Origin of the sequence: Mucilaginibacter lappiensis (genome assembly GCF_050433765.1) — a bacterium.
Taxonomy (GTDB): domain Bacteria; phylum Bacteroidota; class Bacteroidia; order Sphingobacteriales; family Sphingobacteriaceae; genus Mucilaginibacter; species Mucilaginibacter lappiensis_A.
Window position 1 is genome coordinate 403,698 of record NZ_JBNPWP010000003.1, and the last position, 57,671, is coordinate 461,368.

The 57,671-nt window shown below is 43.7% G+C and carries 37 protein-coding genes and 1 riboswitch (2 of these 38 cut by a window edge); of the genes, 30 read left to right on the top strand and 7 right to left on the bottom strand.

Translation table 11 applies throughout. The features are described 5' to 3' along the window. From M2273_RS11910 to pckA, 7 genes are all read left to right on the top strand, one after another. Positions 1–818 carry the end of a glycoside hydrolase family 2 protein gene (locus M2273_RS11910; protein ID WP_429397006.1) on the top strand. Its footprint begins 1,024 nt before the window's first position, so the window shows 818 of its 1,842 coding nt (coding positions 1,025–1,842); the start codon falls outside the window, past its left edge; its stop codon occupies positions 816–818. A 14-nt stretch (positions 819–832) separates the two neighbouring features. Next, positions 833–2,908, top strand: a complete 2,076-nt coding sequence (locus M2273_RS11915) for a beta-L-arabinofuranosidase domain-containing protein (protein WP_429397007.1) — start codon at positions 833–835, stop codon at positions 2,906–2,908. Positions 2,909–2,937: 29 nt separating this feature from the next. Beyond that, positions 2,938–3,975, top strand: a complete 1,038-nt coding sequence (locus M2273_RS11920; protein WP_429397009.1) for a family 43 glycosylhydrolase — start codon at positions 2,938–2,940, stop codon at positions 3,973–3,975. 6 nt (positions 3,976–3,981) lie between these two features. Then, positions 3,982–5,169 carry a sialidase family protein gene (locus M2273_RS11925; protein WP_429397011.1) on the top strand — a complete coding sequence of 396 codons (1,188 nt, stop codon included), beginning with the start codon at positions 3,982–3,984 and terminating at the stop codon, positions 5,167–5,169. Positions 5,170–5,172: 3 nt separating this feature from the next. After that, positions 5,173–6,249 carry a cellulase family glycosylhydrolase gene (locus M2273_RS11930; RefSeq protein ID WP_429397013.1) on the top strand — a complete coding sequence of 359 codons (1,077 nt, stop codon included), beginning with the start codon at positions 5,173–5,175 and terminating at the stop codon, positions 6,247–6,249. Between the two features lie 18 nt (positions 6,250–6,267). Further along, positions 6,268–8,373, top strand: a complete 2,106-nt coding sequence (locus M2273_RS11935; protein WP_429397015.1) for a hypothetical protein — start codon at positions 6,268–6,270, stop codon at positions 8,371–8,373. Positions 8,374–8,654: 281 nt separating this feature from the next. Continuing rightward, a complete protein-coding gene (pckA, locus tag M2273_RS11940) occupies positions 8,655–10,253 on the top strand; it encodes a phosphoenolpyruvate carboxykinase (ATP) (RefSeq protein WP_429397017.1) in 1,599 nt (532 codons plus the stop codon). A gap of 171 nt (positions 10,254–10,424) precedes the next feature. Here the strand turns inward: pckA and fbp are convergent, their stop codons facing one another. Continuing rightward, positions 10,425–11,459: a class 1 fructose-bisphosphatase gene (gene fbp, locus M2273_RS11945; RefSeq protein WP_429397019.1), complete on the bottom strand. Its 1,035-nt coding sequence runs from the start codon at positions 11,457–11,459 to the stop codon at positions 10,425–10,427. Positions 11,460–11,621: 162 nt separating this feature from the next. Further along, positions 11,622–13,517: an AAA domain-containing protein gene (locus M2273_RS11950; RefSeq protein WP_429397021.1), complete on the bottom strand. Its 1,896-nt coding sequence runs from the start codon at positions 13,515–13,517 to the stop codon at positions 11,622–11,624. Positions 13,518–13,881: 364 nt separating this feature from the next. On the opposite strand from M2273_RS11950, the gene M2273_RS11955 reads away from it, so the two are divergent. From M2273_RS11955 to M2273_RS11990, 8 genes are all read left to right on the top strand, one after another. Continuing rightward, complete coding sequence (locus M2273_RS11955; RefSeq protein ID WP_429397023.1) at positions 13,882–17,322, top strand: ThuA domain-containing protein; 3,441 nt, start codon at positions 13,882–13,884, stop codon at positions 17,320–17,322. Positions 17,323–17,631: 309 nt separating this feature from the next. Beyond that, the gene (locus M2273_RS11960; RefSeq protein WP_429397025.1) at positions 17,632–18,492 is read left to right on the top strand and encodes a sugar phosphate isomerase/epimerase family protein; all 861 of its coding nucleotides are present in this window, start codon (positions 17,632–17,634) and stop codon (positions 18,490–18,492) included. A 9-nt stretch (positions 18,493–18,501) separates the two neighbouring features. Next, a complete protein-coding gene (locus M2273_RS11965) occupies positions 18,502–19,446 on the top strand; it encodes a sugar phosphate isomerase/epimerase family protein (protein WP_429397027.1) in 945 nt (314 codons plus the stop codon). Positions 19,447–19,796: 350 nt separating this feature from the next. Next, positions 19,797–19,997: riboswitch (cobalamin riboswitch) on the top strand. A gap of 192 nt (positions 19,998–20,189) precedes the next feature. Then, entirely contained in the window at positions 20,190–22,175 is a 1,986-nt protein-coding gene (locus M2273_RS11970; protein ID WP_429397029.1) for a TonB-dependent receptor, read from the top strand. Between the two features lie 4 nt (positions 22,176–22,179). After that, positions 22,180–23,322, top strand: coding sequence for a DUF5074 domain-containing protein (locus M2273_RS11975; RefSeq protein ID WP_429397031.1), 1,143 nt, complete (start codon positions 22,180–22,182; stop codon positions 23,320–23,322). Positions 23,323–23,352: 30 nt separating this feature from the next. Next, on the top strand, positions 23,353–24,291 hold the full coding sequence (locus M2273_RS11980) for a cell surface protein (RefSeq protein ID WP_429397033.1): 939 nt from the start codon (positions 23,353–23,355) through the stop codon (positions 24,289–24,291). Between the two features lie 40 nt (positions 24,292–24,331). Next, the gene (locus M2273_RS11985; protein ID WP_429397035.1) at positions 24,332–25,474 is read left to right on the top strand and encodes a DUF5074 domain-containing protein; all 1,143 of its coding nucleotides are present in this window, start codon (positions 24,332–24,334) and stop codon (positions 25,472–25,474) included. 291 nt (positions 25,475–25,765) lie between these two features. Continuing rightward, positions 25,766–27,751, top strand: coding sequence for a response regulator (locus tag M2273_RS11990; RefSeq protein WP_429397037.1), 1,986 nt, complete (start codon positions 25,766–25,768; stop codon positions 27,749–27,751). A gap of 31 nt (positions 27,752–27,782) precedes the next feature. On the opposite strand, the gene M2273_RS11995 is transcribed toward M2273_RS11990, so the two are convergent. Then, positions 27,783–29,117: a S41 family peptidase gene (locus M2273_RS11995; protein WP_429397038.1), complete on the bottom strand. Its 1,335-nt coding sequence runs from the start codon at positions 29,115–29,117 to the stop codon at positions 27,783–27,785. Between the two features lie 123 nt (positions 29,118–29,240). Here M2273_RS11995 and M2273_RS12000 point away from each other — a divergent pair, with 123 nt between their 5' ends. The 4 genes from M2273_RS12000 (at position 29,241) to M2273_RS12015 (ending at position 35,835) form a co-directional block, all read left to right on the top strand. Continuing rightward, positions 29,241–29,840, top strand: coding sequence for a 2OG-Fe(II) oxygenase (locus M2273_RS12000; protein ID WP_429397040.1), 600 nt, complete (start codon positions 29,241–29,243; stop codon positions 29,838–29,840). Positions 29,841–29,991: 151 nt separating this feature from the next. Further along, positions 29,992–31,200 (top strand): efflux RND transporter periplasmic adaptor subunit, encoded by a 1,209-nt coding sequence (locus M2273_RS12005; RefSeq protein WP_429397042.1) that lies wholly within the window; start codon positions 29,992–29,994, stop codon positions 31,198–31,200. Between the two features lie 37 nt (positions 31,201–31,237). Then, positions 31,238–34,405: an efflux RND transporter permease subunit gene (locus tag M2273_RS12010; RefSeq protein ID WP_429397044.1), complete on the top strand. Its 3,168-nt coding sequence runs from the start codon at positions 31,238–31,240 to the stop codon at positions 34,403–34,405. A 23-nt stretch (positions 34,406–34,428) separates the two neighbouring features. Further along, entirely contained in the window at positions 34,429–35,835 is a 1,407-nt protein-coding gene (locus M2273_RS12015; protein ID WP_429397046.1) for an efflux transporter outer membrane subunit, read from the top strand. A gap of 831 nt (positions 35,836–36,666) precedes the next feature. Here M2273_RS12015 and M2273_RS12020 read toward each other — a convergent pair. Further along, positions 36,667–37,071 (bottom strand): VOC family protein, encoded by a 405-nt coding sequence (locus tag M2273_RS12020; protein WP_429397048.1) that lies wholly within the window; start codon positions 37,069–37,071, stop codon positions 36,667–36,669. Between the two features lie 999 nt (positions 37,072–38,070). Here M2273_RS12020 and M2273_RS12025 point away from each other — a divergent pair. Beyond that, positions 38,071–39,738: a hypothetical protein gene (locus M2273_RS12025; protein WP_429397050.1), complete on the top strand. Its 1,668-nt coding sequence runs from the start codon at positions 38,071–38,073 to the stop codon at positions 39,736–39,738. Between the two features lie 264 nt (positions 39,739–40,002). Here the strand turns inward: M2273_RS12025 and M2273_RS12030 are convergent, their stop codons facing one another. Both M2273_RS12030 and M2273_RS12035 read right to left on the bottom strand, forming a co-directional pair. Next, positions 40,003–40,329 (bottom strand): DMT family transporter, encoded by a 327-nt coding sequence (locus M2273_RS12030; RefSeq protein WP_429397052.1) that lies wholly within the window; start codon positions 40,327–40,329, stop codon positions 40,003–40,005. A gap of 72 nt (positions 40,330–40,401) precedes the next feature. After that, the gene (locus M2273_RS12035; protein WP_429397054.1) at positions 40,402–40,965 is read right to left on the bottom strand and encodes a Crp/Fnr family transcriptional regulator; all 564 of its coding nucleotides are present in this window, start codon (positions 40,963–40,965) and stop codon (positions 40,402–40,404) included. A gap of 305 nt (positions 40,966–41,270) precedes the next feature. Between M2273_RS12035 and M2273_RS12040 the strand changes: the two genes are divergently transcribed. The 10 genes from M2273_RS12040 to M2273_RS12085 all read left to right on the top strand — a co-directional run bounded on the left by M2273_RS12040 (position 41,271) and on the right by M2273_RS12085 (position 56,724). Further along, positions 41,271–44,297 carry a SusC/RagA family TonB-linked outer membrane protein gene (locus M2273_RS12040; protein WP_429397056.1) on the top strand — a complete coding sequence of 1,009 codons (3,027 nt, stop codon included), beginning with the start codon at positions 41,271–41,273 and terminating at the stop codon, positions 44,295–44,297. Positions 44,298–44,336: 39 nt separating this feature from the next. Continuing rightward, complete coding sequence (locus M2273_RS12045) at positions 44,337–45,866, top strand: RagB/SusD family nutrient uptake outer membrane protein (protein ID WP_429397058.1); 1,530 nt, start codon at positions 44,337–44,339, stop codon at positions 45,864–45,866. A 103-nt stretch (positions 45,867–45,969) separates the two neighbouring features. Further along, a complete protein-coding gene (locus M2273_RS12050) occupies positions 45,970–47,253 on the top strand; it encodes a glycoside hydrolase family 71/99-like protein (protein ID WP_429397060.1) in 1,284 nt (427 codons plus the stop codon). Between the two features lie 13 nt (positions 47,254–47,266). Continuing rightward, a complete protein-coding gene (locus M2273_RS12055) occupies positions 47,267–49,321 on the top strand; it encodes a hypothetical protein (RefSeq protein ID WP_429397062.1) in 2,055 nt (684 codons plus the stop codon). Then, positions 49,305–49,703 (top strand): hypothetical protein, encoded by a 399-nt coding sequence (locus tag M2273_RS12060; RefSeq protein WP_429397064.1) that lies wholly within the window; start codon positions 49,305–49,307, stop codon positions 49,701–49,703. The genes M2273_RS12055 and M2273_RS12060 overlap by 17 nt, the downstream gene beginning before the upstream one ends. Before the next feature lie 12 nt (positions 49,704–49,715). Continuing rightward, positions 49,716–49,865 carry a DUF5989 family protein gene (locus tag M2273_RS12065; RefSeq protein ID WP_429397066.1) on the top strand — a complete coding sequence of 50 codons (150 nt, stop codon included), beginning with the start codon at positions 49,716–49,718 and terminating at the stop codon, positions 49,863–49,865. Positions 49,866–49,871: 6 nt separating this feature from the next. Continuing rightward, complete coding sequence (locus M2273_RS12070) at positions 49,872–51,728, top strand: carbamoyltransferase family protein (protein ID WP_429397068.1); 1,857 nt, start codon at positions 49,872–49,874, stop codon at positions 51,726–51,728. 218 nt (positions 51,729–51,946) lie between these two features. Next, complete coding sequence (locus M2273_RS12075; RefSeq protein ID WP_429397070.1) at positions 51,947–53,200, top strand: MFS transporter; 1,254 nt, start codon at positions 51,947–51,949, stop codon at positions 53,198–53,200. Continuing rightward, positions 53,193–54,047: an ROK family protein gene (locus M2273_RS12080; RefSeq protein WP_429397072.1), complete on the top strand. Its 855-nt coding sequence runs from the start codon at positions 53,193–53,195 to the stop codon at positions 54,045–54,047. The genes M2273_RS12075 and M2273_RS12080 overlap by 8 nt, the downstream gene beginning before the upstream one ends. Before the next feature lie 10 nt (positions 54,048–54,057). Further along, positions 54,058–56,724: a glycoside hydrolase family 2 protein gene (locus M2273_RS12085; RefSeq protein ID WP_429397074.1), complete on the top strand. Its 2,667-nt coding sequence runs from the start codon at positions 54,058–54,060 to the stop codon at positions 56,722–56,724. 341 nt (positions 56,725–57,065) lie between these two features. On the opposite strand, the gene M2273_RS12090 is transcribed toward M2273_RS12085, so the two are convergent. Further along, positions 57,066–57,671, bottom strand: partial view of a quinone oxidoreductase family protein gene (locus tag M2273_RS12090; protein ID WP_429397076.1) — the 3' portion only. The gene runs 360 nt beyond the window's last position; only the last 606 of its 966 coding nucleotides appear in the window; the start codon falls outside the window, past its right edge; it ends in the stop codon at positions 57,066–57,068.

Consider the following 57,671-nt stretch of genomic DNA (forward strand, 5'->3'; position numbering starts at 1 on the left):
GGCCCGACGGTTTGTACACTCCGCCAACCGATGAGGCCATGAACTTTGATATTGATAAGCTTAAAGCGATGGGCTTTAACATGATCCGCAAGCACATTAAGGTTGAGCCAGCCCGTTATTACACCTATTGCGATAAAACGGGTATGCTGCTATGGCAGGATATGCCCAGCGGCGATCTGGGTAACCATTGGGAAAACAGACCCGGCGTATTAGATAAAGCGACAGATCAGCAGCGCACGCCAGAGTCTGAAGGCTACTACCGTAAGGAGTGGAACGCTATTATCAACGCATTGTATAATTACCCATGCATTGTAGTTTGGACACCATTTAACGAAGCCTGGGGACAATTTAAAACCGTAGAGATCACCGAATGGACAATGAAAAAAGATCCGTCGAGATTGGTGAACAGCGCCAGTGGCGGTAACTTTTATACCACCGGTCATATAGTCGATCTGCATAATTATCCGCACCCGGCCATGCCACGGCCCGAAATATTTGGCAAAACACAAGCCGTAGTTTTAGGCGAGTTTGGCGGTTTAGGCTGGCCTGTTGACGGGCATACCTGGCAAGCCAATAAAAACTGGGGTTACCGGAACTTCAAAAATGCTGATGATCTGTTTAAAGTGTATAGCTCTTTTACCGACAGGTTGCAGGAGTTAATTAAATTAGGCTTGTCTGCAGCGGTATATACCCAAACTACCGACGTGGAAGGGGAGGTGAACGGTTTCATGACCTATGACCGTAAAGTAATTAAAATGCCTGTTGAACAGTTACAAAAGGTGAACGTTAAACTGTATGATCCATCGTTAGTAAAATAATACACCAGCCAGTTATGCATTTTAAAAACAAAATAAATTCCATTAAAAAAGGCCTTTGCATCACCGCGGCTTTAGCATGTTCAGGTATGTACACCGCAACTGCTCAAACAGGTGTAAAAGCAACCACGATAACCAAAGTTAATAACGAGCAGTTAAATGCTTTTTATGTGAATAATCGTGCCCCGCTGCAAAAGCAATATTTTACCAAATTGCCTGTAGGGAGTATAAAGGCCGGTGGCTGGTTAAAAAAAGCGCTGGAACTGCAACGCGATGGCCTCACCGGTAATTTAGGTGAGATCAGCGTATGGCTATCTAAAACAGACAATGCCTGGCTGAATAAAGAAGGCAAAGGCAAATATGGCTGGGAGGAACTGCCTTATTGGTTAAAGGGCTACGCCAACATCGGCTATATGCTGGGCGATAAAAAGATGATTGCCGAAGCAAAGTTTTGGATTGACGCGGTACTGAACAACCAGCGTGATAACGGCGATTTTGGCCCGGACAGAACGAATAAAGGGAACCGCGACCTGTGGACAAACATGCCGATGTTATGGTGCCTGCAATCGTATTATGAATACACCAAAGATCCCCGGGTGATCCCCTTCATGACCAAGTATTTTAAGTATGAGCTATCCATACCTGATAATAAGTTTTTAGAAGATTATTGGGAAAACAGCCGTGGCGGCGATAACATGACCAGTGTATACTGGCTGTACAATCGTACCGGCGATAAATTTCTGCTTGACCTTGCCGCCAAGCTTGATAAAAATACCGCCAACTGGCGCCAGGCTAACGACCTGCCCAACTGGCATAATGTAAACGTGGCCCAATGTTTCAGGGAGCCGGCAACGTTTTACCTGCAAAGCCATGATCAAAAAGATCTGGACGCTACCTATAACGATTTTAAACTGATCCGTACCATATATGGCCAGGTTCCGGGTGGTATGTTTGGTGCCGATGAAAATGCTCGTAAAGGCTATGATGACCCGCGCCAGGCAATTGAAACCTGTGGCATGGTAGAGCAAATGACATCAGACCAAATGCTGCTGGCCAATACCGGCGACCGCTCCTGGGCCGAGAACTGTGAGGATGTGGCATTTAACACCTTTTCGGCTGCCTTTATGCCCGATTACCGGTCATTGCGCTATTTAACCGCGCCCAATATGGTGGTGAGCGACAGCAAAAACCATAATCCGGGCATAGCTAACGAAGGTCCGTTTTTAATGATGAACCCCTTTAGCAGCCGTTGCTGCCAGCATAATCATGCTGCCGGCTGGGTTTATTATGCCGAGAACAGCTGGATGGCCACTCCCGACAATGGCTTAGCGGCTGGGCTTTATACACAAGGGCAGGTTAATGCCAAAGTGGGCAACGGAGTAGCTGTAACTTTAACCGAAACCACTAAATATCCTTTTGAGGATCAGGTGAATTTTACGGTAAATACTGCAAAGGCGGTGAATTTTCCACTTTACCTGCGTATACCTGAGTGGTGTAAGGGGGCAACCGTAAAAGTAAATGGTGTGCCCGTGCAAGTAAATACAAACACAGGAGATTATATAAAACTGGCCAAAACCTGGAAAAACGGCGATAAAGTGACCCTGCATCTACCTATGCAATTAAAAGTACGCCAATGGGCTGCCAACAAGAACAGTGTGAGCGTAAATTATGGCCCGCTTACTTATTCACTGAAAATTGATGAGCAGTACACCGAAAAAGATGGAAGGGAGTCAACCCAGGGCGATTCGCACTGGCAACCTACCGCCGATCCGGGCAAATGGCCATCGTATGAGATTCACCCAGCATCAGCCTGGAACTATGGTTTGGTGATTGATCAGCAGCATCCCGAAAATTCAATTGAGATCATTCACAAGAACTGGCCAAAGGACAATAATCCTTTTACCAATGCCAATGCACCGATAGAGCTCAAGGCAAAAGGCAAAAAAATTCCCGGCTGGACAATTGATCAATATGGACTTTGCGGCGTATTACCTCAAAGCCCGGTAAAAACCGATCAGCCTGTAGCTCAGTTAATACTCGTTCCAATGGGAGGGGCAAGGTTAAGGATCTCGTCATTTCCGGTGGCTGAATAAATGGATTTTAAACTTATAACTACATAAAATTGAAAGGTATTATCAAGTGTTTAGCCCTGTTACTGTTATGTAATATACAGGCAAAAGCGCAAACTCCGGAAGCGATAACCCATCAGCCGCCATCGCCGCTTTACCGCGACCCAATATATGATGGCGCGGCCGATCCTGTTTTGGCCTATAACCATGCCGAAAAGGAGTGGACGATGTTGTATACCCAGCGCAGGGCAAATGTGCAATCGCCGGGTGTGGCATATTGTTATGGCTCGGCCATAGGGGTGGCTACCTCAAAAGATCATGGGCATAGCTGGGTATATAAAGGAGCTTTGAATTTAGAATTTGAGCAGGGGCAAAATACCTTTTGGGCGCCTGATGTGATTTACGATAAAGGTATTTACCACATGTTTGTGGTTTACATCCGGGGTGTTTACACCCAATGGGGCGGCGACGCGCATTTGGTACATTATACCAGTAAAAACCTTTGGAACTGGAAGTATGAGGGAAAGTTAAACCTGCCCGATCATAACATCATCGACCCAACACTAATGAAACTTCCTGATGGTAAATGGCACATGTGGTATAAAGACCAAAAACTGGGCAGTATCACCATGACGGCCCAGAGTACCGACTTTGTGAACTGGAAAGTTGATGATAAGCCCGCTATTGGCGGCAAGGCACATGAAGGCCCCAAGATTTTCAGGTTTAAAAACTATTACTGGATGATAACCGACGAGTGGCATGGCCAGCAGGTTTACCGTTCAAAAGATGCACAAACATGGGAGCAGCAGGGTTTGGTACTGGATACACCCGGCCATCGTCGCGATGATACCCCAACCGGCGCTCATGCCGATGTAGTAGTAAGCGGTGATCACGCTTATATCATTTACTTTACCCACCCCGGCCGCAAAACGCACCAGGATAGTGGGGAATTGGATAAGGATGGCTGCTATTCCTATTCAACCAAGCGCACATCCATCCACGCCGCCGAACTGGAGTTTAATAACGGCACACTAACCTGCGACCGGGATAAACCATTCAATTTTTGGCTTGATGATATGAATGATAAATAATTGCTGATGAAACGGATATTGATATGGTTACTCTGTTTATTGACCCCGCATTTGGTAATGGGGCAGCGTGGATCTGCTATTAAAAAAGGTCCATCGTCTGTGAACATTGTGTGGGATCAGGCATCCCTAAAACAAGTTGCTCCTTTACAGGGAAGTGCTGGTGCAAATTATGCCCGCATGATACAGCTAAGCAATGGCCATTTGTTATGCGTTTATGAAAGCGCTGGAGGTGTGGAGTGCATCACGAGCAATAACCTGGGCAAAACATGGCTTACCCCAGTAATTATAGCTCAGGCGGTTCCGGGTATTAACATGGCTGTTCCCGAAATTCTGGAGTTAAAGGATCGCTCCTTGCTGGCATCGTATAATCCGCGGCCGCATAAAGTAAATGGTGGCTGGGATACTACAAAACATTTTGCCATCTGCACTAAAAAAAGCTATGATGGGGGTAAAACCTGGGGTGATGAGCGGCTGATATACCAGGCAGGCTCTCAGTTTGAGAATGGCTGCTGGGAACCATCGCAGCTGCAGCTCCCGTCAGGCGAAATACAATTGTATTTTTCAAATGAAGGGATCTACACCAGCAGTAACGAACAAAACATATCTATTTTCAGATCGAAGGACAACGGTTTAACATGGACAAAGAAACCGGAGATAGTTTCCTTTACTCCCGGTCATCGTGATGGGATGCCGGTTCCTGTTATTCTGAAAGGAACACAAGAGATACTTTTTTCCATTGAAGATAATGTTAAGGGCCAGTTTAAACCCTCCATCATCCGCAATAGTTTTAGTCAAAACTGGCAAAAAACGGTTGGACCCAATGATAATGAACGTACTTACGCCCTAACACCCAAACTGCCGGACACGGTTTATGCCGGTGGTCCATATTTGCGCCAATTGCACAGCGGTGAAACTGTTTTATCATACCAAAGCACCATGAACAGGAGCGGTAACTGGGAGCTTGCCTGTATGCAGGTGGCGGTAGGCAATAGCAACGGCGAAAATTTTGTGCAAGTGGGTGCGCCTTTTACCATCCCGGTTAACAAACATGGATTGTGGAACTCGTTATGCGTGCTTCATGACGATACCATAATAGCTCTGACATCAACCAATACCTATAATAATTATACCGCCATTTGGATGATAAAGGGGCGATTAACCAATAAAAAACTTAATAAAACTACTAACCACTAATACATGCAAACTAAATTAAAATTATTGGCTGGGGCATTGTTAATGCTGTTCAGCGTACAACTATCGGCTCAACAAAAAGCGCCCGCACAGGTATGGTCGCAACAAAAAGCAAAAGCATGGTACGCCCAGCACCAGTGGCTGGTAGGCAGCGATTTTATACCCAGCACGGCTATAAACCAGCTGGAAATGTGGCAGGCTGATAGCTTCGATCCTAAAACCATCGATAAAGAACTTGGTTATGCGCAGGGCATCGGCATGAATGTAATGCGCGTATTTTTGCATCACCTGGCCTGGCAACAGGACCCTGAGGGGTTTAAAAAACGCATGGATCAATACCTTGCCATTTCCAGTAAGCACGGCATCCAAACCATGTTTGTATTTTTTGACGATTGCTGGAACAAAGTGCCCAAAACAGGCAAACAGCCCGAGCCAAAACCAGGCATCCACAATTCTGGCTGGATGCAGGATCCCGGTCAACCTGCTTCTGATAACGCTGCCAACTTCCCGGCGCTCGAAAAATATGTTAAAGATGTATTAAAACGCTTTGCAACCGACAAGCGCATTTTGCTTTGGGATTTATATAACGAACCCGGTAACTCAGACAAGGGAGATAAATCATTACCGCTGTTAAAGAGCGTTTTTAAATGGGCAAGAGCAATAAACCCAAGCCAGCCGATTAGCGCCGGTGTGTGGAGCTGGAAGCTGGAAAACCTAAACGCCTACCAGGTAGCCAATTCAGATATAATTACCTATCATGATTATTCGCCCGAGCCTGAACATTTAAAAACAGTTCAGTTCCTGAAAATGATAGGTCGCCCGTTGATCTGTACCGAATATATGGCCCGTCCGCGCAACAGCTTGTTCAGCACGGTACTGCCTATGTTGAAAAAAGAAAATGTGGGCGCCATAAACTGGGGTTTTGTATCGGGTAAAACCAATACCATTTATGCCTGGGATACCCCAATGCCCGATGGCAGCGAACCTAAACTATGGTTCCATGATATTTTTCATAAAGATGGCACGCCTTACAAACCGGAGGAAACACAACTTATAAAAAGTTTAACCAACAGGGGAAAGTAGGTATATATACCGATGGTTATGAAAACTAAACTCAAATATTTATTCCTGCTGATATCAGGCGGCCTGGTTTTAACCTTGTTTAATACAAACGGGGCTAATGCGCAGGTTGTTAACCTTAAAAACTTTAACCCTAAATCAGGAGTAAGTTTAAAAACAGATCATGACCATGTTACGGTTACCTGGCCCGCGGGTAGTAACAGTAATGGGCGCCTGGTGCTTAATTTGAGTAAAGATGCCCCATTGTTTCAAAGCGTGCAGCTAAGCAGCAACGGCATATACAAGCAGATAATTAACGATGTTGCGCCGCAGTTTATACTTACAGTGGGTAAGCGCGACCTGGTATCTCAAAACGGCTGGAATATATTTTTTGATAAGGTTCCCTCAAAGCCCCATCATTCCTACAAAGTTGATTTTAATAAAAAGGATGTCAGTGTAAGTACGTCAGGTTCACGCACTACAGTAACCATAGCCGGTGTAGAAGCGCCAAACTTTAATGGCGATCTGGAGATTACCCTTTATAATGGTCAGCCGCTTTTTAACGTAGCAGCGGTGATAAGTACACAGATTGATTCTACCGCCATATTATATGATGCCGGGTTAGTAGCGAAACAACAGCCGGTAAAAACAGTAAGCTGGAGCGATGTTTATGAGCACCTGCAAACAGATAATAGCAACCAGCCGGATACCGCTAAAAACCTCGCCGTAAAATATAGAACTATCATTGGCTCAAACACGGGTGGCAGCATTGCTGTATTTCCAGCACCGCATCAATATTTTTATCCGCTTGATGAAGCTTTTAATCTCAAATTTGTTTGGTATGGTAATAACTACCGCAACATGCTTACCGGCTATGGTTTAGGTATAAGGCAGGAATTGAATGGCGATAAACGTTACGTGCCCTGGTTTAACGCCCCACCGGGTACAAAGCAACGGCTTAATTTTTTCTGCCTGTTGAGTACAGGCGACGCGGCAGGATTATTAGCTAATGTTAAGCGATATACCCATAACGACAGCTATAAGCCTTTGTCTGGTTATAAAACCATGACGAGTCATTTTCATAATGAGTTTATTATGAGCGTGGTACTGGCTGGTAAGCCTGTTCCGGATAATCCCTCGTTTGTTGATGTTTTTAAAAGATTGGGTGTAAATATTGTTCACCTTGCCGAATTTCATTACACCGCCCACCCTAAAGGACCGGATGAACAGCGTTTACGGGAATTAAAATCATTGTTTGAGCAATGCAGGCGATTGTCATCAGCTAACTTTTTATTGTTACCCGGTGAGGAGCCTAATGAATTTTTTGGAGGCCACTGGCTGGAATTTTTTCCGAAACCGGTTTACTGGATCATGTCGCGCAAACCGGGCACGTCATTGGTAACCACGGATGCCGAACACGGTAAAGTTTATCATATAGGGGATAAAAATGATATGCTCGCCCTGCTTAAAGCCGAAAATGGTCTGGCCTGGACCGCTCATGCACGTACCAAGGGTTCAACCGGTTTTCCTGATGCTTATAAAGAAGAAGCATTTTTCAAATCAGACAGGTTTTTAGGCGCAGCGTGGAAGGCCATACCTGCCGATCTTTCGCAACCCCGGCTGGGCAAACGGGCACTCGACTTGCTTGACGATATGAATAACTGGGGCCTGCAGAAAAAAATGCTCTCAGAGGCCGACCTGTTTACCATTGAGCCGGAGAACGAAATGTATGCGCATCTTAATGTAAACTACCTGCAGCTAAACAAACAGCCCGAATTTAAGGCTGGCTGGCAGCCTGTGCTGGATGCATTGCAGCAGGGGCGGTTTTTCTCGACCACGGGCGAGATATTGATAGCCGATTTTAAAGTGAATGGTCATCAATCAGGCGAAACCATTAATCTGCCTGCTGATGGCAAAAGTACCGTCAGCTTTAAAGCCGACTGGACATTCCCGCTGAACTTTGCAGAGATCGTTTCAGGGGATGGTAAAAAGGTTTACCGCAAATGTATCAATCTCAATTATACCAAAGCTTTTGGTGCGCAAACTTTTACTGTCCCTGTTGACTTGAAAGGCAGGACCTGGGCCCGTTTAGAAATCTGGGATGCAGCGGTTAATGGTGCTTTTACCCAAACTGTTTGGTTTAAATAATTGTCCGTTGTTTTCAAAATATTGTAATATTGGTATTATAAGCTGAACAAAATATGTAAAAATGATGTATAATGGCCGTTTTTTCTCCATTTCCGTCAATAATACAGCTATAAATATTTCGATAAAAAATCATGGTTAAATTATGTGGTAACCCCTTGATTAATAGCGGTAAATGACTTAGTGTATCTAATACAAACAATTGATTGTCAGTCATTTTGTATTTTGAAATACATTTTTGTAGTAGTAGTTTTGTCCTAACCAATTATAAATTTTAATGTGATATGGGACAGATCACTAATAAAAAAGCAGTAATGCAATTGGGGTTTCCAGAGCTTAGTGAAGCTCTGGAAATCCATTATCAATTATCACCCGAAGAATTAAGAAAAGCCGCTCTGGAGCGTGGAGAGGCCTATTTAACAGATCAAGATGTGTTAGCTATCGATACTGGTGAGTTTACAGGGCGCTCGCCCAAAGACCGGTTTATTGTTACCGATAACCTTACAAAAGATTCCGTTTGGTGGGGCGATGTTAATATTGCTATCAGACCTGAAGTGTTTGATAGTCTGTACACTAAGGTATTAGCCTACCTGCATAGCAAGGTGGTTTTTGTGCGCGATGCTATGGTTTGCGCGGAAGAAAGCAACCGTTTAACCTTGCGGGTGATCACGGAAACAGCGAGCCAGAATTTGTTTGCATATAACTTATTTCTGCGTCCGGAGGATACTATCGATCCGGAGTGGACTGTTATATCGGCTCCCGGATTTAAAGCCGATCCGGTTATTGATGGAACCCGGCAGCATAATTTTGTAATGCTCAACTTTACCCGCAAAATCATACTGATAGGCGGCACAGGTTATACCGGCGAAATAAAAAAGGCTGTTTTTACCGTACTAAACTTTCTTTTACCTCAGCACAATATTTTGCCTATGCATTGTGCTGCAAATAAAGGAGAGAATGGGGATACTGCCATCTTTTTTGGCTTATCGGGTACTGGTAAAACCACGCTCTCTGCCGACTCCGACCGCCAATTGATCGGCGACGATGAACATGGCTGGGGCGAAAATTCGGTTTTTAATTTTGAAGGGGGCTGTTATGCTAAAATAGCCGGCCTGAGCCCCGAAAAAGAGCCTCAGATATACCAGGCCATGAAGCGCGGTTCGCTTTTAGAGAACACGTGTTTTTATCCGCTGTCAAAAACAGTTGATTTTAATAACCTGTCAAAAACCGAGAATATCAGGCTGTCATACCCGTTGCACTACATCAGTAATACGGTAAGCCCGGCCATGGGCGACGTGCCCCGGAATATATTTTTCCTTACTGCTGATGCTTTTGGTGTGCTGCCGCCTATTGCCAAATTGAACAGGGCACAGGCTATGTATTACTTTTTATCGGGCTATACCGCTAAAATTGCCGGGACTGAATACGGTATCAATGAGCCGGAAGCTACTTTTTCGGCTTGTTTTGGGCGTGCATTTTTACCTTTGCACCCCACAAAATACGCTGAAATGCTCGGTGAAAAACTGGATAAATATCCTTTAAACGTGTGGCTGGTTAATACCGGCTGGACAGGCGGTTCATATGGTACCGGCGAACGGATAAAATTGAGCTATACCAGGGCCATGATCAAAGCCGCGCTTAATGGTCAGCTGGATTATGGGCCATACCAAAAGCTACCCATATTTGACCTGATGATACCAGCATGGTGCCCCGGTGTGCCATCGGCCATGTTGAACCCGGCAAATACCTGGGCCAATCCATACAGTTACGAAGAAACTGCCCATCATTTGGCCGGGCTTTTCCGTAAAAACTGTAGCCAGTACAAAGGGTTTTCTGACGGAATGCTGTGCTCTGTAGGGCCGGTGATTGAAGAGGCACGATAGGCATCATACTCAATATAAAGGGCCCGGCATTGCCGGGCCCTTTATATATACACACGTCATTGCGAGGTACGAAGCAATCTCTATGCTATACAGAGCAAATGAAAATGTACAGCCGACCTGCCTGCGTAGAGATTGCTTCGTACCTCGCAATGACGTGTTTGTTACTTGCTATCACCCAACCAAACCAATACTTATTGGCTCATCTACAGCATCAGCCATAAATTCTTCTGCCTTTAGTACCATTTGTTCCGATCCGATGAAAATGGGGGTACGTTGGTGCAGCGAGGTAACTTCCAGCTCCAGGATGCGGGTTTTGCCGTCGGTGGCCCGTCCGCCGGCTTGTTCAATAATAAATGACATGGGGTTACATTCATAAACCAGGCGCAGTTTACCGCCCGGTGTGGCCGCTGTTACCGGGTAAATAAAAATACCACCCTTAATCATGCTGCGGTGCAAATCGGCAATCATAGAGCCAACGTATCGCGAACTGTAAGGACGATGGGTAGCCTCATCCTCTACCTGGCAATACTTGATATATGATTTTACACCTTGCGGAAAATGCACATAATAGCCCTCGTTAATGGAATATATATGGCCGGTTTTTGGGATCTGCATTTCGGGGTGCGACAGGCAAAATTCGCCTATAGATGGGTCGAGCGTAAAGCCGTTAACTCCTTTACCAGTTGTATAAACCAGCATGGTTGATGTGCCGTATATGATATACCCTGCAGCTACCTGCTTAACACCTCTTTGCAAAACATCCTCTAATGTTGCCCTGCCTTCGGTGCTTTGCCTGCGATAGATGGAAAAAATGGTGCCGACAGATACATTAACATCAATATTAGACGAACCGTCAAGCGGGTCAATAGCAACAATGTACTTGGCATCTAATGATACATCGGTGTCCAGCATAACGATCTCCTCATTTTCTTCGGATGCTACAATACAGCATTCGCCGCCGCTTTTCAGGGCCGATATAAATTGTTCGTTTGCATAAATATCAAGCTTTTGCTGATTTTCGCCTTGTATGTTTGTGCTGCCGGCCTGGCCCAGGATGTCCATCAATCCAGCCTTGTTCACCTCGCGGTTAACTATTTTGGCGGCAATGCCTATATCGCGCAGCAGTCTTGAAAGTTCGCCCTTTGCAAAAGGATGATCTGCCTGTTTTTCAATGATAAATTGTCCTAAAGTTTTGATAGGGGTCATGATCTTAGTGTATTTCGTACGTAATTATTTACTCTTGGTTTTTCACAAGATAATTATAAACAACACTAAAATTCGAAAAAATGGCACATTTTTCTTCGGTAACGTTTGCGCTTTTTACATAATCGTGTAATTGATGTGGTAAAATGGCATTATCGCTACATCTCAATCACCAGCATACGCCCATGCGCTTTCGTAAGCATTCAGGCGTTCGGTGTAATCAATAAAGTCGGTGTAAAAAGGCAGGCGTGTAAGGGTGGAGCTATCGCCAATAACTACCAGTTTCTTTTTAGCCCGGGTTAAGGCTACATTCATCCGCCGGATATCAGACAGAAAACCAATCTCGCCTTCGGTGTTGCTCCGAGTCATGCTGATATAAACTATATCACGTTCCTGGCCCTGAAAGCTATCCACGGTATTTACAGCTATGTAGTTATTATAGGCAAGCAGTTCGGGGTTATCAGCCAATTGTTCTTTCAGTATCCTGATCTGCTCTTTATAGGGAGCAATAATGGCAATGGTTGGGAAACTTTCAGGATTATTCAAACTGCTGATCAACCGGTTTAAATGCTTTAATAAAAATACGGCTTCGTCGGGGTTGGCCAAACTGGTGCCTTCCTGCTGCTCATCAAAACCACAGCCTGCGGTATCCACAAAGGAAATGGGCATATCACCCGGAAATAATAATGTATGGGCAACTGAAGCATGTGCCTTAAGTTTGTTCTGATAAAATACACCCGATGAAAAGCCCATGATGGCTTCGTGCATGCGGTACTGCTCATCCAATAATACAACAGCTTCGGGATGCAGGGCCACGCATTTTTCGAGCAGGGTAGTACTTAATCCGTTTTTGGCAGCCTCGGCCGATTTAATAGTAGGAGGTAATTGGCAATGGTCGCCAGCCAAAATTACCTTTTGTGCTTTTAATATGGGGATCCAGCAGGCTGGTTCCAGGGCCTGGCCAGCCTCGTCAATAACTACGGTATCAAACTTAACATCGCGTATGGTATAATGATTGGCGCCAACCAGTGTAGCGGTGATCACCTGGGCTTTGGCTACCAGGTCGTCAACAATATGTTGTTCGGTGGTGGCAACATCCTTCATAATCCGGTGTGCCTCCTGGAACAGGGCTTTACGCTGGTCACGTTCGGCCTTGCCAAAACTGCGCTTATATTTATGCGCCATGTCTTTGAATGCGCCGGCCTGCTTCTTAAGTTTCCGTACCTCTTTATTGTCCCGGTGTTCGGCCATTTTACTGTCGAGGGTTAGGGAAAATAACTTTTCAGATACGCGGGCCGGGTTACCTATGCGCAATACATTAAGGCCCTCATCAGTCAGTTTTTCCGTTAGCAAGTCAACCGCGGTATTGCTTGGGGCAACTACCAGTATTTGTTTTTTATTTTGATTTATGAGCGCTTTAATAGCCTGTACCAGTGTGGTGGTTTTACCGGTGCCCGGTGGCCCATGTACAATAGCCAGATCCTGCGCCGAAATTATTTTTTGAACAGCAGCTACCTGCGAAGTATTTAAATGGGCAATGGATACAGGGGATATGGTATTAAACGCGGGTGATTTTTCGCCGGTGAGTATGTTAACCAAACGTCCTTCCTGTGGTTTAGTGCTTAGTGCCGATGCCTGTTTGATGGCATTCTGCATTTCGTCGTAACTATTGTTATCAAAAAGCAGGTCGATACCCAGTTTGCCATCCCGGCTCCAGTCAGGCAGTTCGTCGGTATATAAGGTGATCTTCAGGCGATCGCTATTTTGGTAGGTGATAATGCCCTCCACGCGATCATTTTTGGGGTCATGGTTGGAGAATAAAGCCGCTGGCACACCAAACCTGAACTGGTGCGAAAGGTCCTTATGTGTGGTACGTTCCACTTCAAGGTTAATATAATCACCCCGGCCAGGCTCTGTACCTCTGATGGCAATAGGGTACCAGGCCAGGCCCTGCGTTCTCCTGTCTGCTGCAGCTGTATTTTCAGTTAATTTTAAGTAAGCGTTGCGATCCTCATCTTTTTCTTTATTCAGCAGATCAAGGAGTCTTTTAAAATAATCCATTAACTGCAAAGGTAATACGAATTTGCTTTTTGAGACTATAAGACTTTTGGACTATGGGATTTTGAGATAATAAGATGGGTGAAGTTTGATCAAAGAATTCCCCATTTAAATCCTTTAGTCTGATGTTCCCATAGTCCCGTAGTCCCAACTCAGGTAACAATTTACTTACAATATTTAAAGAATTACAGATAAGTGTATTTAATACACAAGAAATGCTAATATTGTTTAACCAATTATTTAACCGGTACTATTTTATCATTGTTGTACTTTTTTATCCTTGCGTAAAAAGCTGTCATAAAGGGGTAGTTTATGATGATGGATATACCGGTTGATGAATGAAAAATATCAACTAAATTCTCACACCATGTCATTAAAATTAAAATTTACCTGTGTTTTATTGATCGGACTTAGCTTTTTACTGTATTCGTTTAAAAAGCCCGCTCCTGCAACCCGTATTTTAGTATTTTCAAAAACCCTGGGCTGGCACCATTCCTGTATCCCGTTTGGTATAGCGGCCATTCAAAAGCTGGGTAAAGAGAACGGCTTTGAGGTTGATACCACCACCAATGCCGAGGATTTTAATGATGATAATTTAAAAAAATATCAGGCCGTAGTATTTAATTGTACTACAGGCAATGTGCTTAATGCCATACAGCAAGCCTCCTTTGAACGCTACATACAGGCTGGCGGCGGCTATGCTGGGGTACACTCGGCTGCCGATACGGAGTACGACTGGCCCTGGTATGGTAAATTGGTTGGGGCGTATTTTTCAAGCCATCCCAATAATTCAAACATCCGTAAGGCCACCATTGATGTTACCGACAGAACAAATCCCATAACCGCGAACCTGCCTGCCCGGTGGGAGCGTACCGACGAATGGTATAACTATAAATCTATTTACAGCGGCATACATGTTTTGGCCAGCCTGGACGAAAATACCTATAACGGCGGCACCAATGGCGCCGACCATCCTATTACCTGGTACCATGAGTTTGATGGTGGCCGCTCATTTTATACCGGTTGCGGCCATACCGACGACAGTTATAGCGATCCGTTGTTTTTAGGGCAGTTGCTGGGCGGTATTAAATATGCCATGGGTAATGGCAAGCCGCTTGATTACAGTAAGTCATACTCCAAAGTAGCGCCAGATCAAAGCCGCTTTGTAAAAACCGTATTGGTTAACAATATCGCATCGCCTATGGAGCTGGCTGTTGCTAAGGATGGTCGTGTGTTTTTTACCCAGCTGATGGGCAATTTTTCTGTGTATAATACCAAAACCAAACAGTTTAAGGTTATCCGTAAATTCCCCATTACCTATGAGGGCGGTACCGGGGTTATAGGCTTAACCCTCGACCCTAAATTTGAAACTAACCAGTTTGTTTACATTTATTATATGCCTGCCGGACAAACGGAAGAACCGCTTAATTTTCAATTGTCACGCTTTAAGCTGAGTCCGCAGAACGTGCTCGACCTGGCATCCGAAAAAATATTGCTCAAAGTACCTGTTCAAAAAGTAAGCGGGGCGCACCATGGCGGTTCACTGGCCTGGGATAAAGAAGGTAACCTTTACCTGTCAACCGGCGATAGCTCAAGCCCGTTCCCGTCTGATGGTTATGCACCATTGGATGAACGCCCGGGACAAGAGCATTACAGTCTTGACGCGCAGCGCAGTGCCGGTAATACCAACGATTTTAAAGGCAAGATCTTAAGGATCCATCCCGAAGCCGACGGTACATATACCATCCCCGAAGGCAACCTTTTCCCTAAAGGAACTGCTAAAACAAAACCCGAAATTTATGTAATGGGTTGCCGTAACCCTTATCGCATAGCGGTTAATCCTAAAACATCGGTATTGTACTGGGGCGAGATTGGTCCTGATGCCGGTAAGGATTCACCGCGCGGGCCACGTGGATATGACGAATTTAACCAGGCCAAAAAAGCAGGTAACTTTGGCTGGCCTTATTTTGTAGGCAATAACTTCGCCTATTCGCACTGGGATTTTGTAACCGCTACCCCCGGTCCTAATTTTGATCCTAAAGCTCCCGTAAATAATTCACCTAACAACACCGGTTTAAATGTATTACCACCAGCCACACCGGCCATGATCTGGTATCCTTATGCCTCGTCAAACGAGTTTCCGGAACTGGGTATGGGTGGCAGATGTGCCATCGGAGGTGATTTTTATGAGTATGATGCCAGTGTTAAAAATCCTAACAAGTTTCCAGAGTACTATGACGGCGCTTTGTTTGTGGCCGACTGGATGCGTAACTGGGTGATAGACCTGAGGTTTGACGAAAAAGAAAATTACGTACGCAACGAGGCTTTCATGCCTTCGGCCGGCGATTTCAGGCGGCCTATTGATATGGAATTTGGATCAGACGGCGTATTTTATATGCTGGAGTACGGCTCGGTTTATGGTGCCCAAAATGAGGATGCACGCCTCGTTAAAATTGAATACAATACAGGTAACCGCGCGCCAATTGCCAAAGCGGGCATAACGGATACCGCTATGCAATCCCTGTATCAGCATACCAAATATTTAACTGCCGAACTTAAAACCATGCCGGTTAAAAAGGAAATAGCAGGACAGGCACCGCTTACCGTAAGTGTTAACGGACAGGGTAGTAAAGATCTGGATGATGATGATAAAATAACCTACCAGTGGCTGTTTGACGGTAAAACGGTTGGAGCAACTACATCGTCGGCAAAATATACCTACACCAAACCGGGCACCTACAGAGCTATACTTAAAGTAACTGATAAGGCCGGATTGGTTGGCAAGGATACTATTATGGTAAAAGTGGGTAATACCGCGCCAATAGTTAAGATAGCCAGTGCCGATAATGAATCATTTATATGGAAGGGTAAGCCATTTAAGTACAATGTAGTGGTTAAGGATAAGGAGGATAAAGTGATTGATCCTAAACGTGTAAAGCTGTTCTATATCTATAACCCGCAGCCATCTGCCGATAATAAAACCGTTAAAAATCTGGCAGCCTTATCTGCCACGGAGGTAAGCTATCCGGGTAAAGCCCTGATGGCCGCCAGCGATTGTAAATCATGCCATTTGATCAATAAAACCGCGGTAGGCCCAAGTTTTACGGCTATTGCTAACCGGTACAAAGTTCAAAAGGGATCGACAGATAAATTATCAAAAAAGATCATCGCGGGCGGTGCCGGGAGCTGGGGAACGGAGCATGTAATGAGCGCCCACCCACAACTATCAAATGCAGATACCAAGGAAATTGTAAGGTATATTTTTTCACTTACTGATAAAAAGAACAAGGCTATACGTTTACCGCAGCATGGCGTCCTTAACCTTAAATTTAATGATGCCGAGCCACGTGGCGAGTACACCCTACTGGCGTCATATACGGATAAAGGAGGCAAGGTGGTTGGTCCGCTAACCGGTACCGATGTGGTTACTTTGCGTAATGCCAATGTAAAGGCGGTTTATGCCGATGAGTTAAAAGGTTTTAATCGTTTTAAGGATGATCTTTCGGCAGGGAACCATAAATCGTATGTCATGTTCAGAGATGTTGATCTGTCGGGTATTACAAAGTTTGCTTACCAGTACGCGTCAAAAGATGCTGCAGGCGAAATTGAGGTACGTATTGATTCACAGGCTGGTCCGGTGATCAGCTCGACTGCATACAGCGGAACCGGCGACTGGAAGAAACTGGCCTGGCTAACCGGCGAAGTACAAAAACCGATAACCGGCAAGCACGATGTTTACTTTTTTGCTATTAAACGCACCAAACCAAGCGACGGCATTATTAGTTTAAAAGATATCCAGTTTCAGTAATTAATAGTTGTGCATGGGAATTGCGAATCCCCTTTGGAGAGGGGGTAGGAGTGTGTTTTTTACGCGCGAAGAAACACACCCCTGCCAACACACTGTCCAACACGCCCCCTCTCAAGCGGGGAACTTATAGCCAATGTAATTAAGTAATAAATTAAAATAAAACTTGCGCGGAGGGTTGCGCGAATCCCCTCTTGAGAGGGGGGAGGGGTGTGTTTTTTACGCGCGAAGAAACACACCCCTGCTAACGCACAATCCAACGCGCCCCCTCTCAAGAGGGGAACTTATTAAGTAACATATAATCCTGTTTTTATGAAAAGATATTCGATTTTTTTTAGTGTTTGCATGGCTGTGGCCTTGGGACACACACAGGGGTTTGCCCAAAGCGGCAAGCCGCTTTTTACCAATGCTATAGGTGTGCAGGCGTACACTTTCCGCAGCAGTATGCCTAAAGCCACAGCAGCGGTTCTGGATACTATTAAATCCTTTGGCATAACCGAATTGGAAGGAGAGGGGCCCAAGGATATGCCCAAAGAGGAATTTAAAAAGCTTTGCGACGAACGTGGCATCAAAATACCTTCTATAGGGGCAGGTTATGATGATATTGTTAAAGATCCCCAATCAGTTATTAAGCTGGCTAAAACATTGGGTGCATCATACGTCATGGTAGCCTGGATACCCCATAAAAAGGAATTTACTTTGGAAGATGCCAAAAAAGCCGCGGCTGATTTTAACCATGTTGGCAAAATATTAAAGGAAAGCGGACTTACCTTTTGTTACCATAATCACGGGTATGAATTTGGTAAGTATGAGGATGGTACCCTGTTTGATTATATCGCTAAAAACACCGATCCTAAATATGTATCGTTCGAGATTGATATCCTGTGGTCGTTCCACGGCGGACAGGATCCGGCACAGCTGATTAATAAATACCCGTCGCGCATGAAACTGATGCACCTGAAAGACATCAGGAAAGGCGTTGCTAATGACCTTACCGGCGGCACGGATACCAAAAATGATGTGGCATTGGGTACCGGCCAGATCAATATCCCTGAGGTACTGAAGGCCGCAAAAAAAGCGGGCATTAAACATTGTTTTATTGAGGATGAAAGTCCGTCATACAGTACCCAGATACCGGTAACCATTGCTTATATCAAGAGCTTAACTTATTAAAAACGTTTCATGGCTGATAATTCATTAAACAGAAGGCAGGTGTTAAAAACTTTAGGTTTGGCGGCAGGGGCCGCTGCTTTGGGTGGTCCCGCGGTAGCTGCAATTAAGGTTGATAAAAACGATCATGGTTTTGTGTACTCCTTAAACATGAGCACCATACGGGGCCATAACCTTGGCTTTATAAAGGAGCTTGAAGTAGCTGCCAAAGCCGGTTATACCGCTGTGGAGATATGGATAGATACCCTGCAAACCTATCTTAAAAATGGTGGCTCAATAACCGAGGCTAAAAAGATCATTGATGGTTTGGGCATCAGGGTTGAGAACGCCATTGGCTTTGCACAGTGGATTGTTGATGATGATGCCATCCGTAAACAAGGGCTTACCCAGCTACAGGCCGAAATGGAAATGCTGGCCAAAATTGGCTGCAAAAGAATAGCCGCCCCGCCGGCAGGAGCCACAAAATCCGGGGTGATTAACCTGGATTTGGTTACGGAGCGCTATAACACCATCCTTAAAATGGGCCGCGAAACCGGTGTGATACCGCAGCTGGAAATGTGGGGAGGATCGACAAATTTAAAACACATAAGCCAGGTATTGTACGTAGTAACCCAATGCGGGCACCCCGACGCTCGGATGCTACTTGATGTGTTTCATGTGTATAAAGGTCAATCGGCGGTGGAAAGCCTGCAGTTTGTGGGCAAACCCGCATTAGAGATATTTCATGTTAATGATTATCCCGCAGGTATCAGTCCTGAACAAATATCTGAGCCCGAAAGGGTGTATGTTGGCGATGGGGTAGCCCCTGTAAAACGTATTTTACAATTGGTTAAAAATCCCGACAGGCCGCTTATTATATCATGCGAAGTATTTAATAAAAGTTATTACGCGCAGGATGCCCTGCTGGTGGCAAAAACCGCGCTTAGCAAAATGAAGGCTATAGCGGCGCAGGTTTAGTACCCTAACCCCCAGAGAATAATAGCCCATCAATAACAGTTGGGTTATTTGGTAGATTAGATTCCCTCCTTGGGGAGGGGCGCGGTGGTTTGTGTAATGGCAGGGAGGGGTTTATTCGTGATGTAGGTCGCATAAACCCCTCCCTACACCCTCCCGTCGGGAGGGAATCGCACAGGCCAACACTTTAAAATTTAATCCTGTTTTATCATGGGCTATTACTCTGAAGGGGGAATGAACCCTAAGGCTCCTAACTGTGGAGAAATTCTTGTTACTGTTCGAGGCTTTTACTTTACTTTTCTTCCTCCCCACAATTGGGGATATATAAATAAATTTACCCATATTTTTTATTCTATATTTGCGTCGCTTTTGGTTCCCTGAGCATTTATTTGTTTAGGGATTAAAAGGGAATCCGGTGTAATTCCGGAACTGTCCCGCAGCTGTAAGCTCCGTTAACCGCTATCCATTCTTTAGCCACTGTTCGCCTTGGGCGGATGGGAAGGCCGGATAAGCAGGGAGTAAGTCAGAAGACCTGCCATTGCATTATAAGTATTCATAGCTTTCGGGGATTGAAGCTGGAATGAGGATACCTCACGTGTGTTGTATTTCCATTTGTTATACCCTGTTTGCTGTTTGTTTAATTTTTTTACGAACAGAAAATATTGCAACGCCTGTACAAATATTTGTGCCTTCTATTGTTGTCGGCTTGCCTTGTAGCAATACAAGGCTCACTTTGCGGCAATTTAATGGCGCAAAATGCCGATACCATCCGCTCATCATCAAAAGATACTTTACGAAACCATCATCTTAAAGAGGTTTCTGTGCGTGCAGGCAGGATCTCATCGCGCAATACATCGGCCACGCCGCTACAGGTATTAAAAGGCGCCGAGTTAGAAAAACTAAACAGCTTTTCTGTAGCCGATGCTATCCGCTTTTTTTCGGGGGTACAACTAAAAGATTATGGTGGCATTGGCGGTTTAAAAACCATTAATGTGCGCAGCCTGGGTAGTAACCATGTAGCTGTTTTTTATGATGGGGTTGAGTTTGGCAACTCGCAGAACGGGCAGGTTGATCTTGGCAAGTTCTCGCTTGACAATATTGAAGAGATAGCTTTATATAATGCACAAAAAGGCACCATATTTCAATCGGCAAAAGGTTTTTCGGCAGGCAGTGCCATTTACCTTACCTCCAGGCAACCCCAGTTTGAGCCCGGTAGTAGTTCAACCGGGAAGATCAGTTTTAAAACAGGCTCATCCGGACTGTTAAACCCTTCGTTCTTTTGGCAATATAAGCTGAGCGATAATGTTTACAGCACCATTAGTACAGAGCTTGTACATGCCAACGGGCGCTATAAGTTCAGGTACACTAACGGGGTTTATGATACAACCGCGGTAAGGCAAAACGGAGATATCGACGCGCAGCGTGTAGAAGCCGGTTTAAATGGCAAGCTCAAAGACAGCAGCAAATGGGCGGTTAAGGGATATTTATACAACTCAGAACGCGGATTGCCCGCTGCCATAGTATCCAACAAATTTGACTCGCATGAGCGGCTCTGGGACCGGGATGTATTTGTTCAGTCGTCATACAATAAAAAATTTAGTGATCGGTATAGCTTAATGGTAAGTGGCAAGTATGCCAATACCTACAGCCATTATGTTAACCCTGATATTACCACAACAACGGGTTTGCTCAATGACCGATATTATGAGAATGAGCTCTACTTTTCTGTTGCCAACAAATTACGGATCAATAAATTCTGGGATGTTGCCTTAGCTGCTGATTACCAGTGGAACACGCTGCACATTACAGAAAATGACTCGGCCAAATATGGTTTTGCGCCTCCTGTACGCAATACCCTGTTAACCGCGCTGGCTTCCGAGCTGCATTTTAAACGCCTTAATGTGCAGGCCAATTTACTGGGCACCTTTGTTAACGATAAGGTTTCGATAGAAAGTAACTCCGACAAAAAAAGAGAATATACACCCGCGCTGCTGCTTTCCTGGCAGCCAACTGAAAACCCCGACTTCAGGATCCGCGGATTTTATAAAAGTATTTTCAGGCTGCCAACCTTTAATGACCTGTACTACACCTTTGTAGGCTACGCCGCTGTAAAGCCCGAATTTAATAAACAGTATGATGTTGGTTTTACCTATAATAAAACCTTGCACCAACAAACACTGGTATATTTTGCGCTGCAGGCTGATGCTTATTACAACCAGGTTAGAGATAAGATCGTAGCTGTTCCGGGTGCTGACCTGGGCAGATGGTCGATAATTAACCTGGGCAAGGTTCATATTAAAGGAATAGACATTAACGCGCAGGCAACCTGGCAAATATTATATGATGTATTTGTTAATACCGGTATAGCCTACACTTACCAAAAGGCTGTTGATGTAACCGATAAAAACGATTTTAACTATAATCAACAGATCCCATATACCCCGGTTAACAGCGGCTCTGTACTAATAGCCGCCGAATGGCGCAAACTGACATTTACCTACAGCTATATCTATACCGGCGAAAGGTATAACCAAAAAGCTAATGAACTGGCAAATTATATGCCGCCCTGGTACACTCATGATGCAGGGCTTACCTATACAACCAGGTACAATAAACATAAGCTAAAACTTACCGCCGAGGTAAATAACCTGTTTAACCAGTACTATGATGTAGTATACAATTTCCCGTTGCCGGGGCGCAATTACCGGTTCACTATAAGTTCAACTTTTTAAACCTATGAAAAACATAAATTATACTATCAAATGCTTGTTGTTGGGATGCCTGATCCTGATTTACAGCTCATGCCGTAAGGCTGCCCAGCCAATCCCCGGGGAGGTTAAAACACTGCTGCCCGCCGATCCTGCCAGTGTGGTAAAAGGTTTTTACTTGCTTAACGAGGGGAATATGAACATGAATAAAGCTTCGCTTGATTACCTGGATTATACTACGGGCGAGTACCGCCGGAATATCTATAACCAAACCAACCCCGAGGTAACCAAAGGTTTGGGCGATGTGGGCAATGATATTGGCATATATGGCTCAAAAGTTTACGTGGTGTTTAATGTATCAAACAAAGTGGAGATCCTGAATGCGCGTACAGGTAAGCGTATTTCGGTTATCACCATAGCCAATTGCCGTTACGTTACTTTCCATAATGGTAAAGCTTATGTGAGCGCTTATCTGGGTAAGGTGGGCGACCCCAATGCCCCAAATGGCGCGGTTGATGAAATAGATACCGCGAGCTTGCAGATAACCCGTAAAGTTACCGTTGGCCGGCAGCCCGAAGAAATGGCCATAGTGGGCGAAAAGCTGTACGTGGCCAACTCCGGCGGATACAGTCCGCCAAATTATGAACGCACCGTTTCGGTGGTTGATCTGGCCACATTTACCGAGCTGAAACGCATAGACGTAGCCATTAACCTTGATCGTGTAAAGGCCGACAAGTATGGCGATATCTATGTAACCTCAAGAGGCGATTATTATAAGATCCCATCCAAACTGTTTGTGATCGATACAAAAACCGACCAGGTTAAAAAGGAATTTGATTTTGGTGTGAGCAACCTGTGGATAGATGATGACATAGCCTACATGTACAGCTATGAATTTAGCTATATAACCGGTGGAAATGTAACAACCTACTCCATGCTTAACGTGAAGGACGAAACCGTGATTAACCGCAAGTTTATTACCGACGGAACCGAAACACAGATAAAAGTACCCTATGGTATCGCCGTAAATCCTATTACAAAAGAGGTATTGGTTACCGATGCCAAAGATTATGTAACCCCCGGAACGCTATACTGCTTTGATGTTAACGGAAAGAAAAAATGGTCGGTAACCGCGGGCGATATCCCCGCGCATTTTGCATTTGCTTATTAAACACTTTATATAAAAATAGAAACTAAAAAAATGATAAAAACAAACCTAAACTACAGCAAAACGCTATCAATGGTGGTTTTGCTTAGCCTTGCCATACTGGCATCCTGTAAAAAAGATCAGGACCCGGTTGATCCTGTGAAACCAGAAAAACCGGTAACTCCCGCTACCCCAATAGCACCTATACGGCCGGTAACAGCAAACAGTAACCCTTATGTAACCCAGTTTTTTGAATATACGCCAGCCCCCGGCCAGTTTATTAACACCGGCTTTGGAACCGCCGAAGTAGCAAAAACCATTTTAAAAGGGAAAGATAACCTGTTAACCCTTGGAGCCTGGGGTGGCTATGTGGTGTATGGTTTTGATCATACGGTTTTAAATGGTTACAACAAGCCCGATATTATTGTATTTGGTAACGCCTTCAATCTTTTTGCCGAGCCCGGGATAATATGGGTTATGGATGATAAAAACGGTAATGGCAAGCCCGATGATACCTGGTACGAGCTAAGAGGCAGTAAGTATAATCAGGAGGGTTACGTGCGTAACTACACAGTAACTTATACCCATCCTAAAAATGATACCAGCGATGTGCCCTGGAGAGATAACCACGGTAACAGAGGTTATATAAAAAGAAACATATACAACACGCAGCCATATTTCCCTAAATGGGTTACCGGGAGTACTTACACACTTAAGGGCTCATTATTACCATCCACAAATATTGATGACAGTAATCCCGACTACATCATTAGCCGGTCTTTTGATTTTGGTTATGCCGATAACACCTCAGGCGGCGATAAGGTTGATATCTCTAACGCTATTGACAAAAACGGCGTAAGCGTAAAGTTAAAGGGGGTTGATTTTATCAAAATACAAACCGGTGTACTGTATGACATGGGCTGGCTGGGCGAGCAATCGACCGAGGTTACAGGCGTGGCCGACCTGAGCATTGTAAAATTAGACGATCAATAAACCATAAATAATCTGAACAATAATCTTAAAACTTAAAAAAATGAACACGAAAAAATCTACCATTATGAAATTGTTGCCTTATGCATTTCCGGTACTGCTTATGGGCATGGTGAGCTCCTGTAAAAAGGATGCTGTCAATCCTATGCAGGATGTAAATTCGGCAACGGCGAAAACACTTAAAGTACAGGCCGTAGGTAAATATGACAACGGCTTTTTCCTGATAAATGAAGGCTGGTACGGACACGGAACCGGCACCGTAAGCTTTTATGATTTTGGAACAGGCGTTATTTCTGATAGCCTTTTTACTAAAGAAAATCCCGGTAAAAACCTTAACCCTACAAGCAGTACTCTGGAGTACGGCACCATTTTTAACGACAGATTATACCTGGTGAGTAAAGTTGGTGGCCCTTTTGTAGTAGCCGATTCACATACTTTAAAAGAAATTGCCCGCATTGCCGCCAAAAGCACTAATGATTTTAGGGCGTTTGTGGGTATTGATGCCACTAAAGGCTTGCTGAGCACCGGTTCAGGTATTTATCCAATTAATTTAAGTACGCTGGCCTTGGGTACAAAACTAAGCGGTGTTACCGGCCAGGTTGGCGATATGATAAAGGCAGGCAATTATGTATTTGTGCTGTCGCAATCAAACGGGGTTGTAGTGCTTAACGCGTCGACCAACGCGGTTGTTAAAACCATCACCGGTATGCTGTGCGCATTTACCCATACGCCCGATGGCGCAGTATGGGCCGCCGGTGGTACTCAGCTTATCCGTATTGATCCGGCTACTTTAGCGGTACAAACGATAACCGTTCCTTTCTCTATCTACGGTTCATGGGCTGCGTGGCACCCAGGCTCCATAACAGCTTCAACTACCGAAAACGCAGTTTTTATTGCCCGCAACGCAACGTTCTCTGGCGGTACACAGGTTTATAAGTATACTGCAACAAACAGTGCATCGTTCACAACACCGTTTGTAACTGTACCTGCAGGCAGGGAGTTATATGGCTCGGGAGTGGGTTATGATGGCATTCATAATCAATTGATCATTAATACGGTTCACTCAGGCTTCACTACAAACTTTAGCTTTAACGACCTTGTTTTTTATAACGCGGCAACCGGAGCGCAAATAAATGACATTGCCTTTACCGGTTACTATTTTCCGGCTGTAGCAGTATTTCATTAATTTAGTTTTAGTATAATTGCAATAGTACATAGTTATTAAAAAAGGCTGCCTGCGGGCGGCCTTTTTTTGTGTATTTTCTATTATTATAAACTGAACAATAAAAACAAATGAATGCTGTTGTGAATAAATTGAACTTTATATCAATTTATGAACGGAAATACTACTGCGGTTTGAATTATTTTTAAAGGTTGAAAAACTTACATATTTAGCCGCAAAATGCAGTCATTTTTTTTAGTAAAATGGTTTAAGGATATTCCAATTGCAAGAAAGTTATACTTTACCATTGGTATAATGGCTTTTTTGATCATAGTAGAATTATTCACCCTTAGTTTTGCCATAAAAACACTTTCTGCAGTACGTTCCTATGTTGGGGGCGAGGGACTTTGGTCAAAAGCGCAAAAGGACGCCTTGTCGCATTTGCGCATCTATGCCTACTCGCATAATGAAAAAGACTACCAGGAATTTCGGGAATTTTTAAAGGTGCCTTTAGGTGATGGCGCGGCAAGAGCCGCCCTTGAAAAAACGCCGCCCAATTATGAAATGGCCCGCAAAGGTTTTTTTGCCGGCCGTAACCATCCTGATGATATTGATGGTATGATTAAACTAATGCTTCGGTTTAGCGAGATAAAATATTTAAAACAAACTATATTTTATTGGAAAAAAGCCGAGGGGATAATGCTGAAGCTGATCCCTGTTAGCAAGCAACTGCACTGTAAGGTAATTTTAGGAAAAATAACACCGGTAGAGACCAGCCACTTTCTGCAATATATGGAAAGTATTGATGCCCAGATCACACCGATGGAGGATGGTTTTTCCTATAGTTTGGGTGAAGGGTCACGCTGGTTTGAAAATCTTGTACTTGACCTATTGATCATGCTTGCCATTACCGTTGAGTCCATCGGGATACTTATTGCCATTTCTATAAGTCAGGGTATTCAAAGGGGGTTAAAAGAGATCATCATCGGGGCCGAAATGGTATCGAAAGAATTATTTAATACCCGCGTAAAGGTGTACTCGCGTGATGAGATAGGGGTTTTGGCAATGGCCTTTAACCAAATGACCAATAAATTGGAGCACACCATTTCTGCTTTAAAAGATGCGCAGGTAAAAGAAAGAAGACAAAATGATAGGGCGGAGGCATCCGAAAAAATTAAACAGGTTTTTATTGCCAATATGAGCCATGAAATTTTAACGCCCATGAACGCCATTGTTGGGTTTGCCGGGCTGCTTGAAGAATCAGAAATGAATAACGAGCAGAGTGAATATATCAGGGCTATCATAAAATCGGGCGAGTTTTTGAAAGGTTTGCTAAATAACATCCTTGATCTTTCAAAAATAGAAGCCGGCAACGTACAACTGGAGAGAAAGCCTATCAACATTCACAACATTGTTTTCAATGCCATATCCATGTTAAAACCGGAGGTGAACAAAAAATCGTTACAAATAGGCCATCGTATTGACACTGATGTTCCGAAAATGGTTTTTGGGGACGAGGTGCGTTTGAGCCATATTTTATTAAACCTGATCTCAAATGCTGTAAAATATACACCGGTAGGTTCTGTTTTTGTGGAGGCATATGTTATTGACGACACGCTGGATATTATATGGATAGGGTTTAGCATTCAGGATACAGGGATTGGTGTCCCTGTTGAAAAACATGGTAAAATATTTGAAAGCCTTGATCAGTTAAGGCAAAATCATGAACTGGGTGGTATAGGGTTGGGGCTCAGCATGGCTAAAAACCTGGTCGACCTGCATGGGGGGGATATATTTATAAAATCAAGCACTCCCGAAGGATCTGACTTTAGGTTCTTACTGCCTTTCTATAAACACGGGCCTATATTGGAGGGTCAACTTCAGCTTACCGATATTGATAGTAGTTTCCACCTAAAAGAAGAAAGAAAAAGCGCCAGTATTTTGGTTGCTGAGGATAACCACCTTAACCAGCTGCTCATTATTAAAGTTTTAGAAAAACGCGGCTACCAGGTGCATGTAGCCGATAATGGAAAGATAGCGCTTGAAATGCTGAGTAAAAATAATTATGATATTATACTGATGGATCTGGATATGCCGGAGTTAAACGGATATGAAGCCACAGCAGCCATCAGGAATAGTGGCGATGAAAAGCGTAACATTCCCATTATTGCTATAACGGCCCATGCCACCAGAGAGGTAATGGAAAAATGTATTGATTATGGCATGAATGATTTTATAGCCAAACCTTTTGACTCGCAGGACCTGAACCAAAAAATAATGTCGTTTTTAATTAATGCGTAAGTCATGCCACACGCCTATCGCAACATGATTATTAATTGTCGCGGTTCATAGTAGCAAGTATGCCATTAGGCCCTAATATGTGTATGCTTATAAAATTACCATTGGTATCTTTTATAAATTCAGCCTCAAGTTCCGTGTTTTCGCCCCATGTAAATACCGAGCTGGAAATGGGTACTAATTCAAACGTATAGTTTTTGCCCTGTTTGTTTTTGCAATATAATGCACCATTTTTTACATAAAAGTTTAAACCACCGCTATTATAGGTGCCGGTATATTGCTCCAATGTTTTAGCATCAATTTTTAAATAATGATACACGTTTAAGCGATGCAACTGCCATTCAATGGCTTTTTTTTCATCGTTGTTTTTAGCGCTCTTCAATTGGTTTGTGTAAATAGTTTCCAGCGCTTTCTCCAATGCATTGGTTGATGGAACGGCAATATCAGGAATAACACCTGTGCCTTCCCAGTCGGTATGCGTGTAGGGATTTAACGAACGGGCAAATGGAATAAAAGCAACCAGTCCGTTTGTTATTGAAAATGTGTTAACCGGATGCGCGCCACCCCCGGTGGTATCGCCCACAATAGTTGCTCTTTTTACACTTTGCATGGCATAGCTAAAATCTTCGGCACCAGAAAAAGTTCGCTTACTGGTGAGGATATATACAGGCATAGATAAGGTAAGTCCATCTGCTTTTTTAGGATCAGCGTACAAAAGGGTTGTGTCATTGCCGAGCCGGTTCACCACATCATTCATGTGGGTTTTTTGTTTAAAAAAATAACTTTCAATCTGACTTACCATATCTATATCACCTCCTCCGTTGTAGCGTAAATCAATAATTAAAGCTTTGGTGTTTGATAAGAAAGTAAATGCAGCTGCCAGTATTGGTTTAGCATTTTTAATATCGGCAACAAACTGATTAAACTGCAGATAGCCAACATTACCGGACAGGATCTCCATTTTTTTAAAGTTGAAATTAGTTTCCTTTAGCCGGTTTAGTTCAGCAATACTGTCTGTTGATTTTTGAGGCGCATTTTTTTCTTTTGCGTGTTGTTTTTCAAAATCAGGGTTATAACTAACACCCATATGCGGATCAAAATGAACAAGCTTAATATCCGCATATAATTTATCGGCCAGTTCTTGAGGGTCTGTTATGTTTTTGTAAGTCCCTTTTTTGTATTGGGTTTTTATATACTCATCTATCTTTAAAGCCTTGTCAGGAAATACATAATAACTGATCAGGTTTTTACCGAGGGTGTCAATTACCATTTTAACCTGTTTGGGATTTAAAATCACTTTTTTTTGTGCAATACAGCTTTGCGGGCCTAATAATGTTAAAGTGATTATAAGGGTTAAGATGTTTTTCATATAGTCAATTATAATCAAGTTATTATTGTTTGGCAAGCCCCTTACAAGCCATCCCCGATAATAACCATAAATTAAAGGTATCTTCACCAAATACTACTCACCGTGCTGCTAAACTATAGCTAATTGCAAAAGATATTTAATGAACTCATCGATAGCTTTATTGATAATAATGTAGGCATAGCCAACCACTTTTTAAGCTCGGCTCTCGCTGCCGATCTGAAGGGGAACCTGCTTGCCTTGTATAACCAAAAACTGCTCCTGGCTGCGGGAACAGGCAATGATACATTGGTGGTACACAATAAATTAGTAAGGGGCGACAGCATTTACTGGCTCGACCGCAAGCACAACGATCCGCATGAAAATGATTTCTTTAATTTGATGGATAGCTTTGTAAGTCATTTAAACAGTACCTGTTATACCGGCATTACCGGTTATGAATTTCATTATACCATGTATGATACGGGCAGTTTCTACAAAAAGCACCTTGATCAGTTCAGGAACAATGGCGACCGTAAGTATTCCATGATCATTTACTTAAACCCCGGCTGGTTAGCTGCCGATGGTGGCGAATTATGTATCCATCATAGTAATGGGCTGCAAAATATATCGCCCGAAAACAGAAAAAGTGTTTTTTTTAAAAGCAGCGAAATGGAACATGAAGTATTATGTACCAACAAACCCCGGATGAGTATAACCGGGTGGCTAAAAGTAAAGTCTGTTTAATTATTTTTATGCATATTGCTTCCCATTTATCGGCCATATGGTTGAAAAATAGGCTGTAACATTAACAACTTTTAACTGTCTAACTAAAAATTTATTCCGTATTTAGCGGCTTGTAGTGCTATGCCCTATATTTTTCACGATTATTTTACCTATGATGTCCTTAAAAATATCCTGCAAAAACAATAACATACTTTTGCCTAAAAACCTGATTCTGCTTTCTGCCGCTATTTTATCAATAGCTGCGCTGGCTTCCTGTGGCGATAATAAATCGCAGGCAGCTAATGGCCAGGCCGAAAAAGTATTGGATTATAAAGTGCTCACCTTGCAACCACGCCCTGCCACTTTAAACGTTGATTATCCGGCAAGTATACAGGGCCAGCAAAATATTGAGATCAGGCCCAAGGTTGATGGTTATGTAGAAAAAATATTTGTTGATGAAGGCTCCATTGTAACCAAAGGCCAGTTACTTTTTAAAATAAACGCGCCGCAGTATGAACAGGAAGTCCGTACCGCCGAGGCTGGTATTAAAACCGCCGAGGCCGATCTGAGCCTGGCCAACATGCAGGTGAACAAAGTGAAGCCGTTGGTTGAAAAAGATATCATCAGTCATTATGAACTGGAATCGGCCCAATACACGCAGCAATCAAAAGCTGCGGCTTTGGCGCAGGCTAAAGCAAGCCTGGTAAATGCTAAAGTTAACCTGGGTTATACTACTATAACAAGTCCGGTAAATGGTGTTATTGGTGCGTTGCCATATAAACTGGGTAGTTTGGTAACCGGCACCACTACTGATCCTTTAACAACGGTTTACAATACCTCCAATATTTACGCCTACTTTGCCTTAAATGAGAAGCAACTGCTTGATTTTAGCAAGGATAGCACAGGCGCAACCACTTTTAAATCGAAGTTAAGCAAGCTGCCTAACGTGTCGCTTATATTGCCCGATGGCACAACTTATGAGCATAGCGGCCGGGTTGAAACGGTGAACGGGTTAATTAATACAGCTACCGGAGCGGCCAATGTGAGGGCCGGGTTTATCAATCCAAGAGGGCTTATCCGCAGCGGAAGCAGCGCGACAGTAAGAATACCAAATACCATCAAATCGGGATTGCTGGTTCCGCAAAGCGCTACGTATGAACTGCAGGACAAACGGTTTGTGTACGTGGTTGACAGTAAAAATAAAATAAAAAACGTAGCTATTAAGGTAATGGATAACACCGCCGGTCAGTTTTATGTAGTAACTGAAGGCCTGCATGCCGGCGATAAAATAGTGTTGGAAAGCTCCAATAATTTAAGAGACAGTACAACTATTAAACCTACCGAGGTTAGCGCTGTATCTGTTTACGGTAACCTTAAATAGCTCATTTTTAATTTATCAATCCTGCAAAAGCAATATTATGCTTAAAAAATTTATAGAACGCCCGGTACTATCAACTGTTATTTCGGTTTTGTTGTTGATACTGGGCATATTAGGACTTATTAACCTGCCTGTATCACAATACCCGGATATAGCGCCGCCAACGGTGCAGGTATCGGCCTTTTATAACGGTGCCAACGCCGATGTTGTGCTTAAAAGCGTGATCATCCCCATGGAGGAGCAGATCAACGGTGTGGAGAACATGACCTATATGACCTCCTCTGCCAGTAATGACGGCTCGGCATCTATCACCGTTTATTTTAAAGTAGGTACCAACCCCGATCTGGCCGCGGTGAACGTACAGAACCGGGTATCGCGGGCAACCAGTTTGCTGCCCCTGGTGGTAACGCAATCTGGGGTTACGGTAGCCAAAAGCCAAAGCAGTAACCTCATCATATTTTCGTTATACAGCGAAAACAAAACTTACGACGAAACATTTCTGCAAAATTATGCCAAGATAAACCTGGTACCGCAAATACAACGTGTTACAGGTGTGGGCGATGCCCAGGTTTTTGGCTCAAGAGATTATTCCATGCGTATCTGGCTAAAGCCTGATGTAATGTCGCGCTATGGTTTGATCCCCGATGATATTACCGACGTATTGAATGAACAGAACATTGAAGCAGCCCCGGGTAAATTTGGAGAAAACAGTAATCAATCCTTTCAATATGTGATCAGGTACAAGGGCCGGCTTCAAACCGCGGCCGAGTTTGGCAACATGATCATTAAATCGGTAGGTAACGGGCAATTGCTGCGTTTAAGTGATGTGGCAAGGGTTGAATTAGGTTCGCTGGATTATTCTTTTCACATTATTACCAACAGTTTACCTTCGGTAGGTGTGGCTATCAGTCAAACGGCGGGTTCAAATGCACGTAATGTGATCAATGAAACAAAAAAGATCCTGGATGCGGCGTCAGAAACCTTCCCAAAGGGGATGAAGATCACTTACCTGGTTGATGCCAATGAGCTTTTGGATGCCTCTATCGAAAAGGTGATCAGCACCCTGATCGAGGCATTTATACTGGTGTTTATCGTAGTGTTTGTTTTCCTGCAGGATTTTAGGTCGACCCTGATCCCGGCTATCGCTGTACCGGTGGCTATTGTAGGCACTTTCTTCTTCCTCAACCTGTTTGGTTTCACTATTAATTTGCTTACGCTCTTTGCGCTGGTACTGGCTATAGGTATTGTGGTTGATGATGCCATTGTGGTGGTGGAGGCTGTGCATGCCAAGCTGGATATGGGCTATAAATCGGCACGTAAAGCTTCCATTGATGCCATGAGCGAAATATCCGGCGCCATTGTTTCCATTACGCTGGTAATGTCGGCCGTGTTTTTACCGGTAACCTTTATATCAGGCTCAACCGGGGTGTTTTATAAACAGTTTGGTATTACACTGGCTGTAGCTATTTTGCTTTCGGCGGTGAACGCGTTAACGCTTAGTCCGGCGTTATGTGCCCTGTTTTTAAAACCTCATAAAAAAGGAACCCCCAAACATGGGTTTATAAATCATTTTTACGTAGTGTTTAATACTGCTTTTGAGGCGGTAAGTGGTAAGTATAAAAAGTCGGTAAATTTCCTGGCGCATAAAAAATGGATAGCCATTGCCGTAATAGCAGTATTTGCCGCTACGCTCATTTATCTCATAAAAACCACTCCATCCAGCTTTGTGCCTAATGAAGACCAGGGGGTTGTATTTGCCGCAATAAGCCTGCCCCCGGCATCGTCAATGGAACGCACAGACGCGGTTGCCAATAAGATTGATAGCATTGGTCATACTTTCCCGGCTGTAGAAAATACGCTTAAACTGGTGGGCTTTAACTTTATAGCAGGATCAGGAAGCGCGTATGCCATGGTGATCATGAAGCTGAAAACATGGGAGCACCGTAAAGATAAAAAAGACAGCCAGGAGAGCATCATCGGTGAACTTTATGGCAAAACCAGCGGTTTAAGGGAAGCTACTGTGTTTTATTTTTCGCCACCCACGTTACAGGGTTTTGGTAATAGCGATGGTTTTGAGTTTCAGCTGCAGGATAAAGGCGGCCATACGGTAAATGAATTATTTAAGGTAAGTAATGATTTTATCGCGGCACTTGGAAAGCGTAAGGAAATTCAAAATCTCAACTCATCATTCAATCCAAACTTCCCGCAGTTCCAGGTTGATATTAATGTGGCTAAATGTAAGGAAGCGGGGGTAACTGTAAATTCGGTGTTGAATACTTTGCAGGGTTATTATGGTGGTTTATATGCATCAAACTTTAACCAATTTGGTAAACAGTACCGTGTAATGGTGCAGGCCGATTATGATTACCGGGCCAATGAAACCGGCTTAAGCAAAATATTTGTGCGGAACAGCGCCGGTACCATGGCCCCAATCTCGTCGTTCATTTCGTTGAAAAGGGTGTTTGGCCCCGAGTCTATATCCCGCTTTAACTTGTTTACCGCCATTTCAGTTTCCGGTCAGCCTAATCCTGGTTATAGTTCAGGCGATGCTATCCAGGCTATCAAAGAGGTTGCCTTGCAAAGCCTGCCCGCGGGCTATGGCTATGAATTCTCTGGTTTAACCCGCGAGGAACTGTCAAGCGGTACACAATCTGCCTACATATTTTTACTTTGTTTGGTGTTTGTTTACTTTCTGTTAAGCGCGCAGTACGAGAGTTATATCCTACCGTTCGCGGTGTTGTTTTCGTTGCCGGTAGGGTTGGCGGGTACTTACCTGTTTGCCAAGATCTTCGGTATCGGCAGTAATATATACTTACAGATCTCGCTCATTATGCTCATCGGTTTGCTGGCCAAAAACGCTATCCTGATCGTGGAGTTTGCTTTGGAAAGACGCAGGGCGGGGATGGACCTGATACCCGCGGCCATCGCGGGCGCCGAGGCCCGTTTACGGCCTATCCTGATGACTTCCTTTGCCTTTATATTTGGTATTATGCCGCTCATGGTATCAAGCGGAGCCGGAGCAAATGGTAACCGTTCCATTGGTACAGGCGCGGTAGGGGGCATGTTTGTAGGAACCGTGTTCGGGGTGTTTGTGATCCCTATATTGTTTATTATTTTCCAGCACCTGCAGGAAAAAGTAAGCGGGAAGCGAAAACATGACGAAGAAGATGATGAGGATGACACGATTGAAGTAAAAGGTGCTCATTAATTCATCAGTTAAAAAGATCAATTATGAACAGAGATTGTTTAAAATATATATTTTTATTTGCCTTGCTTTCGGGGGCGTTGCTATCCTGCAGAATAACCAAAAGCTATAAGCAGCCCGATGTAAATACCAATGGTCTTTATCGTGGTCAGCAGTCAACAGATACCGCTACGCTCGCATCCATGCCCTGGCAAAGCCTGTTTGCAGATACTGCTTTAAAATCGCTGATACAGGAAGGCCTGAATAATAACCTTGATCTGAAAACCGCTGTGCAAAAAATACTGGAGGCACAGGCAGCATTACAGCAAAGTAAAGCGACTTTTTTGCCAAGCTTAAGCGGTAATGCAAGTGTGTCGCGGTCAAAACAATCACAGGCAGGGTTAAATTTTCCTCCGGGCATCAATATTAACACACTTACCACTACCTACCAGGCTGGTTTAAGCACATCGTGGGAAGCTGATGTATGGGGCAAACTGAGCAGTACCAAAAGAGCGGCCCTTGCCAGCTTTTTACAAAGCGATGCCGCCAAAAGAGCTGTACAAACCCAGCTGATAGCGGATATTGCCAATAATTACTTCTCGCTGCTGGCTTTAGACAAGCAACTGGAAATAACCCAGCAAACCCTGAAGAACAGGATCATTGATGTGGAAACCATGAAGAAGCTTAAAGAAGGCGCGGTAGTAAATGGCGCTGCCGTAGTACAAAGCGAGGCTAACCGCTATGCCGCGGAGGTAACCATTCCTGATATTAAACGCAGTATCCGCGAAACGGAAAATGCGCTGGATATATTGCTTTCGAGGCCACCAGGCCCAATTAGCCGCAGTAACCTGGCCGATCAGAAAATGGTGAATGAACTACAGGCAGGCATACCAACGCAGTTGCTTACCAACCGCCCGGATGTACAGCAAAGTGAATATGCTTTCAGGGCTGCGTTTGAAAATACCAACCTGGCCCGCATTTACTTTTATCCTTCGTTTACGATAACCGCTTCCGGCGGATTATCCACTTTAAGCTTAAAGGACTTTTTTAATAAATCCATATTTTATAATGCAGCAGCAGGTTTAACCCAGCCCATTTTTAACCAGGGGATAAACAAGGCCCGTTTGCGTACCGCGCAGGCGCAGCAACAGGAAGCCTTGAACGGTTTTCAAAAAACCTTGCTGGTGGCCGGACAAGAGGTTTCCAATGCCTTATATGCCCATCAAACAGCTATTGAAAAAGAAGATGCCCGCAGCAAACAGATCATAGCGCTGCAAAAATCTGTTGACTTTACACAGGAACTATTAAGGTACAGTTCGGCAACCAATTATACCGATGTATTAACCTCCGAACAAAATCTGTTAGCGGCCCAGTTAAGCGGCGTTAACGACAGGTTGCAGGAGTTACAGGCCATTGTGAACCTGTACCGCGCCCTGGGTGGCGGATGGAGGTAAATATCGACTCACCCCGACATCGCTGCGCTTGTCACCCCTCTCTACGCTCCGCGCAAAGAGGGGATTTCAACCTTTTTTCCTTTACCCTCTTTGCGGCGAAGCCGGAGAGGGTGGTCCAGCGAAGCGTAGACCGGGTGAGTCAACTGTGGGTGGTGCTTATTTCTCCGCAAAGTTTAATAGGATTAAATTTTAAAGTATTGGCCTGTACGATTCCCTCCCGACGGGAGGGTGTAGGGAGGGGTTTATGCGACCCACATCACGAATAAACCCCTCCCTGCCATTACACAAACCATCGCGCCCCTCCCCAAGGAGGGAATTTTATCTACCAAATAACCCGACTGTCTTTTGATGAGCTATTCCCCTCTTGAGAGGGGTGGAGGGGGCTTTTCATCGCACGTATAAACACACCCCTGCTACCCTCGATTCCTACGCGCCCCCTCTCAAGAGGGGAACTAAAAACAAACACGTCATGGGTAGCCTGTCGAAGCATAGTGGGCAAAGGCTTATCCACGCCCCATTGGGGTATCGTGTTAATAGTAATATTGAGTAAATAGCAGCTCCATAGGAGCTTCCTTTAACGTTATTGACACTTGATCAGGAAGCTCCTATGGAGCTAATGCTCTGATATTATTATCCTATAAACACGATACCCCGATGGGGTTTGCTGTTGATGAAACAAACACGTCATGGATAGCTTGTTTCAGCACCCCACAAGCAGGGTCAAAAAGCGAATTGCAAGTGAGATGTCGAAATAAATTCGGCATGACTTATTTAATTATTTAAAGCGTTGTGCGATTAAAAAGCCGACCCGGAAAATATATTACCTACGGGTTACCCTGCTACGTTATCCTGATCCGAATCATCTGTTGGTTCCCAGAGCTCAATAATGTTCCCTTCCGGATCGAGCACATGGACGAATTTGCCATATTCATATTCCGCAATCTCATCAACAATGGTCACGTTGTCCTTTTTTAGCTCGTCAACCAGCGCAACGAGGTTTTCTACCCGGTAATTGATCATAAATGGCTTGGCCGACGGATTGAAATATTTGGTATCCTGCGGAAACGTGCACCATGATGTGGATCCTTTTTTTGACGGATCATCGTCCTGCCGCCACTCAAACGTTGTTCCGTATTCACTGGTAGCCAATCCAAGATTTTTGGCGTACCATTCGTTCATACCTTTCGGATCATCGCATTTAAAAAATACGCCGCCAAGGCCCGTTACTTTTTTCATATTTAAACGTGTTTGTATGACTAAAAAGTGATCAAATGATGAAAGATAAATTTGTGCAGTGTATTGATCGTCTATATTAAAAGAATATTTAACGCCAGTTAAGTGTTTCTTATGCACAACCTTTTGAGCAATTTCCATCTATTTTTGGACATTACCAAATCTGTTTTCAAATCTTTTATTCGTGCTGATGGCAATTTTAAGCTTTATTCACAGAAGTCAAAAATGGCTGATTGTCAAATAATTGCGCTGTCAGTCAGCGCTGGATATATCGGTGCCGATTCTGAAAATTACCTGTTTGATAAGCTTAAAAAGGATTATAAAGACGATATTCCAAACCTGATTTTTGTTCGCGTAGGGTCTCCCGGAGAGGACCCTGCGCAAGCTATACAGGGCAATCAACTAACCCACAGCCCACGCAGGGTCCTCTCCGAGAGACCCTACGAAAACCCAAAACTGACTTATATTATATATTACATATTGTCATTGCGAGCGATAGCGTGGCAATCTCAGAGGACAAGTAAGGAACTTTGCTTATGCAACCCGTATGGTGAGATTGCCACGCTATCGCTCGCAATGACATGTTTGTTAATTGTAGTACTAAAAAACATCATAGATAACTTGTTTCAGTCAACTTTTTTCAGAACGAGACAAAGCTTTTCGTTTTACGGCCTTCTCAGGCATGGTTCCATGTTTATGTTATCTCCCATATTATTAAAAATAACACATTAAATTTTTTTAATAAGCATAACAATCAGCTTGCTGGTTAATTATAAATTGAATAATATTTATCAATTAAGCAATTATTAAGCTTTTTTTAATAGCATCGCGCTTAATTTATAGTTAATAACCAATTGTAACTGAGAAGCTTTGTCCTCAAAAAAGCTTTAGGTTTTATTTAACTATTAACTATGAAAAATTATGTTTTTGTACCCCCTTAGGGTTAAATGCGTCTATTCCGGAGTATTAACCACATCAAACCAATTATTAAACATTTAAATTATGAATCTGAAAAGTATTAAAGCTATATTTTTATTAGCCGTATTTGCCATAATAAGCAGCTGTTCAAAAAAAGATCTTAAAAGCAATTCATCAATAGCCCCCGATAGAAAAAACAAACAAACATTTGCATCGCCGGTGGGTGATGTGGTAGGGAAGGTAACCGTGGGCTACCAGGGCTGGTTTGCCGCCATAGGTGATGGTTCGCCAATTAACATCTGGTGGCATTGGGCGCCGAATGCAGGCCAGGCACCATCAACAAATAATATAGGCATCAAATCATGGCCTGATATGCGTGAGTATACCAGTTCGTATCAAACGGGTTTTGCTAATTTAAATAATGGAAGTCCGGCAAAATTATTCTCATCTTTTAATGATCAAACTGTAAACGTACAGTTTCAGTGGATGCAGCAAAACAATATAGATTGTGCCGCTCTGCAACGCTTTAACCCTACTGGTGGGGAAGGCCCCGTGCGTGATGCGATAACCGCTAAGGTAAAAACTGCAGCCGAGGCTACTGGGCGTAAATTTTATATCATGTATGATATAACCGGGTGGACGAATATGCAATCGGAGATCAAAACTGATTGGACTAATAAAATGTCGGCCTATACTTCATCATCAGCCTATGCCAAACAAAACGGGAAACCGGTAGTATGTATCTGGGGACTGGGTTTTAATGATGCTAACCATCCATTTTCTTCGGCTGTTTGTTTAGATGTGATCAATTGGTTTAAAGCCCAGGGTTGTTATGTGATAGGTGGGGTACCGGCCTCATGGCGCGATACCAATGCTACCGATATACAGCCCAACTTTTTACCAACTGCTACTGCGCTGAATATGATATCGCCATGGATGATCGGTAAAATAAGTAATGTAACTGAAGCTAATAACTTCTATAACGATCATCAGGCAGGTGACCAGACCTATTGTAATGCCAATGGTATCGATTACCAGCCTTGTGTGCTGCCGGGTGACTTACAACTGCACCAACGGGCGCATGGCGACCTGATGTGGACCCAGTTTTATAACCTGATCAGGGGCGGTGCCCAGGGTTTGTATATCTCCATGTTTGATGAATACAACGAGGGGAACCAGATCGCTAAAACCACTGAAAACTCTTCATTTGTTCCGGCAGGCTCCAACTTTTTATCGCTGGATGAGGACGGTACCATATGTTCAGCAGATTATTACCTGCGCTTAACCGGCGACGGTGGTAAAATGCTCAAAGGGCAAATCGCATTAACAGCCACCCGGCCCACCCCGCCGGTAGTAGGTGGTACCGGCACGGTGCCCTTCGGGCAAACGGTTACCATAAAAGGTTCAAATAACCAATATGTAAGTTCTGAAAACGGAACGCAGGCCATGAACTGTAATCGCCCGGTAGCACAGGGATGGGAGCAGTTTACTGTTGTTAACGCGGGAGGCGGAAAAGTGGCCTTGTTAAATTCCAGCAAATACGTATCCTCAGAAAACGGAACGCAGGCCATTAACTGTAACCGCACCGCAATTGGTCCCTGGGAGCAGTTCGACTGGGTTTTCAATGCAGATGGAACCATTTCATTCAGAGGGAACAACGGGAAATACGTTTCGAGCGAAGGAGGAACCCAGGCCATGACCTGTACACGTTCTACCATAACCGCTACAGAATCGTTCAGGATAAATCAATAAGGCTTTAGTCTGATGATCAGTAATGGGAGTTAAGAGTAAGAAACTAAACTCAAAATGTCGTTTCGACGAACCGTGCCGGGTAAAGTGGTGGGGTGAGGAGAAATCTTATACTCAATGTTATTCATAATAAAGTATTGTATAAGATTTCTCCTCGTACCTCGTTCGAAATGACATGGTTTTTGTTGTATATGCTACTCATTTCTTATCCCGGACCACGTTTAACAGAACCGGCGACCATATCAGGTCGCCGGTTCTGTTTTATAGTTATTCAGAAACAAACTTGATCCCAACAATAGAGACGATCAAAGTACTCAGGAAAAACAGCCGCCAAAAGTTGGCCGGGTCTTTAAACACCAGGATGCCAACCAATACGGTACCCACGGCGCCTATCCCTGTCCAAACGGCATAAGCTGTTCCGATGGGTAAAGTTTGAGCGGCTTTAAGAAGCAGTACCATGCTGAGCGTCATGGTCACCAAAAAACCGCCATACCAAAGGTACATTTCGGTACCTGTGGTATCTTTTGCTTTGCCCAAACAGGAGGCAAATGCCACCTCGCATAAACCTGCGATGATTAATATGATCCAATTCATAATGATAATTATTTGACTGTAAAGGTGGCGAGGATAAACAGCCTAAAAATTAACATATGATAAATAATGGCGCTATCTGATTTCTGATCTTATACGGCTCAGGCTAACCTGTGTAATACCCAGGTAGGAGGCAATATGAAACAGTTGTACCCTCTGGATCAGGTCGGGGCTATTGGTAAGCAGTTCCTTATACCTGTCTGCAGCCATACTGAATTGCCTGGAGATTAGTCTTTCCTCCACTTTTATCAGTTCGGTCTCGGCAAATCTCCGGCCCCAGTTGGCAATGTGTATGTCTTCGGTAAACAGCTTTTGAAGGTCGCGGTTTTTGATGCGGTACAGTATGCAATCTTCTAAAAGCTCAATATTTTCGTATCCGGGTTTATTTTCCACATAGTTTTTCATGGAGATAATGGTATCGCCCTCCCGGCCAAACCAAAAGGTTACCTCGGTATCGTGCTGAAATAAGTAAGCCCGTACAATGCCTTTTTTTATAAAATAAACGCTTCTGCCAATTTTGTTGGCCTCGAACAAAATATGCCCTTTGGGCAAAGTGATCTCCTCAATTACCTGCTGTAATTTTAATCCCGATGTTTCAGGGATGGTATAGATCTGATTAATGATTTGTTCGATTTCCACCTTAACTGATTTGTTATTTTAACGCGCATTTTCGCGTTAAACCCACTCATTTTAGCAATAATAAAGGAAAATTACGGCACTTTTCTGATAAAAACGCATACCCGTTTATGCATAAAGTACGCGTTTTAGCGCACAAAAGCCATGAATAGTGATTATTCAATGTGTTGATAGTCAAATGCTTGTTTTTATTAATTGTTAATTATTTGCGCATTAATCTGTTATTAAGAATTTATTAATAATTCCTCATTTTTTTACTCCTGTTTTATAAACGAACCAATTTTTAATAAACCCTAATTTAATAAAGCATGAAAAGATTTCTATTTATGTTAGTAGCATGCTGTATAACATTAACTGGTTATGCAGGTACTACACATTTAAAAGTGCATAAAAACGCCCTGCTTGCAGCCCAGGTAACCGGGAAAGTTAAAGACGATAAAGGCAATCCGCTGGCCGGGGTCTCGGTAAAAGTACTGGGAAGCACTATTGTTGCCCTTACAGATATAAATGGCGTATTTAAGCTGGATGCACCGGCCGGCGCTACACTTATATTTACCTACGTAGGCTTTGAGGATCAAAAAATAACCCTGAGCGGGCAAACCACCCTTGATGTAACCATGGTTGAAAAAACCATCGGACTAAATGAAGTGGTTGCCGTTGGTTATGGTATACAGCAAAAGCGGGATGTAACCGGAGCCACCAGCACGGTAACCGCTAAAGAGATCGCGAAAAGGCCATTAGTACGGGTTGAGCAAGCCTTACAGGGTACAACTGCAGGTGTTACGGTTTCCAGTAACAGCGGTCAGCCAGGTGCTGGTTTAAGCGTGCGCATCAGGGGGGCAAACTCTATTACAGGTTCCAATGACCCTTTGTATGTTATTGATGGGTACATAGGTGGTAATATTGAATCAATAAGCCCGGGCGATATCCAGTCACTGGAGATTTTGAAGGATGCATCCGCAACAGCGATATATGGTTCAAGAGGTGCAAATGGCGTGGTGCTTATTACCACTAAAACCGGGAAAACCGGTAAACCGGTCGTGAATATCAGTACCTGGTTCAGTAAAGCAAGCGTACCAAAACAGCTTGATTTAATGAATGCTTATGATTTTGCACGTACGGTAAATGCCCAGTTTGCCACAACAGGCAATCCGGCCGCGTTCACGGATGCAGAGCTGGCTAATTTTAAAAATAATCCGGGAACCGACTGGCAAAAAGCTGTTCAACAAAAGCCCTGGATCAGAAACTATCAGGCCGATGTTTCGGGCGGATCAGAAAACGTTAACTACCTGGTATCATTTAATCATCTTGATCAGCCCGGTTTAATTTTAAATCAGTATTATAAAAGATCCACACTTAGGGCAAACCTGGGCATCAAATTAAATGACAGGATGGACATTAAGGTTAACCTGACAACGCTGTTGCCTCAAAGCCGCAATACCGGTTACTCTGGTGATATTACCGATCCCTTTGCTCAGGCATTTCAGTGGGACCCCACTTCGCCTATTAAGGATGCAAGCGGAAAGTATATTTTAAAATCTAAATATGCCTCTAACCAGGTTAACCCGGTAGCGCAGGCTAACAACCAGCAGGTTGATGTGAGTACTACAAACATAACCGGTACAGGTATATTCACTTATCGCATCCTTGATGATCTGACCCTTACATCAAATAACACCTACGAAACACAATCGCAAATGACGCAAACATTGTACGGCCTTGAAACGGGTTTAGGTCAGGTTGGCGGCGATTATGCCTCTATTGGTAACAGCAAATACCGCTCATACCAAACAAGTGATTTCCTTACCTATAAGAAAAAGCTGGGCGATCATTCATTAACGGTAACCGCGTTGTACGAGTTTCAAAGCCGGCAAAATACCAATGTAAACGCGCAGGCTAAAAACCTGTCGTCATACGCGCTTGGTTATTACAATTTAGGTTTGGGCAAAACCCAGCTTACCACATCCGGCTATTGGCAGGATGCTTTACAATCATTTATGGGCAGGGTTAATTATTCTTATAAAGATAAATACCTGTTAACTGCCAGTATACGTTCTGATGGTTCATCCCATTTAACCGAAAAGTACAGCACATTCCCCTCATTAGCTGTAGGATGGAACGCGGCACATGAAAGTTTTATCGAAAGATTGAATGTTTTTTCTGACTTAAAACTTCGTGCCAGCTGGGGTAAAACAGGCAACCAGGCAGTAGGGGCATACGCCACCATACCGCAATATACCAGCGGCGGACCTGCATACTATTTTGATGGTTCTACACCATCTGTAAGTACACCATTAGGATCGCCGGTATCAAATACCCTCAAATGGGAAACTACAACCACTACCGATGCAGGATTGGATATGTCGTTTCTTAAAGGCCGGTTAACGTTTACTGTTGACGCGTATCACAAAAAGATCTCCAACTTATTGTACAATAAACAGGCGCCATATTATCAAGGCGGTGGTTTATACCAGGTTAATATTGGCAGCCTTGATAATAAAGGAATTGAGTTTGCATTAGGCGGAACGCCTTTAGCCGGCAAGGTACGTTGGAACACTAATCTTACCCTTTCGCTTAATAAAAACAGGGTAGTGGATCTGGGCGGTTTGGATAATGTTGTTGTAAACAATATTGGATCGGCACAAACTGGTGTTGCTATATTAAAGGTTGGCCGACCGCTTGGCGAATTTTATGGCTACCAGTTTTTAGGTACCTGGAAAACAAGCGAGGCCGCGCAGGCCGCCTTATTTGGTATGAAACCAGGCGATGCCAAATACACCGATGTTGATGGCGACCATAAATATACTGGTGCCGACCTGATGCCTATTGGCAACGGATCGCCTAAATACAGCTTTGGGTTTATCAATGATGTGAGCTATGGTAACTTTACACTAAGCTTTATGTTCCAGGGCACCCATGGCAACCAGATCTATAGCGGAACTATCCCTTATACCCTTGGCGGCTTAGGCGATGCACGTAATGCTACTTCAACCACTGCCTTAAACATCTGGACACCAACCAACGAAACCAATAATCCAACTTTTAGCAGTACCAGCCAGAATTTTATAAACAGCAGTCGCTTTGTATATAATGCAAGTTACATTAAGCTTAAAAACCTTTCATTGGCCTACACTATCCCAACAGGCATTTTAAGCCGGGCAAAGATCCGCAGTTTGGAGGTTTATGTAAGCGGGCAAAACATCTGGACCATTACCAAATACCCTGGTTATGATCCCGAAGTTTCCAATTCAACCAATGCCATTACCCAGGGTTTAGAAACGGGGGTTATCCCGAATCCTAAAACCTATACCGTTGGATTAAGAGCCACTTTATAAATCATAAAATTATTTGCTTTCTATATAAAAGATAAAAAGATGAAAACAAGATATTCTATACCATTAGCATTCATTGTACTGGCATCGTTTTTTGGATGTCAAAAAAAGCTTACCGAGGATCCTAAGGGAAACTTAACACCAGTGAATTATTTAAAAACACAGGCTGATCTTGACGCTGCGGTAACTTCAATTTATGCCATGTACGCGGTAGATGGGGCGTATGCCTTTACCAGTAAAAGTACATCATACTTTGGAGCCGATGATCTTACAACAGACCCCGGACTAAATAAGGGTGATATGCGCGCGTTTGACCAATTAAACGGTAGCAGCTCAAACAGCAGCATGAACGCCGAGTGGAACGGCCCCTGGACAGCCATATACCAGGCTAATAATGTAATTACCAATTACAATCAGGTTAACTCAACCGAAACTTTAAAAAATCAATCGGTTGGCCAGGCATATTTTTTAAGGGCCTGGGGCTATTACAACCTTGTAAGAACGTTTGGTCCGGTACCGCTTATTGATAAAGTAATACCGGTAGATGACAGGCCTGTGCGTAGTGATGTAAGCAGTGTGTATGGTTTAATAGTTAACGATCTTAAAATTGCCAAACGTCTTTTGCCAACTTCGTTTCCCGGTCAGCCGGGCCGGGCAAACCAAATGGCGGCAAGATCTATGCTGGCCGATGTGTATTTAACTATGGCAGGCTGGCCGCTTAAAAAAACGGAAAACTATGCCTTAGCCGCTGCCGAGGCCGATTCGGTAATTAAAACAGGTACCTATAGCCTGATGAATGATTATGCCGCGGTTTTTACAACCAACAATAATTCAGAGTCGGTTTTTGCTATACAGTTTAATGTAGGCGGTGGATCGCCAAACCGTACCTTCGGATCGTCAAGTGTTCCGCTTGATGAGGTTGCCAGCAATGGCTCAAGCGGTTGGGATGATTATTACCCTGAGATCAATTTTTTCCTGAATGCTCCAAAATGCGCCCGTACTGACGCCACTTTTTATACAACCCTTAAATTAATACAGGCCGATAAAAGCTTTAAACTGGTGCCATGGAATTCCAGCGAAACACATGCCGGCCATCCATACTATAAAAAATTCAGAGCGGGGCTTAATGATGGTGTTATTGAAACCGCGACAACTATCCAAACCATTAATCCAAGCACCAACAAAACAACCGATATTATCCGTTACCCGCTTGTACTGCTGGATTATGCCGAAGCATCGGCTATGGCAACAGGTGGTCCATCCGCTGCTGCTTATATCGCTGTTAATCAAGTACGTACACGCGCAGGATTGCCAAATTTAACACCTGGCCTGTCGGCAACCAATTTTCAAAAAGCCGTAGTGAATGAACGTGGTTATGAGTTTGCCGGCGAATTTGGTATACGATGGTTTGACATTGTACGCCTGCAAATGCTACCCGAGATAATTGCCGCCCGTGGCAATAAGGAAAACCCTATAAACTTCACGGGTGATATAAGTCAAAGGTACATTGCACCCATTCCGCAAAATGAAATGTACCGTAACCCGGCCTGGACGCAAAATCCGGGATACTAAAAAACAATCCTTGTCACAATTAAAGAATTGCCCGGCCATGTGTAAGCATGGTCAGGCTTTCTTTAGTATTAATTAAAAACCTATAAAATATACCCATGCGATTATGAAAAAAATACACTTTTCAATAATGTGTTTTTTAATGTTAAGTGTAGCTGTTAACGCTCAAAATAAACATTCAAAGGTTACAAAATACCCAACCTATCATGGTTTGGTTATGGCCGGTTACCAGGGTTGGTTCCGGGCCGAGGGTGATGGCACAAAATCGGGCTTTAGTCATTATTTTGCCAGCGAAACTCGCTGCGGGGTTGATGCCTGGCCTGATGTAAGTGAGTATAAAAACACCTATACAACACCTTTTAAACTGGCCGATGGCAGCAATGCAAAATTGTTTAGCTCCTATGATAAAAGCACTGTCGACCTGCATTTTAAATGGATGCAGGAGTATGGGGTCGACGGGGTTTTTATGCAGCGCTTTATGGGATCTATTAAAAGCGACCGTGCGCGCAGGGGAACAGGTGTAGTCATTAAAAACGCGTTGGAAGCCGCTTCAAAATACGACAGGGCAATAGCCATCATGTATGACCTGTCGGGCCTTAACGCATCAGGCGAGGATTGCTCTGCTATCATCAACGATTGGAAATATTTGGTTGATTCATTAAAAGTAACCAACCAGCCGGGGACTAAAACCTATTTAAACAACAATAATAAACCTGTTGTGGCTATCTGGGGACTTGGTTTTCCTGACAGGCCGTATAATACCCGTAACATTGGTATCTTAAAACTGATTGATTTTTTAAAGAACGACCCGGTTTATGGTGGCTGTGCGGTAATGCTGGGTGTACCTACATTTTGGCGCGATCTGAACTCAGATTGCCTGAATGATCCCTTTTTACATGAAGTTATAAAACAAGCCGATATTGTTTTACCGTGGACAGTACAGCGTTTTTCGCCGTTGTTGCATAATGATATGGATCGTTACCGCGATTTGCTGATTGGCGATATGCAATGGTGCAAAACCAATCATGTGGAGTATGTACCCTGCGTTTATCCGGGTTTTAGCTGGCATAACCTGAGTACCTATGAATTTCCTGATGATGTAAAACCGGTGGCATCCATACCCCGGCAGGGTGGGCGTTTTTACTGGCAGCAAATTTCAACTGCCCTGCAGGCTGGTGCACAAATGCTTTATGTAGCCATGTTTGATGAGGTTAACGAAGGAACAGCTATCTTTAAAGTGACCGATAAACCACCAGTAAGTAATAGCGCCAAATTTATTGATATGGATGGCAAACCCAGTGATCATTACTTATGGTTAACCGGCGAAGCTGCAAAAATGCTCAGGAATGAAAAGCCATTAAGCTATACACTGCCGGTACGTAGTAATTAAGCATACACAAAATATGCCTCAAAATAAAAACATAGCACCTTCAAAAAGAAGGATCATGTTGTTTAAGGGTATCAGTATCATACTGATACCTTTATTGGTTTTATTTTTATTGGAGATGGTATTAAGGCTGGTGCATTACGGACATAACCTTAACCTGTTTGTTGATTACAAAAGCAATAGCAATTACCTCGTTTTTAACCCCGATGCATCAAAGAGGTATTTTACCGATGAGGATATTGCCACAACCGGCAACAGCGAACCCTTTAAAAAGCAAAAAGATGCAAATACGCTAAGGATCTTTGTATTGGGCGAATCAACCACTATCGGATACCCGTTTTTCCATAACGGATCATTCCACAGGTGGCTGCAATACCGGCTAATGCACGAACTGCCCGATAAAAAGCTCGAGATCATTAATCTTTCACTAACAGCGGTTAATTCATACACAGTAGCGGGTTTTGCTAAAGAAGTAGTTAATTATGAGCCCGATGCCGTGTTTATATACACCGGGCATAATGAATATTATGGGGCGTTGGGTGTTGGTTCAACCCAAAATATAGGCAGCAACCCGCGTACCGTTAAGCTGGTATTATATTTACGCCAGTTTAAAATATGGCAGCTGCTTACCAATGTATATGGAGGCATTCATAAGGCCTTTGACACCCATGAACGATTAGGCGCAAGCAGGATGCAACTGATGGTAGGAGATCAGGAAATACCCTACCAGTCTGATCTGTACCAAAAAGGGCTGAAGCAGTTTGCCACCAATATGGAAGAAGTGGTAAGTTTGTTCAGCAAAAAACAGATCCCACTTTATTTAAGCAACCTGGTTAGCAACCAAAAAGATCTTAAACCATTTATAAGTCTGGAACCGGGGAGTTTAAAATATCCCCTATTTCAAAAAAATTATGCAACGGGATTAAATGCTTTTAACGTTAATAATTTGTCCGTTGCCGAAAAATACTTTAGCGCGGCTAATGAACTGTTTGATGGCCATGCACTTTGCAACTTTTACCTTGGGGCAGTTTTTGATAAGGAGGGTGATCTTAAACAGGCCCGGCGGTTTTTTTCAAAGGCAAAGGATCTGGATGGGTTAAGGTTCAGGGCGCTCGATCAGTTTAACCAGATCATCACTGAGCTATGCAGTAAATATCCCGGTACACATTTGGTTGATACTAAAGCCGCATTTGAAGCCTATACAACCGATCATATCATTGGTAATGAACTGCTGGTTGATCATGTGCACCCTAACCTGATGGGTTATGCGCTCATGGCCGATGCGTTTTACAGATCAATAGTGAGCAATCACCTGATCACGGTAGATAAAACCAAAGCAATGGACTTTAAACAGCTTTTACAGGATATGCCGGTAACCCGGGTTGACTCCCTTGCGGGCACATATCGGATCAAAAATCTTAAAAAGCGCTGGCCCTATAATGATACCACCGACACCGCTATTGATACAATTACTGCTGAGGAAAAATTGGCTGCCGGTAACGTATTTAAAAACGTAAGCTGGCCCCAAACTATGGGTAAATTATTTGATGTTTACTTTAATAGCCGTCAGCTGGTAAGCGCCAAAAAAGTGCTGGAAACGCTGGTTCTGGAAAATCCTTTGGATACTGCGCTTTATGAAAGAATTGCTATGCTCAGCGGTGAAATAAAGGATTATAACGATGCCGTGTTTTACTTTAAAAAAGCATTTGACCTGTCGCCATCATTTGATAAAGCCCGGTATCTGTTTGTGCTCTGTTTAAAACTGGACAGGCCAACGGATGCACTCCCTTATATTGATTACGCCATTAGTAACAACACAAGCCGCTTTAACCTGCAGGCAGTTAAGGACTACACCCAACAGATCATCCACCTTAAAGAAGCCTATACGGCAAGTCCTTTGGCAATACCCATTTTAAACCGCATTGCCCAAACTTATTATAAAATGGACAATACCGATGGTGCATATAAGTATGCCGAAGAAGTATTGAAAGCCGATAGTAAAAATAGCGAAGCCCTGATACTGCTGGCGCAGATCAAAACTAAACAGATAAACAATGGCAGGCATCAATAAAATATTTACACCGGTTACCAAACGGCAATGCCTTGAATTTGGCTTGCTGGTTGTATTGGCAGCTATATATGCCGGCCTACATTTTAAAGAGCGGTACTTTTTTGTGGCGGCATTGATGGCCACGCTGCTAATTATTTTGTGGCCATTTGTTTTTTACCCCTTCGCCATAATCTGGTTTGCCATTATCAGAGGGGTGAGTTTTATTAGCTCATGGCTTATTATGCTTATCTTGTTTTTTGCGGTGGTAACTCCGGTTGGTTTATTCAGACGGATGACGGGCCGGGATACCTTGCAGTTAAAACAATTTAAAAAAGGCAGGCAATCTGTAATGACCGATATAAACCATACTTACACCAAAACCGATCTTTTGCATACCTTTTAACAGGAAAAGTATATGGAATTTTTAACCGAACTATGGCTTTTTATTCGAACCAGGAAAAAGTTTTGGCTGGTTCCGCTCATTGTGATTTTGCTGCTGTTTTCAGTGCTTATTATCCTGAGCAGTGTGCCGGCCATTGGGCCGTTTATTTACGCCTTATTTTAGTGTAAGGTGCGCACGGCTATACTTGGCATATCCGCTTATTATCATGACAGCGCGGCGGTAATTATCGTGAACGGTAAAATTATAGCCGCGGCGCAGGAAGAGCGCTTTACCCGTAAAAAACATGACGCAGGTTTCCCCATAAATGCTGTCCGCTTTGTGCTGCAACAAGCCGGGCTCGAACTGAACGATTTAACCGCGATAGCATTTTATGATAAACCCCTGCTCAAATTTGAACGGCTTTTAGAAACCTACCATGCTTTTGCCCCGGCCGGAGTCCTCAGCTTTGTATCGGCAATTCCGGTTTGGATAAAGGAAAAACTTTTTATGAAGAAACTGCTGCGTAAGCAATTAAAGCAGTTGGGCAATGGTAATATTCCACTGTTGTTTCCCGCGCACCACCTGTCGCACGCGGCAAGTGCCTATTATCCATCCCCGTTTAAGGAGGCTGCTATATTAACCATTGATGGTGTAGGGGAGTGGGCAACAACCACTATTTCTCACGGACAAGGCAAAAATATCAAGATCTTAAAAGAGCTCCGTTTTCCGCATTCACTGGGCCTTTTATATTCGGCATTTACCTACTATCTGGGCTTTAAGGTAAACAGCGGCGAATATAAACTGATGGGATTAGCGCCTTATGGCCATGCCGCTGCACAACAGACCCTGGAGTTTGAACAAAAAATACTAAATGAGCTAATAGATATAAGGGAGGATGGATCTTTTATCCTGAACATGAAATATTTCAGGTTTGCTACCCGGCTAACCATGACCGATGATAAACGCTGGGAAAAACTTTTTGGTTTCCCCCGCAGGCTCCCCGAGTCTGAAATTACGCAGCAGCACATGAACCTGGCACTTGCCATACAACGGGTAACCGAATATATTGTAATAGCATTGGCCCGCACAGCACAGCAACTCACCAATTGCAAAAATCTGGTTATGGCCGGTGGAGTGGCCTTAAACTGTATTGCCAACAGCAAGGTAAGGCAAACCATGTTGTTTGATGAGGTATGGATACAACCGGCTGCAGGCGATGCCGGCGGAGCCCTTGGCGCGGCCTTTGCCGCACATCATATTGTTTATGGCGAAGAAAGGCGGTTTATCAGTGCCGGTGATTCCATGCAGGGTGCATATTTGGGGCCGGAGTATCATGATCAGGATATTTTGGGATTGATATATAAATACGACGCTACCTATACCCATTTTGAAAATTTTGAAGACCTGACGAAGGGATTAAGTAAAATAATAGCCGATGGCAAGATAGTGGGCTGGTTTCAGGGGCGCATGGAATTTGGTCCGCGTGCTTTGGGGAATCGGAGTATTATTGCCGATCCGCGTAACCCCGAAATGCAGAATCGCATTAACCTTAAAATAAAGGCCCGGGAAGAGTTTCGCCCTTTTGCGCCCAGTGTTTTGCAGGAAGATGCGGAACAATATTTCAAAACAACACAGTCGTCGCCCTATATGCTGTTCATTGAGGCGCTTAAAGATGAACTGCGGTGCCCCGAACCTCCCGGCTATGATCAACTTCATATTTACGACCGTTTATATCACCAGCGTTCGGGCTTAAACGCGATTACCCATGTTAATTATTCGGCCAGGATACAAACGGTAAGCCGGGAAACAAATCCTAAATTCTGGCAGCTCATTAACGCTTTTAAAACATTAACAGGCTGTGGTATGCTGATCAATACCTCCTTCAATGTGCGTGGCGAACCCATAGTATGTTCATTGCATGATGCTTATTGGGGCTTTATGCGTACCGATATGGATTATTTGGTGCTCGGCAATTATTTATTTGATAAAAGGCTTCAAAAATACAGCCCTACAAAAGCCCTGCAAAATAACTTTGCTCCTGATTAAGCAGGCTGTTGAATAATTCATCATGTATATTTGTTAAGGCTTATTAACTGTCATTTCTCTCTCTGTTCGAAATGACATTCAGGGTGGGTCTTGGCTTCTATTTATAGTTTATAAAATTATTTAAAAAGTTATTGTAACAATTTAAATAAGTTGCATTTTTAAATGATTTTAATACGGATATTAACGCAATCAAAATCATGAACCTTTAATTATAGCCCATGAAACGTAACTACTACATTGTAGCATTGATCATGCTGATCTTTTTTGTTATTTCGTTTTTAACCAATGTAATAGGGCCGCTGATACCCGATATTATTAAAGTATTCAACCTCAGTTATACCATGGCAGGTGTGTTGCCGCTGGCATTCTTTATCGCTTACGGCGTTATGTCAGTTCCATCGGCTATTATGCTGGAAACCTTTAAAGAGAAAAAGATCATGGTGGCGGCATTCATTGTCGCTTTTTTAGGTTCGCTTTTATTGGCAATGGTTCCTAATTATTTAAGTGCTATAGTATCGTTATTTTTGATAGGCTGCGGCATGGCCATGCTGCAGGTGGTGATCAATCCTTTGTTAAGAACATCGGGTGGCGAAGAGAATTATGCCTTTACTTCGGTACTTGCCCAGCTGATATTTGGGTTGGCGTCTTTCCTTAGTCCACTGGTTTACTCTTATATGGTTAAAGCCTTAAAAGAAGATAACAGCGGCGGAATAATGGGACTATTGCACTCCCTGGTGCCTGATAATTTGCCCTGGATCTCGCTTTACTGGCTCTTTACGGTAATTTGCCTGGCGATGGTCATTTTGCTGGCGCTTACAAAATTCCCTAAGGTCGAATTGAAGGAAGATGAGCAGGTGGGTTCTTTACAAACTCATTTCTCCTTGTTTAAACAACCCATTGTTATCCTTTTTTTGGTGGCTATGTTTTGTTATGTAGGCACTGAGCAGGGTATTGCCAACTGGATCTCGCAATTTTTGAGCACCTATCATGGTCTTGATCCGCAAACCAAAGGGGCTGATACCGTTGCCTATTTTTGGGGACTGATGACTGCCGGAGGCCTCCTCGGATTGCTTTTATTGAAGATAATGGACAGCCGCAAAGTGCTGATCAGTTTTACCATACTGGCTTTGATTTGCTTAACGGCAGGCTTGTTCGGGCCAACTAATGTAGCCTTAGCGGTATTTCCGTTGGTGGGTTTTTTTGCTTCGGTTATGTATCCTATTATATTCTCGCTGGCACTTAATTCTGTTAATAAAGACCATGGTTCTTTTGCCGGTTTGCTGGTTACAGCCATCATTGGCGGCGCCATAATACCACCAGTTATCGGCTTGCTGGGTGATGCATTTGGCTTACGGGCGGGAATGTTCTTTTTGTATATCACCCTCGGTTACATTTTAAGCGTGGGCTTTTGGGCAAAACCCCTTATCACCAATAAAACCATCGACATAAAAAAGAAATCAACTCATGAATAATACCAAAGTTATAGGGATTGATCTGGGTGCTACCAATATACGGGGCGCTATTGTACACGGCAGCTCCTTATCAGCAATCGTATCGCAAAAAATAAAAAGTGATGGCGCTGTTGAAGATGTACTGAATGATATTTATAAGGTTGTTGATGCTTTACTGCAAACAGATAAAGTAGCGGCCATAGGCATAGGTGTACCCAGTGTGGTTGATGTAGCTGAAGGTATTGTATATGATGTGCAGTACATACCAACGTGGAAAGAGGTGCATTTAAAGCAACTGATGGAGGCGCGTTACCACATTCCGGTTTATGTGAATAACGATGCTAATTGCTTTGCTGTGGGTGAATACTATTTTGGCAAAGGCAGTAACGCTGATTCTATGATCGGTTTAACATTGGGGACAGGTTTGGGAGCCGGTGTCATGATCAATAAGCATTTATATCCTGGTTTTAACTGTGGTGCAGGCGAATTTGGCTTGTTTCCTTACCTCGATAACATTTTGGAATATTATTGCAGCGGGTCGTTCTTTAACAATGTGTATGGGCTTGATGGTGTACAGGTGTTTGATGATGCGAAAAACGGTGATGCCAAAGCATTAGGGCTTTATAAGGAACTGGGTATGCATATAGGCCATGCCATAAAACAGGTAATGTATGCTTATGATCCGCAATTAATTGTGTTGGGCGGATCTGTTCGGCATGCCTACGCATTTTTTGAGCAGAGCATGTGGCAGGAGATCAAAACATTTGTCTATACAAAAACTGCAGAACGAATCAGAGTAGAAGTATCTGAACTGGAGAACAGTGGTATTATTGGCGCTGCGGCTTTGTATTATGATAGTCAATTATAAATTTCATATCATGAAAAAACTCATATTAACCCTGATTCTGCCTTTGTGCTTTTACCAGGCATTTAGCCAGGCCAGGCAGGAAAATTTTCAATTGATTCTAAAAGATGATTGGAAAATGCAGTCGGCGGTAACAGATGTAAGCCCTGCCGATAAAATATCCAAAGAGAATTTTGATACACAAAGCTGGTATAAGGTAAGTGTGCCAACAACACTTATTGCGGGCTTGCTGGCTAATAAAGTGTATGATTTTGACCCCTTTATGGGCCGTAACCTGCAAAAGTTGAAAGATGCCAGGCTGGATAAACCCTGGTGGTTTAGGCGTGAGTTTACTTTGCCTACATCGGAGAATGGGAAAAACGTGATCCTTCGCTTGCATGGCATTAATTACAAGGCAAACGTATGGCTCAATGGAGTTAAAATTGCCGATTCGACAAAGGTAAAGGGCCCTTTCCGGATCATTCAGTTGGATGTGACCGGGCATATCAATTATACCAGGAAAAATGTGCTCGCGCTGGAGATAGTGAGGCCATTTACTCCCAACAAAGCAAAAGGTGACCTGGCTATTGATTATGCCGACTGGATACCTTATCCTCCTGATTACAATGGCGGGATAGTGAATAATGTAGAGATTAAAACCTATGATAAAGTAGGGGTGCAGTACCCATTGGTTACCACCAGGTTTGATCTGCCATCGTTAAGTATAGCCCACTTAACTGTTGACGCGCAGGTAACCAACTATACCAACGCCGTGCAGGATGCCGTTATAAAAGGCCACATCAATAGCAATATTGCTTTTGAGCAAAAGGTGCACTTACTACCCAAAGAATCAAAAAGTGTAACGTTTACTCCCGAAAATTTTAAACAACTGAACATACAGAACCCGCGCGTTTGGTGGCCATGGCAATACGGTAAACCCGAGCTTAACCGTATTGAACTTTCGGCAGTGGTGGGCAACAAGGTGAGTAATACGCTGTCTGAAAATTTTGGTATCCGCGAGATGGATTCCAGGCTTCTTGATAATGAATCAAGAGAATTTATGGTGAACGGTAAGCCTATTTTGCTTCGGGGAGCTGCATGGTCGCCTGATATTTTTCAGCGCCGGTCGGCAGAAAGACAGGAGCAGGAAGTTAAACTGGTACGTGATATGAATATGAACATCATCCGCTCGGAAGGTAAAATGGAGGATGATAATTTTTACGACCTGTGCGATCAGTATGGTATGCTGGTTATGACCGGTTGGATGTGTTGCGGCGTATGGCAACACCCTGAACATTGGGATGCAGCCGAACGTAAGGTGGCTATGGCATCAGACAGCAGCGTCATGTATTGGCTCAGGAATAAGGCCAGTTTAATGGTATGGCTCAACGGAAGCGATATGCCACCAACCGATACTTCTGTTGAACGCGATTACCTGAAAATTGAAAAGACTTTGAAATGGCCCAACCCGGTTATTGCAACGGCTAATGAAACCAGATCAAAAGTATCGGGCTATAGCGGCGTAAAAATGGCAGGCCCTTATGAATGGGTTCCACCTATTTACTGGGAAACAGATAGTACGCATAAATTTGGCGGCGCCTGGAGTTTCGCCACAGAAATATCCCCCGGACCATCCATACCACCGTATGAAAGCCTGATCAAGTTTATTCCAAAGGACTCACTCTCCACTACTTCGCCTGCATGGCTGTACCATTGCGGTACCGGCTCATTTGGTACTACAAAAGTTTTTGATAAAGCATTAACGGAGCGTTACGGCGAGTCGACTTCTCTTAAAAACTATGTAGCCAAAGCACAGGCCCAAAACTACGAGGCGCACCGGGCTATGATGGAAGCCTATGGTTTAAAAAAATATCAAACCGCTACCGGCGTAGTGCAATGGATGCTGAGCAACCCATGGCCGGGCATTATTTGGCATACCTATGATTACTACCTGTATCCGGCTGGCACATACTTCGGTATGAAAAAATCAATGGAGCCACTGCATGTTATGTATTCCTATAAATCGAACGAGGTAGGTATCATCAATTCGTATCTTAAAAAGTTTTCCGGTTTGCAAATAAAAGCTTCCGTATACAATATTGATGGTACAGTAAAATATACTAAAACCGTACCTGCTGCTATTGATGCTGATGCCTCTAAAATGTTCCTTACCCTGCCGCCAATTGCCGGCTTGTCGTCAACATATTTCGTAAGGTTGCAGCTTTCTGATAACAAGGGAGATGTGCAAAGTATCAACTGGTATTGGTTATCGCAACGGGCCGAAGTACTGAACTGGAAAAAATCAAACTGGTATACCACGCCTGAATCTGTTTATGCGGATTATTCGGCCCTGCAACAGATACCCAAAACAGGGCTTAAATTGAGCCATAATCAGGAAACTACCAGTGGCGATAGCACCACGCACACGGTTACCATAACCAATACGGGCAAATCGGTAGCGTTTTTTGTTCACCTGCGTGCTTTAAAAGGCAAGGATGGTGATGATATACTGCCGGTAATATTCAGCGATAACTACATATCCCTGGCTCCCGGCGAAAAAAGGGTGTTAACCTGCAGTTATAGCAATAAAGATGCGGTAAATACGACCCCATATTTTCTTACCTCGGCCTGGAATCTGGACACTGCAAAAAGCAGCGGCGACCAGCAAGGAGGATTTGAAGCGGGGTTGCCTGACAAATAAAGCAATGTCATTAAACAAAGTTGACGATTAGACTCACCCGATCATCGCTATGCTCGATCACCCTCTCTTCGCCTGCGGCGGAAAGAGGGAATTAAAAATAGCGCCATTGCCATTGCGAAGCCCCCTCTAAATCTCCCCAAAAGGGGAGACTTTAAAAGCATTTTAAAGCCCTCTCCTTTGGAGAGGGTTGGGTGAGGCTCCTTGCTTCGCAATCGCAATGACGCTTAGAGTAGACAGGTGAGTTTTGTACCCCCTCTTTGCGCAGCAAAGAGGGGGGCCGCGCGTAGCGCAGGCGGGGTGAGTCGACTGTGAGTCATGCAAAAATAAACCCAGGCATTTAGTTACTCCATTGTAATAACCACTCTTTTACCCTGTGTGTCCTCGCGTTCCCAGGCTTCGGTAACATCCTTTAAGGGGATGGCTAAAGTATCTATGGTGAGTTTGCCTTCACTGGCCAGTTTAAATACTTCAGGCAATATTTCTGTTTGAATTTTAGCCATCATCTCTTTTGATATGCTTCCGCCGCCTGAACCCACAAGCTCAATAGGTGCGCTGCGAAGTGTTGCTGCAGGCAGGTTTATATCAGGGCCCGCCATTGAACCAACCTGTACAAAACGGGTTATATGATCGGCTGTTGAATTGATGTCGTGGCCTGTTAACGTTTCCAGAACCAGTTCGGCAGGTTTGCCCCATAAATAATCAATCACTATATCAAATGGATGTTGAAATGCCTCGACTTTAAGCGCCTGTTTAATGGCTTCGTGGGGTTGGCTGAGTGAGATGGTCAGATCGGCGTCAAGCGTGTTTAAGATAGCCTCATTACGGCCTGTAGCTATAATTCTGCCTGCACCCAGGTGGCGTGCTATTTGAACAGCCAGTTTTCCGGTGATGCCGGTTGCGCCTGATATCAATACGGTATCGCCCCTTTTTAATTTTCCTTTATATAC

What these genes read in the sequence shown, in the direction of transcription:
- M2273_RS11935 (WP_429397015.1), top strand. Translation starts at nt 6,268, where the DNA reads ATGAAAACTAAACTCAAATATTTATTCCTGCTGATATCAGGCGGCCTG.
- M2273_RS11985 (WP_429397035.1), top strand. Translation starts at nt 24,332, where the DNA reads ATGAACACGAAAAAATCTACCATTATGAAATTGTTGCCTTATGCATTT.
- M2273_RS12085 (WP_429397074.1), top strand. Translation starts at nt 54,058, where the DNA reads ATGAAAAAACTCATATTAACCCTGATTCTGCCTTTGTGCTTTTACCAG.
- M2273_RS12065 (WP_429397066.1), top strand. Translation starts at nt 49,716, where the DNA reads ATGGAATTTTTAACCGAACTATGGCTTTTTATTCGAACCAGGAAAAAG.
- M2273_RS11930 (WP_429397013.1), top strand. Translation starts at nt 5,173, where the DNA reads ATGCAAACTAAATTAAAATTATTGGCTGGGGCATTGTTAATGCTGTTC.
- M2273_RS11995 (WP_429397038.1), bottom strand. Translation starts at nt 29,117, where the DNA reads ATGAAAAACATCTTAACCCTTATAATCACTTTAACATTATTAGGCCCG.
- M2273_RS11960 (WP_429397025.1), top strand. Translation starts at nt 17,632, where the DNA reads ATGAAAAGATATTCGATTTTTTTTAGTGTTTGCATGGCTGTGGCCTTG.
- M2273_RS12040 (WP_429397056.1), top strand. Translation starts at nt 41,271, where the DNA reads ATGAAAAGATTTCTATTTATGTTAGTAGCATGCTGTATAACATTAACT.
- M2273_RS11955 (WP_429397023.1), top strand. Translation starts at nt 13,882, where the DNA reads ATGTCATTAAAATTAAAATTTACCTGTGTTTTATTGATCGGACTTAGC.
- M2273_RS12055 (WP_429397062.1), top strand. Translation starts at nt 47,267, where the DNA reads ATGCCTCAAAATAAAAACATAGCACCTTCAAAAAGAAGGATCATGTTG.
- M2273_RS11975 (WP_429397031.1), top strand. Translation starts at nt 22,180, where the DNA reads ATGAAAAACATAAATTATACTATCAAATGCTTGTTGTTGGGATGCCTG.
- M2273_RS12050 (WP_429397060.1), top strand. Translation starts at nt 45,970, where the DNA reads ATGAAAAAAATACACTTTTCAATAATGTGTTTTTTAATGTTAAGTGTA.
- M2273_RS11925 (WP_429397011.1), top strand. Translation starts at nt 3,982, where the DNA reads ATGAAACGGATATTGATATGGTTACTCTGTTTATTGACCCCGCATTTG.
- M2273_RS12015 (WP_429397046.1), top strand. Translation starts at nt 34,429, where the DNA reads ATGAACAGAGATTGTTTAAAATATATATTTTTATTTGCCTTGCTTTCG.
- M2273_RS12025 (WP_429397050.1), top strand. Translation starts at nt 38,071, where the DNA reads ATGAATCTGAAAAGTATTAAAGCTATATTTTTATTAGCCGTATTTGCC.
- pckA (WP_429397017.1), top strand. Translation starts at nt 8,655, where the DNA reads ATGGGACAGATCACTAATAAAAAAGCAGTAATGCAATTGGGGTTTCCA.
- M2273_RS11965 (WP_429397027.1), top strand. Translation starts at nt 18,502, where the DNA reads ATGGCTGATAATTCATTAAACAGAAGGCAGGTGTTAAAAACTTTAGGT.
- M2273_RS11990 (WP_429397037.1), top strand. Translation starts at nt 25,766, where the DNA reads ATGGCTTTTTTGATCATAGTAGAATTATTCACCCTTAGTTTTGCCATA.
- M2273_RS12075 (WP_429397070.1), top strand. Translation starts at nt 51,947, where the DNA reads ATGAAACGTAACTACTACATTGTAGCATTGATCATGCTGATCTTTTTT.
- fbp (WP_429397019.1), bottom strand. Translation starts at nt 11,459, where the DNA reads ATGACCCCTATCAAAACTTTAGGACAATTTATCATTGAAAAACAGGCA.
- M2273_RS12005 (WP_429397042.1), top strand. Translation starts at nt 29,992, where the DNA reads ATGATGTCCTTAAAAATATCCTGCAAAAACAATAACATACTTTTGCCT.
- M2273_RS11980 (WP_429397033.1), top strand. Translation starts at nt 23,353, where the DNA reads ATGATAAAAACAAACCTAAACTACAGCAAAACGCTATCAATGGTGGTT.
- M2273_RS12060 (WP_429397064.1), top strand. Translation starts at nt 49,305, where the DNA reads ATGGCAGGCATCAATAAAATATTTACACCGGTTACCAAACGGCAATGC.
- M2273_RS11950 (WP_429397021.1), bottom strand. Translation starts at nt 13,517, where the DNA reads ATGGATTATTTTAAAAGACTCCTTGATCTGCTGAATAAAGAAAAAGAT.
- M2273_RS12045 (WP_429397058.1), top strand. Translation starts at nt 44,337, where the DNA reads ATGAAAACAAGATATTCTATACCATTAGCATTCATTGTACTGGCATCG.
- M2273_RS12030 (WP_429397052.1), bottom strand. Translation starts at nt 40,329, where the DNA reads ATGAATTGGATCATATTAATCATCGCAGGTTTATGCGAGGTGGCATTT.
- M2273_RS12080 (WP_429397072.1), top strand. Translation starts at nt 53,193, where the DNA reads ATGAATAATACCAAAGTTATAGGGATTGATCTGGGTGCTACCAATATA.
- M2273_RS11915 (WP_429397007.1), top strand. Translation starts at nt 833, where the DNA reads ATGCATTTTAAAAACAAAATAAATTCCATTAAAAAAGGCCTTTGCATC.
- M2273_RS12010 (WP_429397044.1), top strand. Translation starts at nt 31,238, where the DNA reads ATGCTTAAAAAATTTATAGAACGCCCGGTACTATCAACTGTTATTTCG.
- M2273_RS12020 (WP_429397048.1), bottom strand. Translation starts at nt 37,071, where the DNA reads ATGAAAAAAGTAACGGGCCTTGGCGGCGTATTTTTTAAATGCGATGAT.
- M2273_RS11970 (WP_429397029.1), top strand. Translation starts at nt 20,190, where the DNA reads ATGGCGCAAAATGCCGATACCATCCGCTCATCATCAAAAGATACTTTA.